The 57,671-nt window shown below is 37.7% G+C and carries 53 protein-coding genes (2 of these 53 cut by a window edge); 17 read left to right on the top strand and 36 right to left on the bottom strand.

The features are described 5' to 3' along the window. From ACP3T3_RS22105 to ACP3T3_RS22095, 3 genes are all read left to right on the top strand, one after another. A protein-coding gene (locus tag ACP3T3_RS22105) for a MarR family winged helix-turn-helix transcriptional regulator (protein WP_426477850.1) crosses the window boundary here: on the top strand, positions 1-345 show its 3' portion. The gene continues 90 nt to the left of window position 1, outside the view; only the last 345 of its 435 coding nucleotides appear in the window; its start codon lies beyond the left edge, outside the window; it ends in the stop codon at positions 343-345. After that, the gene (locus ACP3T3_RS22100) at positions 346-771 is read left to right on the top strand and encodes an organic hydroperoxide resistance protein (protein WP_426477849.1); all 426 of its coding nucleotides are present in this window, start codon (positions 346-348) and stop codon (positions 769-771) included. A 147-nt stretch (positions 772-918) separates the two neighbouring features. Beyond that, positions 919-2,541: an IS1182 family transposase gene (locus tag ACP3T3_RS22095; RefSeq protein ID WP_426477848.1), complete on the top strand. Its 1,623-nt coding sequence runs from the start codon at positions 919-921 to the stop codon at positions 2,539-2,541. Between the two features lie 167 nt (positions 2,542-2,708). Here ACP3T3_RS22095 and ACP3T3_RS22090 read toward each other — a convergent pair whose 3' ends face one another. The 9 genes from ACP3T3_RS22090 to ACP3T3_RS22050 all read right to left on the bottom strand — a co-directional run bounded on the left by ACP3T3_RS22090 (position 2,709) and on the right by ACP3T3_RS22050 (position 12,196). Further along, complete coding sequence (locus tag ACP3T3_RS22090) at positions 2,709-3,344, bottom strand: peptide deformylase (protein ID WP_426477847.1); 636 nt, start codon at positions 3,342-3,344, stop codon at positions 2,709-2,711. A 241-nt stretch (positions 3,345-3,585) separates the two neighbouring features. Beyond that, positions 3,586-4,458 (bottom strand): ChaN family lipoprotein, encoded by an 873-nt coding sequence (locus ACP3T3_RS22085; protein WP_426477846.1) that lies wholly within the window; start codon positions 4,456-4,458, stop codon positions 3,586-3,588. A 119-nt stretch (positions 4,459-4,577) separates the two neighbouring features. Beyond that, the gene (locus ACP3T3_RS22080; protein ID WP_426477845.1) at positions 4,578-5,606 is read right to left on the bottom strand and encodes a hemin-degrading factor; all 1,029 of its coding nucleotides are present in this window, start codon (positions 5,604-5,606) and stop codon (positions 4,578-4,580) included. Positions 5,607-5,610: 4 nt separating this feature from the next. After that, entirely contained in the window at positions 5,611-6,261 is a 651-nt protein-coding gene (locus ACP3T3_RS22075) for a class I SAM-dependent methyltransferase (protein ID WP_426477844.1), read from the bottom strand. Between the two features lie 2 nt (positions 6,262-6,263). Further along, positions 6,264-7,037 (bottom strand): heme ABC transporter ATP-binding protein, encoded by a 774-nt coding sequence (locus ACP3T3_RS22070; RefSeq protein WP_426477843.1) that lies wholly within the window; start codon positions 7,035-7,037, stop codon positions 6,264-6,266. Beyond that, positions 7,037-8,077 carry a FecCD family ABC transporter permease gene (locus tag ACP3T3_RS22065; RefSeq protein WP_426477842.1) on the bottom strand — a complete coding sequence of 347 codons (1,041 nt, stop codon included), beginning with the start codon at positions 8,075-8,077 and terminating at the stop codon, positions 7,037-7,039. The genes ACP3T3_RS22070 and ACP3T3_RS22065 overlap by 1 nt, the downstream gene beginning before the upstream one ends. Further along, positions 8,061-8,939 carry a heme/hemin ABC transporter substrate-binding protein gene (locus ACP3T3_RS22060; protein WP_426477841.1) on the bottom strand — a complete coding sequence of 293 codons (879 nt, stop codon included), beginning with the start codon at positions 8,937-8,939 and terminating at the stop codon, positions 8,061-8,063. Before ACP3T3_RS22060 ends, ACP3T3_RS22065 begins: the two co-directional genes overlap by 17 nt. 19 nt (positions 8,940-8,958) lie before the next feature. After that, positions 8,959-10,074 (bottom strand): HmuY family protein, encoded by a 1,116-nt coding sequence (locus ACP3T3_RS22055; protein WP_426477840.1) that lies wholly within the window; start codon positions 10,072-10,074, stop codon positions 8,959-8,961. A 16-nt stretch (positions 10,075-10,090) separates the two neighbouring features. Next, complete coding sequence (locus ACP3T3_RS22050; RefSeq protein WP_426477839.1) at positions 10,091-12,196, bottom strand: TonB-dependent receptor plug domain-containing protein; 2,106 nt, start codon at positions 12,194-12,196, stop codon at positions 10,091-10,093. A 95-nt stretch (positions 12,197-12,291) separates the two neighbouring features. On the opposite strand from ACP3T3_RS22050, the gene ACP3T3_RS22045 reads away from it, so the two are divergent. Together ACP3T3_RS22045 and ACP3T3_RS22040 are read left to right on the top strand one after the other, a co-directional pair. Further along, a complete protein-coding gene (locus ACP3T3_RS22045; RefSeq protein ID WP_426477838.1) occupies positions 12,292-13,098 on the top strand; it encodes a choice-of-anchor J domain-containing protein in 807 nt (268 codons plus the stop codon). Between the two features lie 13 nt (positions 13,099-13,111). After that, on the top strand, positions 13,112-13,420 hold the full coding sequence (locus tag ACP3T3_RS22040) for a T9SS type A sorting domain-containing protein (RefSeq protein ID WP_426480003.1): 309 nt from the start codon (positions 13,112-13,114) through the stop codon (positions 13,418-13,420). A 169-nt stretch (positions 13,421-13,589) separates the two neighbouring features. On the opposite strand, the gene ACP3T3_RS22035 is transcribed toward ACP3T3_RS22040, so the two are convergent. The 4 genes from ACP3T3_RS22035 to ACP3T3_RS22020 form a co-directional block, all read right to left on the bottom strand. After that, positions 13,590-13,880 carry a putative quinol monooxygenase gene (locus ACP3T3_RS22035; RefSeq protein WP_131438555.1) on the bottom strand — a complete coding sequence of 97 codons (291 nt, stop codon included), beginning with the start codon at positions 13,878-13,880 and terminating at the stop codon, positions 13,590-13,592. Between the two features lie 88 nt (positions 13,881-13,968). Then, positions 13,969-14,856 (bottom strand): sulfite exporter TauE/SafE family protein, encoded by an 888-nt coding sequence (locus tag ACP3T3_RS22030; RefSeq protein WP_426477837.1) that lies wholly within the window; start codon positions 14,854-14,856, stop codon positions 13,969-13,971. A 1-nt stretch (position 14,857) separates the two neighbouring features. Further along, positions 14,858-15,034, bottom strand: a complete 177-nt coding sequence (locus ACP3T3_RS22025) for a hypothetical protein (RefSeq protein WP_426477836.1) — start codon at positions 15,032-15,034, stop codon at positions 14,858-14,860. A gap of 88 nt (positions 15,035-15,122) precedes the next feature. Then, the gene (locus ACP3T3_RS22020) at positions 15,123-15,530 is read right to left on the bottom strand and encodes an RrF2 family transcriptional regulator (protein ID WP_292014465.1); all 408 of its coding nucleotides are present in this window, start codon (positions 15,528-15,530) and stop codon (positions 15,123-15,125) included. Positions 15,531-15,703: 173 nt separating this feature from the next. Between ACP3T3_RS22020 and ACP3T3_RS22015 the strand changes: the two genes are divergently transcribed. The 3 genes from ACP3T3_RS22015 to ACP3T3_RS22005 all read left to right on the top strand — a co-directional run bounded on the left by ACP3T3_RS22015 (position 15,704) and on the right by ACP3T3_RS22005 (position 17,727). Then, a complete protein-coding gene (locus tag ACP3T3_RS22015) occupies positions 15,704-16,132 on the top strand; it encodes a DUF4268 domain-containing protein (RefSeq protein ID WP_426477835.1) in 429 nt (142 codons plus the stop codon). Between the two features lie 101 nt (positions 16,133-16,233). Further along, on the top strand, positions 16,234-16,872 hold the full coding sequence (locus ACP3T3_RS22010; protein ID WP_426477834.1) for a hypothetical protein: 639 nt from the start codon (positions 16,234-16,236) through the stop codon (positions 16,870-16,872). 36 nt (positions 16,873-16,908) lie between these two features. Beyond that, positions 16,909-17,727, top strand: a complete 819-nt coding sequence (locus ACP3T3_RS22005; RefSeq protein WP_426477833.1) for a DUF2314 domain-containing protein — start codon at positions 16,909-16,911, stop codon at positions 17,725-17,727. A gap of 86 nt (positions 17,728-17,813) precedes the next feature. Here the strand turns inward: ACP3T3_RS22005 and gldG are convergent, their stop codons facing one another. From gldG to kbl, 4 genes are all read right to left on the bottom strand, one after another. Beyond that, positions 17,814-19,484, bottom strand: a complete 1,671-nt coding sequence (gene gldG / locus ACP3T3_RS22000; RefSeq protein WP_426477832.1) for a gliding motility-associated ABC transporter substrate-binding protein GldG — start codon at positions 19,482-19,484, stop codon at positions 17,814-17,816. A 4-nt stretch (positions 19,485-19,488) separates the two neighbouring features. Beyond that, positions 19,489-20,217 carry an ABC transporter permease gene (locus ACP3T3_RS21995; RefSeq protein WP_426477831.1) on the bottom strand — a complete coding sequence of 243 codons (729 nt, stop codon included), beginning with the start codon at positions 20,215-20,217 and terminating at the stop codon, positions 19,489-19,491. Positions 20,218-20,276: 59 nt separating this feature from the next. Continuing rightward, entirely contained in the window at positions 20,277-20,828 is a 552-nt protein-coding gene (locus tag ACP3T3_RS21990; protein WP_426477830.1) for a CopD family protein, read from the bottom strand. Between the two features lie 173 nt (positions 20,829-21,001). After that, a complete protein-coding gene (gene kbl / locus ACP3T3_RS21985; RefSeq protein WP_426477829.1) occupies positions 21,002-22,198 on the bottom strand; it encodes a glycine C-acetyltransferase in 1,197 nt (398 codons plus the stop codon). 159 nt (positions 22,199-22,357) lie between these two features. On the opposite strand from kbl, the gene ACP3T3_RS21980 reads away from it, so the two are divergent. After that, a complete protein-coding gene (locus ACP3T3_RS21980; RefSeq protein ID WP_426477828.1) occupies positions 22,358-23,236 on the top strand; it encodes a cupin-like domain-containing protein in 879 nt (292 codons plus the stop codon). 67 nt (positions 23,237-23,303) lie between these two features. On the opposite strand, the gene ACP3T3_RS21975 is transcribed toward ACP3T3_RS21980, so the two are convergent. The 9 genes from ACP3T3_RS21975 to ACP3T3_RS21935 form a co-directional block, all read right to left on the bottom strand. Beyond that, positions 23,304-25,235, bottom strand: a complete 1,932-nt coding sequence (locus tag ACP3T3_RS21975) for a M1 family aminopeptidase (RefSeq protein WP_426477827.1) — start codon at positions 25,233-25,235, stop codon at positions 23,304-23,306. Between the two features lie 84 nt (positions 25,236-25,319). Next, positions 25,320-26,789, bottom strand: a complete 1,470-nt coding sequence (dacB, locus tag ACP3T3_RS21970) for a D-alanyl-D-alanine carboxypeptidase/D-alanyl-D-alanine endopeptidase (protein ID WP_426477826.1) — start codon at positions 26,787-26,789, stop codon at positions 25,320-25,322. 160 nt (positions 26,790-26,949) lie between these two features. Then, positions 26,950-29,397, bottom strand: coding sequence for a replication restart helicase PriA (gene priA, locus ACP3T3_RS21965; protein WP_426477825.1), 2,448 nt, complete (start codon positions 29,395-29,397; stop codon positions 26,950-26,952). Positions 29,398-29,697: 300 nt separating this feature from the next. Next, positions 29,698-30,606: an AEC family transporter gene (locus ACP3T3_RS21960; RefSeq protein WP_426477824.1), complete on the bottom strand. Its 909-nt coding sequence runs from the start codon at positions 30,604-30,606 to the stop codon at positions 29,698-29,700. A gap of 165 nt (positions 30,607-30,771) precedes the next feature. Next, positions 30,772-33,267 carry a beta-mannosidase gene (locus ACP3T3_RS21955; RefSeq protein WP_426477823.1) on the bottom strand — a complete coding sequence of 832 codons (2,496 nt, stop codon included), beginning with the start codon at positions 33,265-33,267 and terminating at the stop codon, positions 30,772-30,774. After that, complete coding sequence (locus ACP3T3_RS21950) at positions 33,260-33,646, bottom strand: GxxExxY protein (RefSeq protein WP_426477822.1); 387 nt, start codon at positions 33,644-33,646, stop codon at positions 33,260-33,262. Before ACP3T3_RS21950 ends, ACP3T3_RS21955 begins: the two co-directional genes overlap by 8 nt. Positions 33,647-33,876: 230 nt before the next feature. Then, complete coding sequence (locus tag ACP3T3_RS21945) at positions 33,877-34,539, bottom strand: copper homeostasis protein CutC (RefSeq protein ID WP_426477821.1); 663 nt, start codon at positions 34,537-34,539, stop codon at positions 33,877-33,879. A gap of 18 nt (positions 34,540-34,557) precedes the next feature. Further along, positions 34,558-35,112, bottom strand: a complete 555-nt coding sequence (locus ACP3T3_RS21940) for a hypothetical protein (RefSeq protein ID WP_426477820.1) — start codon at positions 35,110-35,112, stop codon at positions 34,558-34,560. A 75-nt stretch (positions 35,113-35,187) separates the two neighbouring features. Beyond that, a complete protein-coding gene (locus tag ACP3T3_RS21935) occupies positions 35,188-36,186 on the bottom strand; it encodes an isoaspartyl peptidase/L-asparaginase family protein (protein WP_426477819.1) in 999 nt (332 codons plus the stop codon). A 143-nt stretch (positions 36,187-36,329) separates the two neighbouring features. Between ACP3T3_RS21935 and ACP3T3_RS21930 the strand changes: the two genes are divergently transcribed. The 4 genes from ACP3T3_RS21930 to ACP3T3_RS21915 all read left to right on the top strand — a co-directional run bounded on the left by ACP3T3_RS21930 (position 36,330) and on the right by ACP3T3_RS21915 (position 40,066). Further along, complete coding sequence (locus ACP3T3_RS21930) at positions 36,330-36,908, top strand: Crp/Fnr family transcriptional regulator (RefSeq protein ID WP_426477818.1); 579 nt, start codon at positions 36,330-36,332, stop codon at positions 36,906-36,908. A 227-nt stretch (positions 36,909-37,135) separates the two neighbouring features. After that, positions 37,136-37,501: a DUF3302 domain-containing protein gene (locus ACP3T3_RS21925; RefSeq protein ID WP_426477817.1), complete on the top strand. Its 366-nt coding sequence runs from the start codon at positions 37,136-37,138 to the stop codon at positions 37,499-37,501. Positions 37,502-37,506: 5 nt separating this feature from the next. After that, complete coding sequence (locus ACP3T3_RS21920; protein ID WP_426477816.1) at positions 37,507-38,664, top strand: HlyD family secretion protein; 1,158 nt, start codon at positions 37,507-37,509, stop codon at positions 38,662-38,664. Between the two features lies 1 nt (position 38,665). Further along, entirely contained in the window at positions 38,666-40,066 is a 1,401-nt protein-coding gene (locus tag ACP3T3_RS21915; protein ID WP_426477815.1) for a TolC family protein, read from the top strand. 52 nt (positions 40,067-40,118) lie between these two features. Here ACP3T3_RS21915 and ACP3T3_RS21910 read toward each other — a convergent pair whose 3' ends face one another. The 6 genes from ACP3T3_RS21910 to ACP3T3_RS21885 all read right to left on the bottom strand — a co-directional run bounded on the left by ACP3T3_RS21910 (position 40,119) and on the right by ACP3T3_RS21885 (position 46,674). Further along, on the bottom strand, positions 40,119-40,607 hold the full coding sequence (locus ACP3T3_RS21910) for a YeeE/YedE family protein (RefSeq protein ID WP_426477814.1): 489 nt from the start codon (positions 40,605-40,607) through the stop codon (positions 40,119-40,121). A gap of 27 nt (positions 40,608-40,634) precedes the next feature. Then, the gene (locus ACP3T3_RS21905) at positions 40,635-41,198 is read right to left on the bottom strand and encodes a YeeE/YedE family protein (protein ID WP_426477813.1); all 564 of its coding nucleotides are present in this window, start codon (positions 41,196-41,198) and stop codon (positions 40,635-40,637) included. Positions 41,199-41,208: 10 nt separating this feature from the next. After that, the gene (locus ACP3T3_RS21900) at positions 41,209-42,630 is read right to left on the bottom strand and encodes an MBL fold metallo-hydrolase (RefSeq protein WP_426477812.1); all 1,422 of its coding nucleotides are present in this window, start codon (positions 42,628-42,630) and stop codon (positions 41,209-41,211) included. 82 nt (positions 42,631-42,712) lie between these two features. Next, the gene (locus tag ACP3T3_RS21895; protein ID WP_426477811.1) at positions 42,713-43,507 is read right to left on the bottom strand and encodes a sulfite exporter TauE/SafE family protein; all 795 of its coding nucleotides are present in this window, start codon (positions 43,505-43,507) and stop codon (positions 42,713-42,715) included. Positions 43,508-43,755: 248 nt separating this feature from the next. Continuing rightward, positions 43,756-44,397, bottom strand: a complete 642-nt coding sequence (locus tag ACP3T3_RS21890) for a Crp/Fnr family transcriptional regulator (protein ID WP_426477810.1) — start codon at positions 44,395-44,397, stop codon at positions 43,756-43,758. Between the two features lie 18 nt (positions 44,398-44,415). Continuing rightward, the gene (locus ACP3T3_RS21885) at positions 44,416-46,674 is read right to left on the bottom strand and encodes a family 20 glycosylhydrolase (protein ID WP_426477809.1); all 2,259 of its coding nucleotides are present in this window, start codon (positions 46,672-46,674) and stop codon (positions 44,416-44,418) included. Positions 46,675-46,976: 302 nt separating this feature from the next. On the opposite strand from ACP3T3_RS21885, the gene ACP3T3_RS21880 reads away from it, so the two are divergent. After that, positions 46,977-47,795 (top strand): DUF4197 domain-containing protein, encoded by an 819-nt coding sequence (locus tag ACP3T3_RS21880; RefSeq protein ID WP_426477808.1) that lies wholly within the window; start codon positions 46,977-46,979, stop codon positions 47,793-47,795. A 614-nt stretch (positions 47,796-48,409) separates the two neighbouring features. Here ACP3T3_RS21880 and ACP3T3_RS21875 read toward each other — a convergent pair. Beyond that, positions 48,410-49,063: a CoA transferase subunit B gene (locus ACP3T3_RS21875; protein WP_002980639.1), complete on the bottom strand. Its 654-nt coding sequence runs from the start codon at positions 49,061-49,063 to the stop codon at positions 48,410-48,412. A 123-nt stretch (positions 49,064-49,186) separates the two neighbouring features. Between ACP3T3_RS21875 and ACP3T3_RS21870 the strand changes: the two genes are divergently transcribed. Beyond that, entirely contained in the window at positions 49,187-50,989 is a 1,803-nt protein-coding gene (locus ACP3T3_RS21870) for an ABC transporter ATP-binding protein (RefSeq protein WP_426477807.1), read from the top strand. Between the two features lie 46 nt (positions 50,990-51,035). Here ACP3T3_RS21870 and ACP3T3_RS21865 read toward each other — a convergent pair whose 3' ends face one another. Further along, the gene (locus tag ACP3T3_RS21865; protein WP_047376945.1) at positions 51,036-51,737 is read right to left on the bottom strand and encodes a CoA transferase subunit A; all 702 of its coding nucleotides are present in this window, start codon (positions 51,735-51,737) and stop codon (positions 51,036-51,038) included. Positions 51,738-52,110: 373 nt separating this feature from the next. On the opposite strand from ACP3T3_RS21865, the gene ACP3T3_RS21860 reads away from it, so the two are divergent. Further along, positions 52,111-53,652 (top strand): membrane-binding protein, encoded by a 1,542-nt coding sequence (locus tag ACP3T3_RS21860; RefSeq protein ID WP_426477806.1) that lies wholly within the window; start codon positions 52,111-52,113, stop codon positions 53,650-53,652. A 358-nt stretch (positions 53,653-54,010) separates the two neighbouring features. Here ACP3T3_RS21860 and ACP3T3_RS21855 read toward each other — a convergent pair whose 3' ends face one another. Beyond that, complete coding sequence (locus tag ACP3T3_RS21855; RefSeq protein ID WP_426477805.1) at positions 54,011-56,749, bottom strand: fibronectin type III domain-containing protein; 2,739 nt, start codon at positions 56,747-56,749, stop codon at positions 54,011-54,013. Between the two features lie 293 nt (positions 56,750-57,042). Here ACP3T3_RS21855 and rplS point away from each other — a divergent pair, with 293 nt between their 5' ends. Beyond that, entirely contained in the window at positions 57,043-57,399 is a 357-nt protein-coding gene (gene rplS / locus ACP3T3_RS21850; protein WP_050022617.1) for a 50S ribosomal protein L19, read from the top strand. A 70-nt stretch (positions 57,400-57,469) separates the two neighbouring features. Here the strand turns inward: rplS and ACP3T3_RS21845 are convergent, their stop codons facing one another. Continuing rightward, positions 57,470-57,671, bottom strand: partial view of an SRPBCC family protein gene (locus tag ACP3T3_RS21845; RefSeq protein WP_426477804.1) — the 3' end only. Its footprint extends 266 nt past the window's final position; the window shows 202 of its 468 coding nt (coding positions 267-468); its start codon lies beyond the right edge, outside the window; the stop codon is at positions 57,470-57,472.

Raw genomic sequence — 57,671 nt, 5'->3', positions numbered from 1 at the left:
TTTCTTGATGAACTGGGCATTACCTACCCGCAGTATCTTGTGATGATGATATTATGGGATGGTGACGGACTTACAGTAACCCATATCGGAGACAAGCTGTTCTTGGACAGCGGTACTTTGACCCCGCTTCTTAAAAGGCTGGAGTCTAAAGGATTTATCATCCGAAAAAGAAAAAAAGAGGACGAAAGAGTGGTTGAAGTATTTTTAGACGAAGCTGGAAAAAAGCTTCAGCAGAAAGCTTGTGAAATTCCGGGAAAAATCCAGGAAAAACTGGGAATACAGCCGGAAGAGCTGCTGCATCTTAAAGACACTGTACTAAAAATATTAAACAAAATAGAAAAATAAATGAAAACGTTATATACAACTCAGGTTACTGCTCAAGGCGGAAGAAACGGCCATGTGAAAAGTGAAAACGGAGTGTTGGATCTTGATGTAAGAATGCCTAAAGGTCTGGGAGGAGCCAATGATGATTTTGCCAATCCTGAAATGCTTTTTGCCGCCGGATATTCTGCATGTTTCGACAGTGCTTTGAACAGAGTAATCAGTCTTTCAAAAGTAAAGACAGGAGAAACTAGAGTAACCGCTCAGGTAAGTATAGGTCAGCTTGAGAATGGCGGTTTCGGACTGGCAGCAGAGCTGGATGTTAATATTCCTGGAGTTTCTATTGAAGAAGCACAGGCTCTGACAGAAAAAGCTCATCAGATCTGCCCTTATTCTAATGCTACCAGAAATAATATGGAAGTGAAACTTTCAGTAACCAACAACGATTAATCCAATTTTTTTTAAGCATAGTTATAACGAAAGAGGCTGTCTAAAAAGTCCAAAAAAATATCCCCGTTACTTAAAAAAGTTTCGGGGATTTTTTTGTTGTTTGTCCTTTAAGATTTATCTTTAAGGTGCACCCAAACAAACATTGATATGAAAGTACGGTTTAAATCTTTACCCACCAATACTCCCAGCTTATTTCCTGAAGATATTTTTGATAAGATAGGTGCTAATCATCCGGTACGTCTTATCAATGAATTAGTGGATAACTTGAATATCGATCATATTATAAGTGAATATAAAGGCGGTGGAACGACAAGTTTTCACCCCCGGATGATGATCAAAGTTTTATTCTATGCCTATTTCAACAATATTTATTCATGCCGTAAAATAGAAAAGGCACTTGGAGAAAATATTCATTTCATGTGGCTTTCCGGCAACAGTAAGCCTGATTACAGAACCATCAATTACTTTAGGAGCAAACGGCTTAAAAACCATATTCACCGTCTTTTTGCAGATGTTACCGTTGTTTTGCAGAATTTGGGTTACGTAAGTTTAAATGTTCAATATATAGATGGTACAAAAATAGAATCATCTGCCAACCGATACAGCTTTGTATGGAAAAAATCTGTAGAAAAGAATAAATTAAAACTGGAAGCTCAAATTCATTCCGTACTTGAAGATATTGAATCCCAAATCAAAGAAGAGCGTTATGAATCCCATGAAAAGCCCCTTCCAAAATCTATTGACAGCAGAGAGCTTCAGGATAAAATAGCAGAACTTAATCACTCTTTGGCACAGGACAATAAAACCGGTAAGAAGCTCATTAAAAAGCTTCAGCATCAGGACCTGCCCAGATTACAGAAGTATGAAGATCAATTAAAAATACTCTCAGGCCGCAACAGTTATAGTAAGACAGATCCCGACGCCTGCTTCATGCGGCTCAAAGACGACCATATGAAAAATGGGCAGCTTAAGCCAGCCTATAATGCACAGATCAGTACTGAAAACCAGTTTATCACCCATTACAGCATTCATCAGACTCCTGGAGATACCACTACATTGAAGGATCATCTTAACGGCTTTGAAAATCAGTACCACAAACAAAGTAAAGAGGTAGTAGCAGATGCCGGATATGGAAGTGAAGAGAATTACGAAATGATGGCAGAAAAAGCTATAGAGGGCTATGTAAAATATAATAATTTTCATAAAGAACAGAAGCGCAGTGAGAAGAACAATGCGTTTGCTGTACAGAACTTATATTATAATGAGGAAAATAACTTCTATGTATGTCCCTGCGGACAGCAAATGAACTTTATCGGTAAAGGCAAAAGGATCAGCAGTAACGGATATGAATCTCAGGTACATTATTATCAGGCTTTCAGATGTCAGGGTTGTCCTCTTAGAGAAAGCTGCCATCAAAGCCAGGATAATCGATTAATCGAAGTGAATTATAATCTGAACCATCACAGAATGAAAGCCAGGCAAAGGCTGATATCTGAAAAAGGGCATTACCACAGAAGTAAACGGCCTATAGAAGTAGAAGCTGTATTCGGGCAATTAAAAAGCAATAATAAATTTTCAAGATTTACTCTAAAAGGACTTGAAAAAGTAAATATTGAATTTGGATTAATGGCATTGGCACATAATCTTAGAAAATTAGTGAAAAACAGAAAACTTAACCGTAAAAATTGGCTAAATACACTTAAATGCAAACAACATATGCATCTTTTCCATAAGTATATGGAAATCCAAAAGTATAAAATTGCTGCATAACTATACGCAGTCTCAAAACAAAATAAAGAGGCTGACCTTTTTGGACAGCCTCTTTTAATTTTTTTATTATACGATTTAACCACAGATTTCGCAGATGGGCACAGATGATTGAGGATATTTTTTTTATATAATGCTTAAGAATTTCATTCATCATTTATAATTCATCATTACCTTCTGTCTTTATTTACGTCGCTTTTCTGATAGGCATCTACTTTTTTATAAGAATCGTTTTTCTCTTTTTCTTTTTTGTCGGAAATCAGAATTCCGAAAAGATGGTCGATTTCATGCTGGAAAATAACGGCTGTAAAACCTTCCACGATTTCAGAATATTTCTGGCCTTTCAGATCAACATATTCCAGCTGAATGACTTTGCTTCTGTAAAACTGATCTCTGAACTCGGGGATAGATAAATCGCCTTCAGGACCAAGATTCTGTAAATCGGAACGCCATACAATGACCGGATTGATAAAATATTCAAGTGGAGTTCCTTCCTTATCAAAACGCTGCACCCAGATAATCTTTCTGTTGATTCCCACCTGAGGAGCCGCAATGCCTACTCCACCATCTGTTGAAAGAAGAGATTCTTTCATTCTTTTTACCAAAACAGCCGTGTTTGGGTCAAGAGGATCTGCTTCTGAAGAAATACTCAGCAATGTTTTATGCTGATTGGTATCTGTAGTCTGATAGATTGGCAATGCGGTATTTGTATCACCTTGATTGATTACCGAAATTTCATTGGAAGTGAGTTTCTGGGCATTGATCAGTCCGATAAAAAAGATCAGCAGAATGGATAATTTCTTCATATTTTTTGGAATGTGTACAAAGGTAAAAATTGTGGAATAAAAATGATTATTTATCCATGAATTAAGTTTTGGCTAAAGCCGTTGAATCTTTTAATTAAAAATGGCCGGGCTAAAGCCCGACCCTATTGAATTCAATGTAAAAGTAATTGATTTTTGTCATTCTGAAAAGAATGCAATGGAGTGAAGAATCTTATAATTAACAGTGAGATTCTTCCTCAGTCAGAATGATACTTTTGTTAAATTAAAAAGTCTTCGTCATATCTGCAGGAATAATCAGATTAAAATCTGTCGGAATATAATCTTTAGCAGGTATTTTCAATTCAGGATCATCCGATTCAAAAACAGAGATGACTGCCATTTTCAGATTAGGATTTTTCTGTTTGATATACCAATAAATTCCGCCAAATTCTTTGCTGTGGTAGTTTCCATTGTAATGGATGAAGGTTTTTCCGGCCTGATAGTTTTTCAGGATAGATTCTGCCATTGTAGCATCTTTCGTTGCCTGGGCTGAGATAAAATTCATCACTTTTGTTCCTTCTGCATGATCTCCCATCATTGCTTTCATTTCCGGATATCCCGGAGTATCTAATGTAACTTTTATTGGTAACTGAGCAATATATGTTTTCTCTTTTTCAGTTAATTTGTTCAGGGATTCAAGACCTTCTTTTGCCGTTTGGGAGGCATATTTCCTTGGGATATTGGTTGCAATGAAATTAAGCTTTTTATCTTTGGCAAAATCTACCAAAGGTTTGTAATCTGTTGCATAATTGTTCCATAAACGGGCTGAGTCTTTTAATGTTTTAGCATCGAATTTCCCATTTAAATATTGATCCAGCTGAGTCTGGTTGTCTCTTTCAAACATTTCTGCTCCTAAAATAAGCTGTCCGTTTTTCTTTACAAACAGAGCTTCTGTAATTTTAAGCTGAAGCCAGTGGTTGATGGAGCTGTTATGATTTTCGCCAAAAAAGACCACATCATAATCTGCCAGCTCTTTTACCAGCTTTTCTGTCTTTATTTCTTTTCCTTTTTTATCATAAAACTGATACGCCTTAAAGTCCTGTGCCTTCAATGAACAGAAACCGGCAATCAGCATTGCTATGAAAATATTTTTCATTTTTATTTTATATTTTAATCACAAATTACACAAATATTCCGGCAATTGCAGATCGCTTGTCATAAAAAAGACCGCTTTGAATAGTATAAACAAAACGGTCTCACTCAAATATCTAATTATTATTTTTCTAATGCTGCTACAAGATCCTTCCACTCCTGAAGTTCAGGAATTCCAGGTTTTCTTTTTCCGAAGAACTGAACAATAAAGTCTCCTTCTTTGTTGAACACTTCAATAGCGGTAACTTCTCCGTCTTCAGTTGGCTTTTTAACGATCCAGGCTTCTGCAATTTTTGTTACATCAAGGTGCAGGTTGAAATCAGGATCCATGACATTGAACCACTGCTGGTGCCAAAGCGTTTTCTTTATGTTTCCGGTGTGGATCTGGATAATCCCCCTGTTTCCAACGAAAACCATGATCGGCGTATTCTTTTCAGAGGCGTCTTCAAGGATGTTTACTACTTTAGCATTATCAATTTTCTTAGCAAATCCTTCCGGAGCTAATCTTAATGCCTGCGTTCTGCTGACCCCGTATTTTCTGGTCATCATGAAAAAATCATGAGTATCTCTGAGCTCTGCCCAGGCTTTTCTGAAACCTTCCACATCAATTTCTGAATCTGCCTTTTCAGCCTGCTTTGGAGCTCCTGGTTCAAATATAAATGCCTGGTTCTGGTCTTCAGCCTTGAATTTTTCAACAATAGCATCGAAAGCTTCTTCATTGCTGTTCTTGGTAAGGTAGATCTTGTGTAAAGCTAGTCCATCTTTTCCGAAAAACTGAAGACTTTTCTTGTCTCCTTCCCCTACTGCAAAAGCAAATTTCCAGTGGTTAAGGAAAATTCTGAGGTCAATATCTTCACCTACAAAAAGCTGTGCATGCGGGCTGCTGAAATCTCCGTTCAGGTAAGTTCCTTTTCTTTCATGAACACATTCATCATTACGGGTAAGAGCCATTACTTTTCCTAATTGCTCAGCTTCTGTAAGGATTCCCTGGAAATCCGGGTTCAGCACTGTTACACCTTCTCCTATGCTGGTCACCAATAATTCGGCTTCACTTACTGCTAACTGTGCTGCTGCATTTCTTATTCTGATATGTGGATTTTCTGCTTTCAGAGCTTCCCATTTTTCCTTTAAATCATTAACTAATGTGCTCATTACTTTACTTTTTTATGGTTAAAATTGTATAAATTCTTTGTATTGTTTCGTTTCCTGTTTTACTTTTTATTTCTTCTTCTTTTTCAGTCATTTTCATTCTTTTAAAAAGACTTTTAGAGATCAGTTCTTCCATTTCACTGTTGCTGTACGGCGTAAAATCATATTCCGTGAACGGCAGCTTTTCCATGAATTCCCTTTGTCCGAATGTAAGAACGAATGTTCCTTCATCTTTTAAAACCCTGTAGATTTCATTTAAAAACTCCACCGGATTTTTCCAGAAGTAAACGGTGTTGACTGTAAATATTTTATCGAAAGTACTGTCCTGAAAAGGGAGTTTCTTACCTTCATACAAAACAAATTCGGCCTGGTTTTCAAATTCTTTATTGAGTTTTCTGGCTTCATTATGCATGGTTTCAGAAATATCAATCCCTGTATACCTGAGATTTTTGGCAAGACTCATTATACTTTTCAGGTGTCCGGCATTTCCGTGTCCTATTTCAAGGGTGTGCTGCCCTTCGTTTATTACAAGTGTTCTGATACTTTCTAACGTCATGCTGATGTTAGTGGCATTCATCATTTCACCAATCTCGATGCCTTTTTCACCCTGGGGATTGGCAAGATTCTGTGCAAGGATTTTGAGTTCTTCTTTTTCCATGGTTATCCAAAAATGATCATTGGGTTATTGGTAATAGGGTGTTCGCAAATAGTACACGGAAAGTTGTAGGCTTTACTGATGTTTTCTGCCGTGAAAACTTCCTGCGGGGTTCCATAAGCGGAAACCTGTCCTGATTTCATCAATAAAATTTTATCTGCAAACTGGGCAGCAAGGTTCAGGTCGTGCAACACTACAATAGCACTGTTGGCTTTTTTAGTGAAATTTTTGATGATTTCCAGTGCTTTATACTGATGTTTTACATCTAAATTATTCAGGGGTTCGTCCAGGAAAGCCAGCTTATGGGTAATTTCATTCTGTAACTGGGCCATTACCCTTGACAGATGTACGCGTTGTTTTTCACCTCCTGATAAAGAATTATAATCCCTGTCTTTCAGATGAAAAATGTCGGTTTCATACAGCATATTGTTCATTGCTTCAACGTCTTCTTTTCCGGGCCGGGCATCAAAATAAGGATACCTTCCCATCATGACAACATCTTTTACTTCAAGCGGAATATCATTGCTGTTGTGCTGTGAAAACTTCGCTTTATGTTTTGAAAGCTCTCTCACCTCCCACTCCCGAATGGGTTTATTCTTAAATATTACTTTTTGTTTCCCGGATTTCACTTCATCTGCCAAAATACTCAGAAGGCTTGACTTTCCTGCTCCATTCGGACCTACAATGGCTAAAAATTCACCATATTCCAGAGAGACATCTATCCCATCCAGAATACGGAATTCTTTATGCTTATAATTAATCTGGTGTGCCTTGATCATTACAGTGATTTTTTAAATTTAACCAAAATAGCAATAAAAATAGGCCCTCCCATCAGGGCTGTCAGAATTCCGATCGGAAGTTCAGACGGGGCTACAATACTTCTGCTGAATGTATCTGCAGTAAGCAGCAAAATGCTTCCACACATTGCTGACAGAGGCAGGATAAAGGTATTATTGGATTTGAATAAAAGTCTTAAAATATAAGGCACAATAAGGCCTACAAAACCAATTGTTCCTGAGAATGCCACGCAGGTTCCCACCATTAAAGCAACGGTGATAATGATCTGCTTTTTCAGTTTTTCCACATGGATTCCCAGGTGCTGTGCATCTTTTTCTCCCAGCATCATGGCATTCAGAGCTTTTCCTTTGGGTAATAAAATGATGAAAGCTATGGTCATCACAATGGCAAGAATGATATTCTTGGTCCATGTAGCGGCTGCCAGACTTCCTAAATTCCAAAAGGTAAGATCCCTGAGCTGCTCATCTTTTGAGATATAGATCAAAAATCCGGTAACTGAGAAACCGATTGCCGTTATGGCAACTCCGGTAAGCAGCATCATGACTACATTGGTCTTTCCTCCGCTTGTTGAAATCTTATATACCAGCATCATGGATAAAAAAGATCCTACGAAAGCTGAGATTCCCACCAGCGAAAACTGTACGGCTTCTGGAAGATATTCTTTGAAATGTCCTCCTAAAACAATGGCAATGGCTGCCAGCAAAGTGGCTCCCGATGTAAGTCCTATTAAATCTCCCGTCGCCAAAGGATTCCTGAAAAGCCCCTGAAGGCTTGTCCCTGAAACCGACAACATACTTCCTACCAAAATGGCCATGATAATCCTGGCTGCTCTTACATCCCAGATCACATATTGATCACTCAGTGATAAACCGGAATCTCCTTTTATGAATTGCCACAATACCATGAACGGAGAGTTTCCTCCGAAATCATAGACTCCGGTATTAAGTGACAGTACTGCTATAATGGCAAGCAATACCGCACTCATCATAAGATAAAAGTATAGTTTACTTGGTGCTTTCAATTAAAAGTTTGTTTAATCCTACTGCTGCTTCTCCTACTCTCGGTCCGAAACCTGACACTAAACCTCCGTCCATGGCGATAATTTTCTTATTCTTACCGGCATTGGTTTGAGATACTCCCGGCATTTTTAGCGTTCCTTCATTTCCTCCTGCTCCCTGCAGACCGGTTTCAAAGAAGAATAACACATCAGGGTTAGCTTTTACAACGGCTTCCGGTGTCAACGGTTTGAAATCTTCAAAATCTGTCACTGCATTTTCTCCGCCTGCAAGGGTAATCAATGCAGCCATTGGGGTATTTTTACCGCTCACCATCAGCATGTTTCCTCTGGCATAGATGAACAATACTTTTGGTTTTTTAGCAATGGGCTGTACCTGTTTCAGGTCGGCATCAATTTTATCGTTTAATTTCTGATAATCTGTACTTCCGATCGCTTTTGCTACTTGCTCAATCAGTTTTTTGGTTCCGTCAACCGTGTATTCCTGTTTGAAAACTTCGGTTTGAATTCCCGAAGATTTGATTTTCCCCATTAATTCCGGGTTGATATCTTTATCAGAAGCCAGAATCAAAGTAGGGTTTACAGCCATGATCGGTTCAATCGTCATGGATCTCATATGGCCCAAATCTTTAGCGGTAGCCTTTAAAGAGGCAGGATAAGTACTGGTAACATCTGTTCCTACGATTTCTTTTTCGTGGCCAAGAGCCGCTACAATTTCAGTAATTCCTCCGTTTAATGTTACTATTTTATTATTGGTTTTTGGTGCTTCAGAAGCAGCTTCCGTCGTATTTTCTTTTGCCTGTGCTTCTGCTTTTTTGCAAGAATATACTGCTACAAGAACAGAAGCGGCAAGGATGAATTTTTTCATGATATTATTATTTGATTATTTATAAAGGTTCGAATTCAAAATTGGTGTACCCTCTTTCTCCTTTTGTATTTTTCATGGTATTGAATCTCAGCTTGAAATAGAAACCTTCGGCATCTTTCAATACAAAGAAACGGTCTGAATAGACAAAAGGAACCGGATTGGCTGCTGTCCCCGTAGTCGTTCTCCATTTGTCTCCGATAGCTCTCTGGTCATTGAATACGAATTTTGCAGGTTCCACATCTTTTAATTTAAATGCATTGTATGCCTCATCAAGACTTCCCGTAACACTCACCTGGTAAGCTCCTACTCCATTAAGGGTATTCGTCGTTACAAAATCTGCATAAAAATAGCTTCCTGCGCTATTGCCAGGTCCCATGAATACTTCATTGGTAAACGTTGTGAATGCTAAATCCCAACTTTTTTTCTTAGGCTGAATTTTTACCGGAGTTCCTGTTTTCAGGTTGAAGAATGAGAAGCTGTATTCTGTATCTTTGGTAATGATATATTCTTTGATGTCTGTTCCTGTGGCATTCACATCGGCATAGCGGATTTTGTATCCGTTCTGCGCTCTCAGGATCTGGATTTTCTTCCATCCTCTCGGATCACCGGACAATGAAACAGAACCTGCCCCGATATTGGCTGCAGAAGGTATTTCCCGACCGAGATTGAGGAGATAAACAGGGTTATCAGCATCGTTTTCTTTGACGGCATCTATTCCGGAGGTCTGGTTCAGGAAATCTCCGTTTGGATTGTCAACATATTTCATGTTTGCGGCATCAAATGTTCCTACCTGGGCCAAATCTTTCAAACTTTCAATGTCAGTTTCTTTCACTTTACTGATGTCCGAAGTGTTTGGAATTTTAATCACCGTCATGGCAAGAGATCCGTTCATAATCACTCTGTATGCGTCACCGCTGTAAAATCCAAGGTCCCAGTCTGTTCTGCTGTTGACAGCCGTATTGGTGTAGTCACTTAAATCAATCCAAACCTGATTAGGTTCTGTGGGGCCACCGATTTTTACACTTACTTCTGAACCCGTCATAGGAGGAACCGGCACCGGATCTTCATCTGCAGAGAGACAGGATTGTGTGGCAGCCATAATGGAAAGAACAGATAATATTTTTAAATACTTCATAACAGTAACTTATTATTTAAAATTGAAACATTAATCGGGCAAAATAACTTCTGCCATAGTATAGATTAACAAAACCGCTTGCAGCTGTATGGGCAGAACCAGCAACGGCTGTAGAATTTAATCTCGTTACATCAAATATATTTTTCACTCCGACAGAAATTTCAAAATGCCTGTTCCAGAAAGGCTGGCTTACAATAAAATCCATCATATGGAAGCTATCCACTTTTCCAAGGCGAAAACCGCTTGCTCCGTCAGACACATACATTCTGTCCGGACCTGTGAATTTGTAATAAAGGGAAAAACTTGTATCGGTGCTTTTCAGTTTATAGGTTGCTGAAGCTCCTGCCTGTACCAAATACTGGAAGTCTGTAGTAGAAGAAGATTTCAAATCATTCATTGATACAGATGTTCCGTTTACAGATCCTCGTAAAGACAGCGCAAACTGATCTTTCCGGAAATCGATATTGGCTGAGAACAATAAATTTTTATAGGTATCCAGATTCATGTATTTATAGGTAGAAGGTTCTTTAACCATTACCATTTCAATCCTGTCACGTACATCCAGATATAATGCATCCAATCCGTAAGCGATTTTCCAGCCACTGTCTGCTGAAAAGTTCTGGTTCCAGAAAAGCCCTGCTGAGAACCCTTTTTCAGGATTTAAATCCGGATTTCCCTGTACATCATGGTTAAGATTTACAAAATAGGTATACAGCTCATCATATTTAGGGAAACGGTTTGCAGATCCCACCACTGCTCTGAGGTTTGAATTTCCAGAAGTTTTATATCGTGCTGATAAGGAGTAATTGTACTGATTGTTAAAATTCTCACTAAGGGAAAGTCTTACTCCCGGTCTTAAAGAGAATTTGTCTGAAACATTCCATTCTGCAGAAAGGAAATTGGAGTAGGTAAAGATCTTTCTTTTTACTGCTTCACCAAAGAAGTCGCCGGCGATTAAAGCCGCATAACCATTGGTATAGTCTAACTCATATCCTAACTGAAAATCAAAAACCTTACTGTCCAGAAAGTTGCTGAACATTCCTCTTGAGTAGATAACATCTGTTTTATAATATGATTTTTCGTCCTGACGGCTTTTTATTGTCCTGTTCGGAATATCATAATTGTAGTCATAATATTTTTTATCCTGATTCTGATACGAGAAATCTCCCATGTACCGGATATGTCCCAAGTTGGTTTGAATATTAAACTGGTGAATCCAGCGGTCTGTATTGTATCTCCTGTCTCTGCTTTCATAGGCAACGCCGCCCAATCCGTCATTCAGAGGGTTTCTGTTGACCTCCGGATTGTAGAAATTGAATTTCTCATTAAGATAAGACAGTTTATAGAAGAAAGTTGTTTTGTTTTTTGTATACCTCAGCAATGCAGAAGCATCGTACTGGTCTTTAGGATTCCATTCATATCCTCTTTGATTATCCTGTCCGAAATATTTGTAACCTTTGCTTTCTCCTTCATATCCCATAAACTGGTTATGGTTGAAATTGAGGCTTGCAAACCATTCATTACTGATAGTATAATCTATATTCACATTCTGAATATGTCTGCCGTTTCCTCTTTTTTTAAGATCGTAATTGTCTCTTACCGTTTCTTCCTGTAATGACCCTCTGACACTTACTTTTTTTACACTGTTTTTCTTTGTAATAATATTGATTACTCCGGCAACAGCGCCATTTCCATACTCAACCCCCATGCTTCCTTTTACAATTTCAATTCGCTCTATATTGCTTAAAGTAATTTTAGTAAGATCGATATTACTTCCCAGTCCTGTATCCCCTACTACCGGAATATTGTCTATAAGGATCTTTACATAGTCACCATTAAGTCCCATGATATTGGCTGTGGAATTTCCCGAGCGGGTATCCGGAGTGATCTGTATGTTAAGACTTTGGTTTAAAACTTCAGCAACATTGGTTGCTGCCATATTTTTAATCTGTTCTGCATCAATAACATCAACCTTATATATCGATTTGTTGATGGACTGCTGCATGTACTGTCCTGTAATAACAACTTCTTCAATTTTCTTTTGATAAAGAGAATCCTTTTCTTGTGCATTCATCCATAGGGCCATGGATAATGATAGAACGGAAAGCACTTTCTTCTTCATAAAGGTACAAATTTTCAGCAAATATAAAACTTTATTTAGACTCATTAAAAATAATTATATATTTTTGTGGAATAATTCTAAATAAAAATAACCTCATGAAATTACAATTACTTTTAGGAGCTTTGATGCTTACAGCCTTAACTGCTAATGCTCAGGTGTCTAACATCAATGAAAATTTCAATAATTTTACTGCTGGCAATACAACGTTCCCACAGTTTGGATGGTCTGCCATCGTTGCACCCATAACCGGTGAGTTTCCTCCTGTTCCTCCAAGAATGATTGTAGCAGGAGATTCCAACAGATTCATCCAGTCTTATGCAGGTAATAATACAACAGGTTCTTCCTACCTTATTACGCCACAGATTGAAACTCCGACAGGAAATAAAACGTTAACTTTTGATACTACGCTGGTATCTCCATCACCCGGTCCGGGAAGCATTCAGGTAGGTATAGCCTCCAACCCTGCAGATATGTCAACATTTGTTCCTGTAGGAAACCCTGTTAATGTATCGGTTATTGGTACAGTTCAGAATATCAGCGTAAATATTCCGGCATCCACAGGTTCGTATATTGTATTTAAATTCACCCCTACAGCAACACACGTTGCTATCCAGGTGGATAATGTAGTCTATAATACTACAGCCTCTTTAGGAGTAAATGTTCACAATAAAGTAACAGAAAATATCAGATTTGCAATAAATTCTGACCAAACAGCATTGGAATTTATGTCGAAAAAAGATCTTAAAAATATTCTTATTTACTCTGCCGCAGGCCAAAAAACGATAGAAGGAAAGCCAACCGGACAAAAATTTGATATCAGCACACTTCAGACAGGAGTTTATTATATGAATATTGAAACTTCTGAAGGAAAAGCAATTCAAACAAAATTCATTAAAAAATAAGGTTTATTAGACTATTATTTGCCTTACTGAAACATTAGGCATTACCGAAGTTGGAAAAAAAGCTTCTTTCGGTATTTATCCTAATCCTGCAGCAGCTGATAAAAAAGTAACTGTTCTTTTTGATATTAAAGAAAAAGCAAGCCACAAAGGAAATGTAGAAGTGTATGATCTTACCGGTAAAAAAGTATATGCTGCTGAACTTACCAACCAGGCAGGATTCTACAAGCAGGATCTGAATCTTTCCGCTCTTACATCAGGAAATTATCTTGTAAAAATTACTTACGGAAGCCATTCGGAGACGAAGAAGCTTATCGTGAAATAAATATTTTATTTTTAATACTTTCTATTTTTTCTAATAAAAAGGGTTTCAGAGTATTGAAGCCGCCTTTTATTTTTATTCATTAAAGAACTTAAAAATTCATACAAACAATAGTCCTATACCGCTATTCCTTACATCATTAAATTTATAAATCTTTAAATCTTCAATACCATTAATATATCTTAAACCCCTTATAAACCTCCGCTGAGCTCTCCATAATTTTGGAAGCATCTTTACGAAAATCTAACAGGTGATCCTGACCATTATGCCTGTTGTGGTGCTCTACGCTTTCCCAAAGCTCGATCAGGAAGAAGGTTCCTTTATTATCCTTATCCTCAATAAGGTCGTACTGCAGGCATCCTTCTTCTTTTCTTGTTTCTTTTACAAGTTTCTGAAACAGCTCTACAGCATCCATCAGGTAATTTTCATTAAACTTAAAAAGTGCAATGATATGTAAATTCATGTTCTAATATTTAGTGGTGTAAAAGTAAAATATTTTCAAGGCCGAAAATCTTTTTACCGCTGTTATTTTTCCACACCAAGTATAATTTTTAATTAAATACTGATTTATAAATAGTTATAGAGCTCATCACAATCACCAATGTCCCGATAATCACAAACATTTTCTTCACAGGCAGCTTAGCTGTAAGCATTGCAGAAAAAGGAGCAGTAATAATTCCTCCGATCAAAAGGCCCAGAATAATATTCCAGTGCTGGATTCCAAGGGTAAAGAAAAAGGTAACGGCAGCGGTGATGGTGAGGATAAATTTGGCTACAGTAGAACTTCCTACCGCAAATCTTGGGGTGAACGCATTCTTAATCAGCGTTCCGGTTACCAAAGGCCCCCAGCCTCCGCCTGCAAAAGAATCTATAAAACCGCCTATCACGCCCAGTCTGGTCAGATTGGTTTTTCTTTTCAATGCTTTACTTTGTTTTTCTTTAAATGCATTCGACAGAATCTGTAATCCGAGATATAAAGTATAAAAAGCAATTAATGTTTTCGTGATTTTCGCATAATATTCCCCCAGATAAGTAAGACATACAGCACCGATAATGGCGCCAATTACAGCAGGAACAGCCAGTTTTTTCACCAGGCTTTTGCTTACATTTTTCAATTTAATATGGCTGAGGCTTCCTGCAGCTGTTGTAAAACTTTCTGCGGAGTGAATGCTTGCGCTTACAATATGTGGTGGAATATTCAGAAGCATAAGTGTAGTAGTACATATGACCCCATACCCCATTCCCATTGATCCGGCCACAATTTCTGCAAAAACGCCTACCAGAAGCATCCAGTAAAAAATATAATGATCTTTTGCCAGCATATTCAGGAGTTCATCCAGATATCCCAATTCATACATTGAAAAAACAGCAATAGACACTATAGCAGCGGTTATAAAAAGGACATTAAGCCTTACCTGAATTTTTCTTGAAATTACCATATTACAAACTCGTTTTAGTCCATATTCCCTCATGAGCAGCATCTTTACTATCAAAAATATATGCTGACTGCCTGTTCATGATTTTTTTTTCAGGTAAAATAGAAACAACAGCCGAATGCGCTGTCACGATGGACGGTGTAAACTTTTGTAATGGGTTTGCCTCTTCTTTTGAAATCATAGTTTATTCATTTGAAGTAGTGCAAATATCTGATAAAATATTTATCCTACAAAACAAGTAGACTATTAATTCAAAAAAAAGGATCAGATTAATCAACCAGATCCATTAAAGTTTTTTTCTCCAGGATATTTAAGGAAGCATCACGAACCTCTATCAGTACATCGTGAAGTCCGCAGTGGTCTTCATTGCAGTCTTCACATTTTTCATAGAAATTAAGACTTACACATGGAAGCATTGCAATAGGACCGTTAACAAGACGAATAATCTTTGCTAGTTTTACATTTTCAGGATTTTCTTTGAAAAAATATCCACCGCCCTTTCCTTTTTTACTGTCAAGGATCTCCGCTTTTTTCAGCTCAAGAAGGATATTTTCCAAAAACTTTAAAGGAATCTTTTTATGTTCCGCTATTTCAGAAATAAGAATCGGACCTTCATTTCTTTTTTCTACAAGATATGAAAGCGCCTTAAACGCATATTGAGATTTTTTTGAAAGCATTACAGCAAAAATAAGAAAATTGTTTAATATTTGAAAAGACAAATCAGCGAAGGGATACATTTGCAAATACCGGATTCGTCTTTACGTATTTTCGCTTATCAGGCTATCCGTAATTTTACGGTTTTCCATACCACATTTTTGCCTTTCTCCCATTAAATCATTATGTTTGCCATATGTTTAGCAAACAGGAAGCACAGCAATTAAAAAAGGAATTTTGGACAGCTTTTGGAAGATCATTTCCCAGAAAATGGATTCTTTATGATACCAAAATCAAGGACATGGCATTTAAATTTTCTGCCGACAATAAAAAAGCAGAAGTTTCTCTGGATATCGAAATGAAAGATGAAATTTTCCGAAATGCTTACTACGAGAAAATCTGGTCCCTGGAGGACATCTTAAAGGATTTCGTTGGTGATTTTCAGAAAGAAGAATATTTTACGCTTGAAAACGGCAAGGTGATCAGCAGAATATGGATTGAAAAACATAACGTTTCCATTTTTAACAAAAACACATGGCAAGAAATTTTTGAATTTTTTGTAGACAAAATGGATGGCTTCGAAAGGTTTTTTTACGAATATGAGGATTTTATAAAGGATATTTAGAATACTTACGAAATAAATACTATTTCACTCTTCAGATTAAGATAAAAAAGAAAACTTATCTTTGCGTTACCACTTAAAAAACTAAACTAACATGATTAAAAATGAGAAAAGTGTACAAAAACATTTTTGGAGAGATCATCTCCAAAAGTAATGCTGTGAAGCTGAGCGAATATCATCTGTATTATTATGAAGAAGGTTCCGGTTTCTTAAAAGAAATTGAATTTATCAATGAAGACAGTGTTTATAACATCAATTATTTTCTAAGTGACGAAGAAGACGAAACACAGGTAGTAGATTACCTAAGGGAAAAATCCGACTTTTTTGATATTGAAAAAAAAGAAACAGCCGGCGGTTTTATTATTTCTACCAATAAATTGTATTCTTTATCCGTAGACGAACTGCCTCTAATTTCTAAAACTGTTTTCACAACAGATGATCCTGAAAACTTTATCTGCTCACAGGTCATTGATAACGAAACCCATGAGCCACAACTTGAAAGAACGATAAAATGCTGGTATACCCAAGACGAAAACGGTGAAAAATACGCAGCTATAGAATGCAGCTACCAGGAAGACGGGAAACTGGAGCTGGCTGTAGACAAAACTCCTGATCCCGATCATGAAGAAAACTGGATTCATTATGATTATGACACTTTCCAGGATCTTCAGGCACAGATATCCACCGACATCAGCTATTACAAAACAGCCGCTTTGCTTCCAAAAGAAGCCTTTCAGAAATAACTTATACTTTAACACACCACAAAATCAAAATTTTAAATGGAAGAGAATCCGATATTTTTTGCAGACGGAAATGATCCGGAAATGATTGCAGCTTACAGAAAAGCTCAGGACACCTTTAAGTATTTCTGGCGCGAACAGTCGTGGGAATACAGAAGAATTATTCCGGGACTTAATGTATCATGCGTAAAAACGGCTTTTGAAGAGCAGGATGAAGAGACCGGGGAAAATCTGGTAGAGCATATGTGGATCAATGAAATATCTTTTGACGGAGATCACGTGAGAGGATACCTTATCAATGAGCCTAATCATCTGAGAAATATTCAGGTAGGTGATTATGTTGAAATTCCTTTGAGTAACATCAGCGACTGGCTTTTTGCCATCACTCCGAGTGTGCAGAAACCCAGGGGGCTTTCCAAACTGTTTTCTTCTTCATCATCCCCACTTCCGAAAGCGTACGGAGGATTTACCATTCAGAAAATGCGTGCTGATATGTCTGATGCTGAAAGAAAAGAACATGATAATGCATGGCAGCTTGATTTTGGAGATTTTAATGATATTCTGATCGTAAACAACCAGAAAGAAAACCCGGAAAATCTTGTGGAACATCCAATGAGTAAAAATATGAAAGAGGAATTTGTAAAATTCTTACAGCAATATCCGGATGAGCTCACACAACCCGATGAAGACGGACTGACGCTTCTTCATAAAGAAACCATCGCAGGAAATTTAACCACCGTGCAGGCTGCTTTAGAAGCCGGAGCAGATAAAAATATGCTGTCTAAAAATGGGAAAACAGCTTTAGAGTATGCAAAACAGCTGAACTGGGAACATCTTATTCCTGTCCTGGAAGGATAAATTATTTTAAAAATTTTATTGCAGCTCGATTATGAGCTTGTAAAATGAAAAGTCCGGGAAGAAAAACCTCCCGGACTTTTTATTTTTTATCCAAACTTCTTTTTCCTTAACCAGAAGAACAATCCTCCGAGAAGGCCGATAATGGCCAATGGAAGCAGTAAATTCAGCCACTGCCATGTGGATTTCTCTTCAGTAATTCTGTGTCTGTCCAGAAGTCTTTCTTCAATATTTCTGTTTCTCAGCTCCATCAGATTGCTGTCATCCAGCAAATAGTCCAAAGCATTTCTAAGGAACTGCTCGTTTCCAAACTGCTCGTTGGTCAGCAGATCTACTCCCAATGGAAGCGGTTTACCTTTGATTACTTTATTTCTCCCTACATCTCCATCTGCAATAACGATCATCTTGTTTTCCGGACTTGATGTTTTGAACCCAGGGTAAGATTTTCTCTCAATTCTCGATGCATAGGCAGAACTGAACTTTCCTTCCAATGCTACGGCGAAGATCTTTGGTGTACTTGGCTTTTCCATTTGTCCAAGACTGTCAACACTTGCAATTTCTTTCAGATCCACATAGTTCGGCACCTGTTTTAATAATGTTCTTTCACTGGATTCGAAAAGAACTTTTGTTTTGATATTTTTTCTTCCTCCCAAAGTATCAATGGAAGTCGGGAATTCAAATTTTACAGGATTGATATTTTTGGTAACCGGATTATTATTTTCAGCAATTCCAAGCGGATAATATGGCCAGGGCAGGCTGGTATACTGAGGATTTCCACTCACTTCACCGGTAACCAGCCTTAATAGCGCAAACTTTTTAACATCTTTTACCAGAGCAGGATTGATTCTCACTCCATAATTGAAAAAGAAGTCTGTCATATTGATATCTACCGGGAAAGGCATTACTTTTTTGGATCTCGTTAATGTATCCATTTCTGCATTTACCGCATCAATCATCCAGAGGGTTTTCCCACCGTTCATGATGTACTGGTCAAGAATTACCTTTTCGTTATCTGTAAAAGCCTTTCTTGGTTTTGCAATCACCAAAGCGCTCATTTGCTTCAATAACGGAACATCTTCCAACGAAAGTTCAGTCTGATTTTTAGGAATAATGGGTCCGGCATCATAGTTTTCCATGGCCAGCTGTACAAATCCCTGGAATTCATCAGGATTTAATTCATCATGATTGACCAGAATCCCGATTTTCTTTCTTTTTGCTGCTGCTATATTCTTGATATTGGAAACAAGGTTGTACTCTAATCCTTCAATGGATCTCGTCAACTGCTGATCAGCATCAATTCCTGCCTGCTGAACTACCAACGGTATAGAAACCCCGTCATTTCCATGTTTGATCACAGCGTATGGGAAAAGCGTGATCTGTGAGATCTTTCCATCTTTTACATCCGGAAGAATAGACGGCTGCATTCCCATTGCCATCAGGGTATCCTGGGACATTTTCGTTTTAATAGGATCGATAAATTTAAAATCAATCTTTGGATTAATTTTTCTGAATTCTTCCAGCATAAATTTCGTTTCGCTTTGCAGCTGTTTGAAACTTGCCGGGAAATCTCCTTCCAGATACACTTCAACAGTCAGGGGCTTTTTAACGGACTCCAGTACTTTGATGGTATTATCAGAAAGAGTATATCTTTTTTCCTTTGTTAAGTCTAATCTGATCCCCGAGTACGTGAGGATAATGACCAAAGGAACAATTGCAAACAAGAAAATTCCCAGTGGAGATTTAGCATTGATCTTCTTCATAATTCTACTTCTTTTTATTGATAAAGTGATTGGACAATACTAATGAAGCACCGATGACGAGAATAAAATACGCCACATCTTTACAATCGATAAGCCCTCTTGTGAAGCCTAAGAAATGCTGATAGAAGCCGATATTCTGAAGGATAAAATCTGCTCCTCCCAATAGTTTATAACTTGCCAATTGCTCGATTCCAAAATACATAATAAAACACATGAAAACACCCAACAGATAAGCCATAATCTGGTTCTGCGACAATGAAGAAGCTAAAATTCCCAACGCCGAAAAAGCAGCAATTAACATGATTAATCCAAGGTAGCTCCCAAAGGTCATTCCAAGATCAATATTTCCGGAAGGAACCCCCAAAACATATACGGTATAAAGGTAAATCAGGGAAGGAATAAGGCATAAAATCCCGACAATCCATACGGAAAGGAATTTTCCTGTTACCAGTTCTGAAACCTTTAACGGCTGTGAAAAAAGCCAGTTTAATGTGCCTGTTTGTTGTTCTTCCGCAAAAGTTTTCATCGAAAGAGCCGGAATAATAAACATCAGCAGCCATGGAACCAATACGAAATAGCTTTGCAGTGAGGCCATTCCGATCTCAAAAATATTAGAATCGTTGTCGAAAAAGAACAGGAAAAGGGTTGCTATCAGACTGAAAGCGGCGATGATCACCCATGCACTCCAGTTTCCAAAGTAACTCCAAAGTTCTTTCTTTAAAATTGCAATCATAGTTTTTTTATAAGATGTAAAAAGGAAGAATGTATTCAGACATACGTCCTACTCCACCATTATTTGTTTTTTTTATTTTTATTAACCAGTTTCACTGTCATCATGATCAGAAATACAAGAACGAAAAATCCTGTAATTAATTGCCACCAGTATTCGATCACCATTGATTTTAAGATGACCGTAAATACGACCAGAAACAGAATGAAAGTTGCAATTTCGTTCGCCTGTCTCAGTTTTATATTGGCAATGGGTAATGTATTTCCATTCAATACTTTTAAATGAAGGACTTTTTTCCAGCACCAGTAATGGTAGATGGCAAGCCCGATAAGGAAGGTCAGTTTCAAATGAAACCATCCCATTTTCATCAGTCCCGGATTTAAAAAGATCATGACCAGTCCGCATACCGCCATAATGACTCCCGCCGGAACGGTGATAATGTTCCACAGCCTTCTGGCCATAAAGGTATACTGCTCTCTCAGAATTTTCTTCTTTTCTTCCGGAAATTCATCGGTATCCTTATAGTAAACGAAAATCCTTACGAGATAAAAAATTCCCGCAAAGTAGCTTACCATAAAAATAATGTGCAGCGCTTTGATTATTGTATAAAGCATTCAGAAAAAATTAACAGCAAAGATAAGCTTATTATATAATTGTTAAAAATAAATTTCTTTTGATCAGGAAAATATAAGTAAAATGGGTTTTATATAAAAAAATAGTTCGGCTCGGGGCAGCAAAGCTGCCCGAGCCGAACATTATATTTTCATTGTTGTAACCAATTCAACGATTAAGAGATCACCCCTAATTCTTTCCCAACTTTTTCAAAAGCGGCAATTGCTTTATCCAGATGTTCTTTGGTATGAGCAGCAGATAACTGTACTCTGATTCTCGCTTTTCCTTTCGGTACTACAGGATAGAAGAATCCGATTACATAAATTCCCTCATCCATAAGTTTTTCAGCCATTTTCTGGGAAAGCGGTGCGTCATAAAGCATAACCGGAACGATAGCGGCATCTCCTTCAGGAATATCAAAACCTTTGGCTTTCATTTCTGTTCTGAAGTATGCTGCATTTTCCATTACCTGATCACGAAGAGAGGTATTATCAGAAATCATATCCAATACTTTCAAAGCAGCACCTACAATTCCCGGTGCTAAAGAGTTGGAGAACAGATAAGGTCTTGAACGCTGTCTCAGCATATCAATGATCTCTTTTTTACCAGAAGTAAAACCTCCTAAAGCTCCTCCTAAAGCTTTTCCTAAGGTAGAAGTGATGATGTCTACTCTACCCATTACTTCATTAGCTTCGTGAGTTCCACGTCCTGTTTTCCCGATGAAACCTGTTGCGTGAGAATCATCTACCATTACCAAAGCATCATATTTATCAGCAAGGTCACATACTCCTTTCAGATCTGCAACAATACCGTCCATTGAGAATACTCCGTCTGTAACGATAATTTTGAAACGGTGATTTTTTTCAGAAGCTGCCATTAACTGAGCTTCCAAATCCTCCATATTATTATTTTTATATCTGTATCTCGCTGCTTTACAAAGACGAACACCATCAATAATTGATGCGTGGTTCAGTTCATCTGAAATAATAGCATCCTCTTCAGTAAACAAGGGTTCAAAAACACCACCGTTTGCGTCAAATGCTGCTGCATAAAGGATAGTATCTTCAAGACCTAAAAAGTCAGCGATTTTTTTCTCCAAATCCTTGTGAATATCCTGTGTTCCACAGATGAAGCGTACCGATGACATCCCGTATCCGTGAGATTGAATCATTTCCTGGGAAGCTTTCATGACTTCCGGATGGTTGGATAATCCCAGATAATTATTCGCGCAGAAGTTTAAAAGCTTTTTTCCGTTGGCTTCTATTTCTGCACTCTGCTGAGAAGTGATGATTCTTTCTCTTTTGTAAAGTCCGTCATTCTCAATATTCTGAAGTTCATTCTGTAAATGTTGAAGATATTTTTCAGAGATCATTTTTAGTAATTTTTTTAGATGTGCTAATTTACTAAAAAGGCAGTAAAATAAAACCTTTTATAAGTTTAATTCTAAAAAAACAATTCTGGTTTCAGTTTTAACATTGTTAGTCTACAAAATTAGTAGGATAATATTTATATTTGCTTAAATTTTGAATGTATGAGATTAAAGCCGGTACAAAAAATAAAGACCATCAGTTCAGCAATCTTTATTAACAAGCATATGAAGCCGGGAGTTCCGGTTATTCTTGAAGACTTTGTACATCCGGAAAGTCCAGCTTTTAAAAAGTGGAATTATGAGTATTTCAAAGCAATTGCAGGAGATCATATGGTGAATATCTACGGCAGCGAACTAGATTCCCTGGACAGAGTGGCAAGTGATCCTATTGCGCAGACTACCTTTTCAGACTACCTTGATCTTATTCAATCAACTCCTACTGAACACAGACTTTTCTTATTTAATTTATTGAAAATAAAACCGGAACTTAAAAATGATATTATCTACAACGATGTAACGAATGGCGAAATTCTAAAATGGCTGCCTTTTATGTTTTTCGGAGGCGAAGGATCTGTAACCAGAAATCATATTGATATCGACATGTCACATGTATTTATCACCCAGTTTCAGGGAATTAAAAGGATCTGGCTTTTTCCGTGGGAGCAGTCTGATTTTATGTATAAGCTACCCTACAATTTCCATAGCCTGGCTCAGATTAAAAATCCTGATTACAGAAAATATCCGGCTCTTCTTTATTTAAATGGGTATGAAGCAGTCATTCATCCCGGGGAGACCCTGTATATTCCCTCCGGATGGTGGCATTATATTCAATATGATACGGAAGGATATTCCATATCGGTGAGGGCGCTTCCTTCAAGCCCGCTTGAAAAATGGCGTGGTTTTAAAAACTTAGTCATTACCAGACATTTTGATAATCTCATGCGTAAGATATTCAAAGAAAAATGGTTTGAATATAAAGTGAAAACTGCAAGAAAAAGAGGAGTCAGAGCTGTAAGAAAACAGAGAAGCTTCCAAATCTGAAAGCTTCTTTTGTTATTATGATTGATTTTGGTAAAAGTAATCATTCATACTTTTACTATTTATCATTTTAATGTTTAATAAATTTAATATTCTTTTCATCAATCGTAATGAAATAAGCTCCCGGAACCAATTCTGAAATTCCTATTGCCTTACCTGGCTGATAGGTTCCTTTTGCTACCAGCTTTCCGTCTATAGCATGAATCGTAAAATCAACCGTTCTGCTGATTCCTTTCAGATTAATTTCATTTTTTGCAGGATTCGGATATAAACCAAAGTCTTCTTTTTCAACAGAAGAAACACTTAACGTATTATCCTGGGTAACCGTAGAGTTTTTCTCAATAATCTGGTATTCATAATTAAACTGGACACTTGCAATAGGGAAAGATACCGATTGAAGAAAATATTGGTTATTGGAAGTATTATTAAGAACCAGATAAGCGGTCTGTCCTGCAGTTCCTGTCACTTTAACAGGCAAAGGCATTTCAAAAAAGCTTACCGTAGCGCTGCTTTGTGTCTGTGAAACTTTAAATAAAGCCTGATTACCGCTCTGCATCCATTTTATCGTATAAGTAGGGTATCCTTCTCCATATACCCAGTCATTAAAAAATTCTGTAAAGTCTGTTCCTGTTGACTGCAGTAAAGAGGCATTAAAATCAGCAGTACGTGCATAACTGTAAGCCAGATTAGGCCTTGCGTGATAGTCTTTAAGGGCCTGATAAAACACGGCGTCTCCTACAATCCATTTCAGCATTCTCAGCACATATCCTCCTTTGGAATAAGACAGTCTGCTGTCAAAAATTCTATTGATGCTGGAAAGTCCGTTATCCGGTACATACACGCTTCCTGTTGTACTTGATGTAATATAGTTTGACTGACCCTGAAGGAAATTCAGAAACTCTGTATTCGTCATGAGCAGTTTTTCATTGGCAACATGTTCTCCGAAAGTAGCAAAACCTTCATTCAGCCAGATGTCATTCCATGCGCCACAGGTAACCTTATCTCCAAACCACTGATGGGTGAGTTCATGGGCAATAAGCTGTTTACTCCATCCGCCCATAGAAGACATAGTTTGGTGTTCCATTCCGCCCCCATACATGAATTCCATATGACCGTATTTTTCATTACGGAAAGGATATGTACCGAAATAGGTTTCAAAAGTACTCATAACCTGCTTCGTCCATTGAATATTATTCAGGCTGGTCTGATTGGCGTTCGTGGATGGGTAAATATAGTTCACAAAAGGAAACGGAGGGTTTCCTATGGTATCTGTAAGCTTAACAAAATTTGTAATTGACAGCGCAATCAGATAAGCCGGCGTAGGATACATTGTTCTCCAGAAAGTAAGTTTGGTATTTGGTGAAGGAAAAGTTTCAGACATCAGCTTTCCATTGGCTGCTACACTATAGCTGGATGGAGTAGTAATTTTAAAATCAAATCTTTCAATTTTATCATTTAAACTCTGCTTGGTAGGAAACCAGTCCTGTGCTCCGTAAGGTTCATTCAAAGTAGAAAGCACCGGAGTTCCGCTTTGAAGAGCAGTTTTGAAAGCATCATTACTTGTAGATGGCGCACCTGCATAATAAATAGTAAGAGAGTCTACCGTATTGGCAGGAATAGAAGCCGGAAAATCAATCTTCAGTTCTTTTGAAGGAAGCTGCTGAAAGCTTGTAATGTTGGTTCCATGATATTTTACCTGGGAAACCGTTAATGAATTGGAAAGATCAAAATAAATACTTCCCATATTCTGTGTAGGTTTAAAATGTGAAGTTACCGAACCGGAAATATTGTACACCGCAGGATCGAGGCTCACCTCCATTCTCTGATACTGTAAGTCGTAATTCAAGGTATTCGGATTGATATTCCCGATATTCATTTTTTGGGTAAAGGATTTTTTCTCTTTTTCGATCAATCCTTTCATATCAATGTTTTGTTCATGCTTCTGGCTATAGAACTGTTGAGATAATAAAAAACCCAACACCAAAAGGTACAATTTTGTCATGCTTTAGAAATATTTAATCAAATATAAAAAAAACCTTTTAATCAATGATTAAAAGGCTGTTATAATATATAAAATAAAAAAAAATTAAAGATCCAATGCTGGTTCAAGAATTTTCTCCATTCTTTTTTTCACCATATCTACCGATCCTGAATAGTTATTTACCATTAGCGAGAAAACCAATGTCTTTCCCGAGTTTGTTTTAAGATATCCGGCTAATGTTTTTACTTTATTCAATGTTCCTGTTTTAGCAAAAACCTGTCCGTTACCTTCTCCGTTGAACATTCTCTTTAATGTTCCGGATTGCCCGCCGATAGGTAAAGAAGTCAGATAAGATCCGTAATACTTTTGATCCATCAGAGAAGTAAGGAACTTCACCTGAGAAATAGGCGTAACGTTATTGCTTCTTGAAAGTCCGCTTCCATCGATATAATTAAGACCATTCATATCAAAACCGGCTTCTTTCAAGTGATTAGTCACTACAATTCTTCCTGATTCTGAAGTCTGGTCACCCATTTTCTGATATCCTACCGTTCTCAGCAAAGCTTCTGCCAGTGAGTTATCACTGTGCTGATTGGTATAATAAATAATATCACCTAAAGTTGGGGATTTATACGCTGAAAGCATTTTTCTGCTTTCCGGTGCTGCATCTGTCATTTTCGGAGTTACTTTTCCGGTAACAGAAATTCCGCTTTTTACCAGCGTTGTTCTGAAAGAGTTGGCAAGGTAAGCCGGAGCATCAGGGATTTTGGTTGTTAAAACTCCATTTCCTTCATATTTTTCTGCGTACACCATCTGATGAGCATAAGGGGAAACATAGAAAAATTTCTTTTCCGTGGAGAAACCGCCTTTTTTAACAATCAGTTTTTCGTTGGCCGGATTGATATCGCGGGTGCTTCCTGCCGGTAAATAGTAATTATTATTTTCCAACCATACAACATTTTCCGGAAGCATTGAAATATTGCCTTTGAAAAGCGCTGTCTGAATGATGATATCACCATTTACCTTTTTGATTCCCTCTCTTGAAACGCCGCCTACGAAATCTGAAATAATGTCTCTGTAAGATGCTGCTCCTGCTTTGTTTGTTCCCAAAGATGGGTCACCGCTTCCTATGACATAAAGATTTCCATTTAAAACTCCGTTTTCATCTATCGTTCCTGAATACTCCAGCTGAGTCATCCAACGGTAGTTTTCACCCAACATATTTAATGCGGTTTCCGTTGTCAGTAATTTGGTAGTAGAAGCAGGTACTAAGGGAGTATTTTCGTTGTACGAAGAGATGACCTTCTTCGTTTTCGGATCGTACACTACGAATCCCCAGGTTGCATTTTTCAGCACAGGATCCGCCATCATTGTGTTCACATTAATATCTACAAGTTCTTTTGCTGACAAAACAGTCTTTTCCACCATCGTGGTAACGGGTGAGGGCAGGTTTAAGCTGCTTTTCTGATTGTCATAATTCTGAGAATAAAGAACGGTAGAGACGGTAGATTGAGCCAGGAAAAGACCAGAAGCCAACACTGCCGCACTTGAAATATATTTTCTGAAATTTACCATCTATCTTCTTTTTGTTCTATAGTTTGACTCTATACAAAATGAAAGGTTAAATCATTCAGTTAAAGAGCCAGACACTTAATCAACGTCCAAAAGTAGAAATTATTGTTATATAACGGATCACCGGTCCCTTATAAAAGAGTGTAAAGTTTGTTAAAAATTGTTAAAAATCCACAAAAACATCTTTTTTAATACTTTGATATGCAGTGATTTCATCAAATTCTTTCAAACTTATCAAAACCATACTTTTGAATTTCTCATAGTTTTTCCCGCGGGGAAGCTTAAGCATAATCTGGAACTGATACAGGTTATTGAGTCTTGCAATCTGAGCTCTTTCAGGACCCAGGACACAATCTTCAGGAAGATATTTTCTGAGGATAGAACCCAGAAACCGGGAAGCACGGTCTGCCTTATCTTCTTTTCGGTGCTTCATTTCGATCATAATCAGCTTGGTAAAAGGCGGATAATGGAATTTCTGGCGTTCTGTAAGGATATATTTATAGATTTTCGCAGGATTATTCATCTTGATCAGCTGAAATACAGAATGATCAGGATTAAAAGTCTGAATAAGGATTTTTCCTTTCCCGGAAACCCTTCCTGCCCTTCCTGAAACCTGTGTAATCAGTTGATAGGCCCTTTCCTCAGCCCTAAAATCCTGTACATATAATAAGGAATCTGCTTTGGGAATGGTAACCAGCTCAATATGATCAAAATCCAACCCCTTGGAAATCATTTGTGTTCCTACGATGATATCTGTTTCACCATCTTCAATCTTCTCATACAGCTTTTCGTAAGCAAATTTCTTACGCATAGAATCTACATCCATTCTGTCTACCTCATTTTCAGGGAACAGCTTGGAAACCTCTTCATGAATCTGTTCTACTCCAACTCCTCTTTCATTCAGTTTTTCAGAATTACATTTCGGGCAGGTTTTCGGTTTTGATGCTCTTTGTCCGCAGTAGTGACACTTCATTTCATTGGCTGCCTTGTGATAGGTCATCACCACATCACAATTGGAGCAGTAATTCACATAACCACAACTCTCACATTCTATTACGTTTGAATAGCCACGGCGATTGTGCAGGACGATCGCCTGATTTTTTTCATCTACCGTTTTCTTGATCTCTTCAACAAGCTTCAGGGAAAAATTTCCGGAAACCTTTTTAGATTCCTGGGCCTCTTTAAAATTGATCAGCTCATATTCCGGCAGATTGACATTCCCGAATCTTTCATTCAGAAAAACGTATTTCATTTTATCTTTTCTGGCGCTGTAATAGCTTTCCACAGAAGGAGTTGCAGATCCTAAGATCACGCCCGCTTTATACAATCTGCCCAAAACCAGAGAGGCATCTTTAGCATTGAAATAAGGGGAAACTTCCCTTGGCCTGTACGCAGAATCATGTTCTTCATCTACTACGATAAGCCCGAGGTTCTGATAAGGCAGAAACAGAGCATTACGGGTTCCGATCAGAATACGGATATCATTCTGCTTAATTCTTCTCCACACTTCTACTCTTTCGAAATCTGTCAGTTTCTGATGATAAAAACCGAGCTGCCTGCCGTATTTTTTTTCTAGTCTTTGGGTAATCTGTTTGGTAAGAGAAATTTCAGGAAGTAAAAAGAGAACATTTTTTCCGTCCCTGATACATTCTTCAATTTTTTCTAAATAAATATGGGTTTTTCCTGATGAAGTAACCCCGTGAAGCAGGACATTCTTCCCTTCTTCAAAAGCTTCATCAATCGCAGATTTGGCTATTTTCTGCTGTTCTGAAAGTTCTTCAAGCTCTTCAATTTCTCCTTCATAGCTCTCAATTCTGTCTTTCTGCATGTAGTATTCCTCCACAAGGCCTTTGTCTGCCAAAGGTTTGAAGTGAGAGCTTCCGAAATAGCCGTCTTCAAACAGTTCAGATTTTTTAATATGGGCATCCGGATTTTCTGACTGTTTTTCTAAAATAAGGAGGAAAAGATCTTTCTGTTTCTGTGCCCTGTTAAGTTTTACAAGGATTTCTGTAAGATTCTGATTAGCCAGAACCTCATCATTAATTCTTACGTAAGCAACTTCCTTGGCTTTATATTTCTCAGCAATTTTCTCATCAATTTCAATATACTGAAGATCAATAAGCGAATTGATGGTTCTGATGATGTCTTTTTTAGGAACAAAGGCTTCAATATCCGTCAGATTAACCAGCTGTCGTACTTCAAGTGCCTGAATAAGGTACATTTCATTGACATCCAGATTTTCAAAATCAACAACTGCACCTGGTTTTAATTTTAAATACGTTTCGCTTTCCAGCTTTAAAGAGGAAGGAAATGAAAACCTGTAAATTTCTCCGAGGCTGCACAAATAGTATTCTGAAAGCCAGTTCCAGAAATCAATCTGTTCCTGAGGGAGAATCGGTTGATCATCCAGCATGCTGATGACTTCCTTGGCCACAAAGTTCTCCGGTGCATTATCGTGAAGCTCAAATACAATTCCCGTATAGATTTTTTTTCCGCCAAATGGTACCAGAACACGCATTCCAGGCTGGATTTCAGACATCAGTTCTTCCGGAACTCTATAGGTAAAAGTTCCTTTCAGGTTCAGTGGTAAAACAATTTGAGCGTACTGCAAGGGAAATATTTAAAATGTAAAATTAAATTTTTATTCAGAGAACTGCAACTTTGTGGAGATTCTTTCGTATTCCTTTAACAGACCATGAAACCCTGCTCAGAAAAAATTCAATAGAAACGGACTTTAGTCTGTTTAATAATAATCAAATCTCAATCGGCTTTAGCCAAAACATGGATTAAACGCAATGTTCGCAAAAGATTAGATGAATCTTTTTAATTTGTTCGCAAGGGCGTTCCACTCAGCAAAGAAATCCCTCCAAAACAACAAAGAATGTCCATATTAATAAACGATGATTTATTATTAAAAAAGAAGTTCTGTAATCTGATACCAAAATGCGGAAGTAAAAAATCCGACAATAATACTGACTCCAATGATCAGGTTGGTCAGTTTTGTGTTCAGTCTGAACTGTTCTGCAATGATACTTGAGGTGACAAGTGTAGGCATGGCAGCCTCGAACACCGTAATTTTTGCCACATTTCCTTTTATTCCCAACAATAAAGCCATTCCCAAAACCATTGCAGGCGCCAGAATCAATTTATAAAGCATAGACATTGACATCTGGGGAATCAGCTTTTTCCATCCGTTGAATTTCAATTGTAACCCAACTGAAAATAAGGCTAACGGGCTTACTGTTGCCGCCAGCTTATCAAAAAACGGTTCTGCAACGGTAAAATCAATGAACTGTGAAAGCACCAGTGCAGAGATACACCCTATTAACGGAGGAAATGTGATGAGCCTTTTTAAAATAAATAGGGCACTTATCTTTCCGGATTTGCTTCCCCCTTTTACTGCTGCTATAATTCCCAGCGTGGAAAGGGCAAAAAACATGGTCTGGTCGCAGATAATGGCAATACTCAGAAGCCCTTCGCCATAAAAAGCACTGATCAGCGGAAATCCGATGAATGAAGTATTGCTGTATCCACTCGCTAATTCTAACGTACTTCTGGAGCGCCTTGAGTAGCCTTTGCTTTTGCTGTAAAACATCATAAAGAAAAAGCAGAACACAGCAATTAGAAATGTAGCAGCAATTGGAAACAGCATTTCCGTTGTCCATTTTACTTTAGGCAGATATTTAAACGAAACTGCCGGAAGAGCAAGATAAAGAATCCATGTATTGATACCTTTGTGGGCATCGGGGTGGATAGATTTTGTTGCTTTGAATATCATTCCTGCAATAATGCACACTGCAATCAGAACAAAATTTACCATAACTGTAAGAAATATGATGCAAATTTACGGCTGATTTTTGAGTTGGAAGGGTAAAAATTCTATTTTTTTGAGTCGAATTCTTTATGAACCTTTTTTCATTTTTTAAACCTTATAGGTTTGAAAACCTATAAGGTTTGGAGAACTTTTTACTGTTTTAACCTTTCATTATCTCTTGTCATTATCTCTTGAGACTTGTAAACCTTTCATCACATCCCAAAGACTCATTACCTCGACATTCTCCAAAGGTTTTGAAAGGATAATTCTTTTTGAAGTTTTCGGTAACAGATCAAAGAAATTATCACTGAAGTGGGTATTTCCGATCAGATAAACATCTTTCGCAAGCACATCTGTTGATAATTCAATTTCAGTGGATGAAATTATCCTGATTTTAATGTCAGGTTTTAAGAGTTTCAGATCTTTGGGTTTACTAAAGAAGAACAGCTTTTCAAATGATACATCTTTTTCTGAACTGATCTTTAAAACAGCATTAGATAAATCAAACTGATCCAACTCTGACTTACTGATACTTCGGATTTTCTTACTTTCATCAGCCTTGAGAAGATCTGACTGATTGGCTTTCCAGATAGTTTTTCCTCTGAAATCAATCAATTCAAACTTTATATCAGTTTTCAGTTCTTTAATGAGATCACTTATCAGATAAATGTCATAGCTTTTGTCACTCTCTGCAACTGACACCAGTATAGGCTCAAAGCTTCTTTTTGCCTGATAATGGAAGGCTTTCCAGTTTCCCAGATAATCAATGGACGACCATGAAACCACAGGCCAGCAATCATTGAGCTGCCAATACAGCGTTCCCATATTATAAGGTTTCGCACGGCGGTGGGCTTCAATGGCGATCTGCATTCCTCTTGCCTGTAACAGCTGTGAAACGTAATTGTATGGTACGAAATCCGTCGGAATTTTATAATCACGTTTCAGATATTCATTAATGATTTCCCAGCCACGGGCATGCTTTTCGTGAGCTTTAATGGTTGGATTCTGAAGGTTTAAATCTGGTGTTTCGGAAAACATTGATTTTGTAGTTTCAAGAGTGGGTGTTCCCTGAAAGCCATATTCAGACATAAAGCGTCCTACTTTTTCGTTGTAAATTTCGAATGGCTGTTCGCCCCACCAAACACCCCAGTAATGGGAATCTCCCTCTGTAAGGCTTTCTTTATGCCCCCAGCCGATGGATGGAGAACTTGGCCAGTATATATTTTTAGACTTCAGGTTTTCTTTTAATGCATTGGGAATTACCTCATGGAAGAGCTTTTTATAGTCTTTCCACACCTGTAATGAGTCATTTTTTGAATATTTGAACTGTTTCTGATATCCCCAGTTGACAATAGCTTCATCAATTTCATTATTCCCGCACCACAAAGCGATGGAAGGGTGATTCTGAAGCCTGTTGACCTGATCTTTTACTTCTTCTTTTACATTGTTTAAAAATGCTTCATCCGCAGGATAAAAGCTTCCTGCAAACATAAAATCCTGCCATACCAAGATTCCGTTTTCATCACAGGCTTTGTAAAACTCATCGTCCTCATAAATACCTCCGCCCCAGACACGGATCATATTCATATGGGCATCTTTGGTATCTTTAATGAGTTTCTGATATTTTTCTTTGGTCATTCTGGGTGAAAAACTATCTCCGGGAATCCAGTTGGTTCCCTTGATATATAATGGATGTCCATTCACTTTAAAGTAAAATGATTTTCCTCTTTCGTCTTTTTCCTGTACTAATTCTACCGTTCTTAAGCCTATCCTGATTTTTTTATTATCGATATTTTCCTGACCTTTTGAAAGCTTTACTTCAAAATCATAGAGATTGGCTTCACCGCGTCCATTAGGCTGCCAGAGCTTCATACCGTTTGCATCATAAGGAACAGATATGTTATTTATTCCCTTTTTCAACGCTATTTTTTTATGAATGGAATTAAGATCCAAAGTATAATCCCCGGCATTCTGAGCATAAATTTCTACATCAAAATGTACATCATTAGAAGTTTCAGAAGCTCTTTTCTGGATATCCTTAACGGTGATTATCTTAGCATTATTCCAGAATTCCAACTGAACGTCTTTCCATATTCCCGCCGTAACCAGTCTTGGTCCCCAATCCCAGCCAAACTGGTATTGTGCTTTTCTCACAAAGCTTCTTGGTGATTCCGGCATGGTAAACGGAACGTTTTTCGCTAATTCTTTTCCGGTATTTACAGCAGATTTAAATTTAAGTCTGATTGTGTTTTTACCTGCTTGCAGATATTGCTTTACCGGAATTACCCACTTCCGAAACATATTGTCGGTTTTCTTTAAGAGTTTTCCGTTAAGATAAATTTCTGAAAATGTATCCAGACCGTTAAAAACAAGATCAATATTCTCATTCTTTAATTCCTGAGAGGAAACAGCAAACGCAGTCTGATAATCCCAGTCTTCATTTTCTATCCATTGTACTTTCTTTTCATTTTCATCTTTAAAAGGATCCGGAATCACCCTGTTAGCCATTAAATCCAGATGAACGGTTCCCGGAACTCTCGCAGGAAGCCAGTTTTGGTCTTTTGAATTTTTAAACTGCCAGTTCTCAGAGGATAAGCTTCTTTGGGAAAACTGTGCAGAAAGGATATTCTGCATGAAAATGAAAATAAAAAGTAACGTTTTATTCATCAATAAATTTGTTTACAATTCTGTGGATTCCGTATTTAATAAGTTCATTATTAAAATTAATTAGCAATCCCAATTTTAAATCAGTCTGTTTCAGATATGTCAGCACTTGTGAGTAAAAAACAGGATGTAATTCCAACATAGATTTCACTTCTACAATAACTTTATCTTCTACAATCAAGTCAACTCTGTATGCATTTTCAATAAACATTTCTTTATACTTTAAAGGCAGGGATAACTGTTGTTTAACATTAAGTCCCTGCATCTTTAATTCATAAACTAAAGCAGTTTCATATGCATTTTCTAATAAGCCAACTCCTAGGTTCTTATGTACTTCTATAGCGGCTCCTATTATTTTGTAGGATAATTCGTTTTCTGTCATTTTGTGTGTTTTTATTTTTATTGTGTAGTTTTTAAACGCAAAGTTTCAACTATAGCAATATATTATTTAAGGAAGCTAAGACAGAATCGATTTCAATCGATTGGATGAAGCTAACTGTTTTTATTATTAAGCTTTGTCGGCGGCTTTGCCGCAATACTTTGCTCACTCAAAATATAATACATTTTATCTTTTAAACTTTGCGTTTAAATTAACAATCATAATCTAACTAATTATTTACTTTTCAATGCAACCACTTCATCCGGGTTGGCGAAAGCACCACCATCAGTAATGGCTGAAGAGTGGAAGTAACCTGCATTCGTAACCTCTCTTATTTCTTCAATATTGGATGAACGAAGCCCGCCTCCAACAAGAATTTCTATTTTTCCGTTAGAGAGCTCAACCAGTTTCTTAAGATTCTCTTTGCCTTCAGATACATTGGGCTTCTGGCCGGAAGTAAGAATGGTTGTAAAACCACATTCAATTACTTTTTCCAAAGATTCTTCCAGGCTTGCAGCACGGTCGAAAGCACGATGAAAAGTGCACGGAAGCGGTTTTGCCAATTCAACTAAAGCTTTATTCTGTTCTATATTAACTTCATCATTTTCATCGAGAATACCGAATACAAAACCATCTGCATGTAAGGATTTAAGATGGATCAGATCACTTTTCATCTGCTCAAATTCAGAATCCGAATAGGTAAAATCTCCCCCTCTGGGACGGATCATCACAAAAATCGGGATATGGATCTTTTCACGAAGCTTTTTCATGGTTTCAAAATCCGGAGTGGTTCCGCCTTCACTGAGACCATCACATAATTCTATTCTGTCTGCTTCGTTTTCAAAAGCAATTAATGCTGATTCAGGGTTAAAACAAGCTATTTCTATTTTTGACATTGTATATATCTGTTTATTTTACTTGGGTTCGTCCTGCAATACATCTGCAATGAGAAATGAACCGTTTTCTTTTACTACTTTTATTACTGACGGATATTCTGCTTTAAAATTTTTGTCTGTCAGCACTACATTGAAGAGATATTCATCTGTTGAGGAGAGTTCTAAATCACAGCTTCCAACTTCAATATTATTCCAATCCTGTGCAGAAATAAGAAATCCTACACCAACTCCTGCTTTACCGGTATCAAACTTAGATTTCCATTTATCCTGAAATTCTTTTGCGGTAAGGCTTCCGTCAACATCAAGATCAACATTCATAGCATCTGTTTTATAATCAAAATAGACTTTTGTTGTGATCTTCTGCATATTTTTTTCACCATTTCCGATATCAGCTTTGAAGTAATCTACAATACTTTGCTTCAACCATTTTTGGGCTTCTTCAGATTCCCTGAATTCATTAGTCAAAACTGTTTTCTCATTTACCAGCTGTGGTTCAACGGCTTTTTTACTCTCCTTCTTTTCTTCCTTACATGCAATAATGAGAAATAAAGAAGTGATAATCATTCTTTTCATAATTATTTTAAGTTTTGGCTAAAGCCAATAGATATTTTTGATTGTTTTAAATGGGCTAAAGCCCATTTCTATTGATTATTTCAAAGCAAAATCAGGTTTTTCAAGGCGGTTTCCCTTCTGATCGTACACTGCAAAGTTGAATCCGTCCTGAATACAGTAAGATCCATATTCTCCCTGTTTATTGATCGCAATAAAGCCTACCTGAATATCTTTCAGATTTTTGTTTCTTCGCTGAGCGATTTTTACAATTCTTTCTACTGCTTCTTTACAGGCTTCCTGTGGGTTTCTGCCTTGTCTCATGAGTTCAACCACAAGATGGGTTCCTACCGTTCTTATCACTTCTTCCCCATGACCGGTTGCGGTAGCAGCTCCCACTTCATTATCTACAAAAAGACCTGCTCCGATAATCGGGGAATCTCCTACTCTGCCATGCATTTTGAAAGCCATTCCGCTGGTAGTACACGCTCCGGAAAGGTTTCCCTGTGCATCCAAAGCGATCATTCCTATGGTATCGTGATTTTCAATATTGGCAATCGGTTTATACTGACTGGTCTTTAACCATTCTTTCCATTCTTTTTCGGATTCGGAAGTGAGAAGATTCTCTTTTTTAAACCCTTGCGAAAGGGCAAACTGTAACGCGCCGTCTCCTACCAGCATAACGTGGGGCGTTTTTTCCATCACAGCCCTTGCAACCGAAATTGGGTTTTTAACATGCTCCAGACACGCAACGGAACCGATATTATAATTTTCGTCCATGATGCAGGCATCCAGTGTGACTCTTCCATCCCTGTCCGGACGTCCGCCATATCCTACACTTCTTTCTTTCGGATCCAATTCTACGAGACGTACCCCTTTTTCTACGGCATCCAGAGCCTTTCCTCCTTTTCCAAGAATTGTCCATGCTTCTTCATTGGCTTTTAATCCGAAATTCCACGTGGAAAGGACAATCGGTTTGTTTACAGCAGTAACAGCAGGTTCAGATAATTCGGCAGCCATTACATCCAGTGGGTTTATGGCAAGTGCGGCTGTTGCAATTCCCAGTTTTTTAATAAAACTTCTTCGGTTATTGTTCATGGTATCTCAAATTGTATAATCTCACAAATCTAAAAAAAACTTCTATGAAAGCCTCATGACTTTTTATTAATTTTTCTTTGTTATTTTTCATTACTTTTATACTGGTTATTTAATTAATATGCATGTTTAAAACATTTAGAAGAATGGATTGTTTTAAGGAATTATCGGATGAAGAAACCCGGATCCTTGCAAACATCAGTACTCCCAGACTTCTTCGAAAAAAAGAAAAACTTGTAGAGCCCGGCCAGCCATTTAATCATTTATTTATATTGACTGGCGGTCTGCTGAGGTTTTTCTTTGACGATGAAAACGGAGTTGAAATCAATACTTTCTTACCTTCAGAAAAAGAGGTAGCTTTTCTGGAAAGCCCGGCATCTTATTCCCCTGAAGGTACAAGAAAGTATACCATACAAGCTGTTATTGATTCCCAGATTATTCTCTTTAATAAAAGTGAATTTGAGCAGGTTGCATTTCAGCATAAAGGAATTTACAGTTTGTATCTGAAATCTTTAAAACAGATTATCAGCATTTTATCTGCACGCACAGAGCAATTCTGCAGGAGCTCGCCGCTTTCGCGGTATGAAGATTTTCTGAACAGCCACCCGTTTGTCTGTCAAAATGCAAACAGAAAGTATATTGCTAATTTTCTGGGCATCACCCCAAATTCCCTTTCCCGTATCACAGCCCGCGACAATAAAAAAAAGAATCAGGGAAAAAAATAACTTAAGAATATTTTTAATTGTTCTGTTCAATATAATTTTGTCCGGTCAAAAACTTGTTCTACACAAATAAAAAAACCAAATGAAAAAAAATATAATCCTCAAAGCGATACATCCCATAGAATAGTCTTTACATCTTAACAGGATTACTATGTGATTGTCCGGATATTCGTCCGGATCATAATCCGTATTTCCTTAAATCAACATTTTATTATCATTTATACCATTTTATGCAAAGAATAACCACCATTCTCTGCCTGTTATCAGCATGCAATTTTGTTCAGGCATCTACAGGCAGTCTTGAAGACACAATAGCCGACGGAGCATCCTGGCTAATCTTACTGATACTACCCATAGCCGGAATTTATCTCTTCTGGAAAGCTCACATTTACCCGGAAAAAGTAGCAGAAAAGAAAAATCATCCCCAGCTTAACGCAATCAAAAGTATGTGCCTTCTTTCTCTGATCTTTGGAGGTCTTTTATGGCCGGTTGCTTTAATCTGGGCCAACTATAATTATGGAAACCAGACAACTCCTGAAAAAGAAACGGACCACGCAGATTTACCTGAAGAAGAATTTAAACCTATTGAAAATTAAAAGACATGCTGGAATTACTAGTCGCAATATATGCCGGAATATGCTGGCTTCTTATTAAAAAATTAAAACTGATCCCGTGGACTTTTACCACCCAGGTAGTGGTATATTCATTACCGATCTTCGGATCCATCGCTTTGATATTAAGTTTAAATTATTTCTGCCCCATTACCTCTGATGTAAAAGTGGGAAACAGAAGTGTAGATATCACTACCCAGGTTTTGGGAAAGGTGAAAAAAGTATATGTGAAGACCAACCAGGAAGTAAAGAAAGGAGATACCTTATTTATGCTGGACAGAGAACCTTATGTACAGGAAATAAAATCCCTGGAAGCTAAACTGAGTACTATGAAAGCTACTGTAAGCTCATATGATGCAGATATATCAGCTTCCAGAAAAAATATTGCAGGGTTACAGTCACAGCTTGATCTTGCCAACAAAAGAGCTGCCCAGTACAAGGAATTGGTGGAAGCAGGTGCTGCCAATAAGTTTGATCTTGAACAGTCTGTAACGAATGTACGTGATCTCCAATCCAGAATCAGTGCAGCACAGTCACAGCAGCAGTCTTTGGAAACGCGTTCTAATGCTTCGTATGGTGGAGAAAATTCCTCGGTATCAGAAATTCAGGCCAAACTGGACCAGGCAAAATGGAATCTTTCACAAACCGTTGTGCTGGCACCTACAGACGGAATAATTCCCAATGTACAGCTGAATGAAGGAGCAATTATGGCTCCTTTCAAATCTGCATTTGTCCTGATTCAGAAACAGCAGTCTGTCATTGGCTTTTTTGCTCAGAACGAACTGGAAGCGGTAAAAAATGGAGATGAAGTAGAGCTCGCTCTTAAAACAGAACCCGGAAAAGTAGTAAAAGCCAGACTTGAATATGTGATTGATGCTACAAGCCAGGGAATTATGAATAACGCCGGGGGAATGCTGGGAGGAAATGGCTCTACAGCCGGGCTTCCTGATACTGCCAGACAATTACCCGAAACTGACGGAAAACTTATTGCCAAATTTACATTGACAGATAGTCAGAAGCAGCTTACAGTAGGAGCAAGAGGAACGGCAATTATCTATTCTGATCATATTAAGCCGCTCCATCTTATCAGAAAAGTAATGGTGCGTATCAACAGTAAACTTAATTATCTGATCCCAAAACTTCATTAACATGTATAAAAAGTTAATTGTATTGAGCGTACTTTCCGTAAGCTTAAGCTCGTGCATCGGTTATAAAGAAGCTACAAAGGAAAATATAAATGAGCTTAAGGAAAAGAGTGAAATTGCTTCCCATATAGCAATTCCGGATGAGTGGATCTTTGACAGAAAAGCTGATTCAAAATCCATTTCCTATGACTGGATCAATGATCTTAAGACCCCTCACCTGGAAGCCCTGGTTAATGAAGGAATGTTATATAATGCTGACCTGATTATTGCCAGAGAAAAGCTTAATCAGATTGAACTGGCGATGGAAATTGCAGGAAGCGACCTTTATCCGAGTGTGAGTGCCGTTGCCAATACTTCCAATAATTTAGTCAGCAACAGCCAGGTTCAACGTCTTGCGCTAAAAGCCAACTGGGAAATTGATCTTTGGGGCAAGAATAAATCTTCACAGATGGCCGGTACCAGCAGTTATTTTTCTGCAAAACATCAGAATACCCTGCTGCATCAATCTGTTGCCGGGATGATTGCCAAAGCTTATTTTCTGAATATTGCAGGAAACATCCAGGAAGATAAGATTAAAAGCTATATTCAGAAGACCACAGATCTGGAAAAGCTGTATATCATTCAGAAGAAGGTAGGAACGGCAAATGCACTGGATATTTCCAATATAACCGCAGAGATTATTTCCCTGCAGGGCTATCTGGAAAAGGTGAAAAATGCAAATGCTCAATCGAGAAGATCATTGGAACTTCTTACCGGGAAATATCCGGAGGGAAAACTGGCCACCCAACACTCTTTTAGCCTTGTAAAAAATAGTATTCCTGAATCTTTTCCTCTTGAGCTCCTGGAGAAAAGATCAGACATACAGGCCAGTCATTTTCAGATCGAACAGGTTTTTTACGAAGTACAGGAGGCTAAAGCGGCCAGGCTTCCTTCATTAAGTATAAGTTCATCTCTTGGAAGTGCCGGAAGTAATGTAGAATCTATTAATTCTTTATTTTCCAACCCGTTATTAAAAGTGGGTGGTGGGTTGGTTTCTCCGCTGTTCAATGGTGGAAAGCTTAAAAAGAATGTGGAAATAAAAAATTTCCGGCAGAAACAGGTCGTTGAAGAATATTCAAAAACTGTTCTGAATGCTTTGAACGAAGTGGAATCTTCTCTGGCCAATCTCCATTCTATTGAAAAACAGATGAGCTATACTACTAACGCCGTCAATGAAATGAAAAATAACATTAAGCTCACTGAAAAGCAAATAAAGGTAGGTACCAGCAACAGTTTTGTGCTGATCCGCAAGCAAAGAGACCTTTTGAAAAATGAAATGAACCTCATCAATCTGGAACTTCAGGACAGGATAGAGCGCATTAATCTTTATATGGCTTTAGGTGCGGATAACTTCATTTATTCATAATTTTATACTTAAAAAAGACTGCCGAAAATATCTGCAGTCTTTTTACAAGCTATTAATGCGGTAAATGATCTCTAAAAAAACCATACACCCATGTTCCGGCAATGGCACTCAACAATGTGACGGATACTGCTAAAGCTCCTGTTCCGATCTGGGCAAACAGCGGTCCGGGACAGGCTCCGGTAATCGCCCAGCCAAATCCGAATATCAATCCGCCGTAAATCTGGCCTTTATTAAATTTTTTGGAGGTAAGCGTAATGGGTTCACCGTATATTGTTTTTATATTGAACTTTTTGATCATCCATACTGAAATCATTCCCACCAATACGGCACTTCCGATGATCCTGTACATATGGAAGGACTGCAGGCGGAACATTTCCTGTATTCTGAACCAACTGATCACTTCTGCTTTCACGAAAATAATCCCGAATATGATTCCTGCTGCAAGGTACTTCAGGTTATGATACCATTGTTGGGTAAGGTTACTTTCGTTCACACAAACAGTATCCTGGTGACGTATATCCTGTTCTTTTTCTTTTATCATGATATAAACTTCTCTTTTAAATTATAGTTATAGGGAAAGGATGACAGGCAGAATGATATTAGCCATTAAAAAACCACCGATCATAAAACACACTGTTGCGACCAAAGAAGGCCACTGCAGGTTGGAAAGTCCCATAATGGCATGTCCGCTGGTACAGCCTCCCGCATATCTTGTTCCGAAACCTACCAAAAACCCTCCTATCACCATCATGATAAATCCTCTCGGGGTCAGCAGGCTTTCGAAGTTCATCAGCTGTACCGGAACCATATTGCTGTAATCTGTAATTCTATAACCGGCCAATTCTGCTTTCAGATTAGGATTCACTGCTATTTCTGAAGGATTCACCAAAAAATGAGCTGCAATCATTCCTCCGAAGAAAATTCCCAGTACAAAAAATAAATTCCAGGCTTCTTTTTTCCAGTCGTATCTGAAAAAATCTACATTGGCAGGGATACAGGCTGCGCAGATATGCCTCAGCGAGGAACTGATTCCAAAGGATTTATTTCCCATAATCAATAAAGCAGGAACAGTAAGGCCGATCAACGGACCGGCGATATACCATGGCCAGGGTTCTTTTATAATTTCTACCATTTTTTACTTTTTAATCTAATGTATTTAAAATTTTAGTCTGACACACAAAATCACTTTTAGGAACACCTGTTGAAGCAATGGCTTTAAAACCGCCTTCAATTTCTGAAAAGTTTCTATACCCTCTTGCCTGAAGGATACTTGCGGCCATTGTACTTCTGTAGCCGCTTCCGCAATGCATGTAGAAGTGTTCCGCTGGTTCTATACTATGGATCCAGTCGTTGATATATGCCAGCGGTTTGCTGTAGGCTTCATGAATATGCTCTGCATTGTATTCACTTTCTCTCCTTATGTCGATAATTTTTGTTTCTTTTTCTTTTATTTCTTTTTCAAATTGCTCTGCAGAAATACGGTTTACAGCGTCTGTTTCTTTTCCACTTTTTTCCCAGGCTTCAAAACCTCCTTCCAAAAATCCTAAAATATGATCAAATCCTACTCTGCTCAAGCGGGTTACCGCTTCTTCTTCAGCTCCTTTTTCAGTAACGAGCAGTACAGGCTGGTTTACATCAGCAATTAAAGCGCCTGCCCAGGGGGCAAAATCACCATCCAATCCTATATTGATGGACTGTGGGATAAAACCTTTCGCAAATTCATGATTGGTTCTTACATCTAAAACCAAAGCTCCCGAAGCTTCAGCAATTTCCTCAAACTGTTCCGGAGCCAGAGCGTGCAGGCCTTGTGAAAGGACTTCATCAAAGCTATTGTATCCTTTTTTATTCATCCTCACATTCATTCCGAAGTAAGCCGGCGGAGGTAAAAGCCCGTCGGTCACTTCTTTTATAAAACTCTGTTTGTCCTTTTGATTCAGTGCATAATTGGTTCTTTTTTGATTTCCTAATGTATCTGCTGTTTCTTTCTGCATGTTTTTACCGCAGGCTGAGCCGGCTCCATGGGCAGGATAAACAATAATTTCATCATGTAAAGGCAAAATTTTATTGTACAAACTATCATATAAAAGCCCTGCCAGCTCTTCCTGAGTCATATCAGCTCCTTTTTGTGCCAGATCCGGGCGGCCTACATCACCAAGGAATAAAGTATCACCGCTGAAAAGTACTTTTTCAACTCCATTTTCATCAATCAACAGGTAGCATGAACTTTCAAGGGTGTGTCCCGGTGTATGAAGAACTTTAATTTTAATATTCCCTATCTCAAATATCTGCTGATCTTCTGCAATGATGGCTTCAAATTCAGGATCTGCAGTCGGTCCGTATACAATTGGAGCCTCTGTTTTATGGCTTAGATCAAGATGTCCGCTGACAAAATCGGCGTGAAAGTGGGTTTCAAAAATGTATTTCAACTGTACTCCATCTTCGTTCAGTCTGTCGATATAAGGCTGCGTTTCTCTTAAAGGGTCAATGATGGCGGATTCTCCGGCTGAAGTGATATAGTAAGCTCCCTGTGCCAGGCACCCGGTATAAATCTGTTCTATTTTCATTATTTTATTTCTGATTTTGTTATCTGATACAAATTTCCTGCTTTTCTTTTACCTCAACAGCTACTTTTGTTACATAAGGACATTAAAGGAAAATTTCTTTAGTGATAATATAAACACCCATTACCAGAATAAACCATCCGAATACCGATTTCAGTTTTTTACCGTTTATCTTTTTTGATAATTGTGAACCTATTATAATTCCTGCCACGGCAATGGCTGTAATCGAAATCAGGAGTTTCCATTCTATTTTCGTATGATTTACAGAGGAAAAGAAGCCGATCAGAGAATTGAGAGAAATGATGACTAACGAAGTGCCTATAGCCACCTTCATGGGAATTTTTAAAAGATTAACCAACGCCGGAATAATCATAAAGCCTCCTCCAGCGCCCACCAATCCGGTTAAAATACCGACTATTGAACCCTGTCCTGCTGCCCGCAAATTATTATTCTTAGTCATCATGCTTTCTAAAGGTTGTTCTGAAGAATTGCTTTTTATCATTTTATAAGATGCCAGAATCATTAAACCTGCAAAAATCAACAGTAAAAAAATATTTCTGGTAATAGTAAAATGCTGCATTCGAACTACTTCTTCAGGAATTAACGGAAGAAGATATATTCTGGTCAGAAAAATGGAAATTACGGAAGGAATTCCGAATATGAGTGCCATTTTAAAATTGACCAAACCTTTTTTAAAATATGATACTGACCCAACCAAACTGCTGATTCCTACTACAAAAAGTGAATATTCCGTTGCCAGAAAAGCATCGATTCCAAAGAGGTAAACAAGAACGGGAACGGTGAGAATACTTCCTCCTCCTCCGATTAAGCCTAGAGAAACCCCTATTAAAATTGCGGCTGCATATCCTATAATTTCCATTTTACTATTTAAATATTTCTGATACAAAAATGGGAATGTGAAAGGAGGTCTACAGCTACTTTTGTTACATAAGGAAGGTTTTAACACGAATGAACACTAATATGTTCACAAAGGACACAAGGAAATTATCCGAGGTTGGTTCTCCTTTGGTTTGCAATGATAGTTGACCACCCCGTCAAAAATTCTTTGAATTTTCGCCCCCCCAAGGGAGAGGAATGTGTGTGCCTTTCATTAAAATGAGGTATCGTTTATGAATTGAGGGGTTTCAGGAGGACGATTTTATTTCTGCCCAGCTTAAGTTTTCCTTCTTCTTCCAACTGCTTCAGAAGTCTTGATACCACTACTCTTGCAGTTCCCAGCTCATTGGCCAGCTGTTCATGGGTGGTATGAATAGTCTCGGAACCTGTAAGTTCAGATTTTTTCAGCAGCAGGCTGAGAAGTCTCTCGTCTACTTTTTTGAAGGCAATAGCATTGATGATATCCAACAGCTCTTCAAATCTTTTATGATAGAGTCTGAAAATATAGTCCAGCCATTCCGGGTGTTCTTTGATGAACAAAGAGACCTTGTCTAAAGGGAGAAAAAGAATTTCTGCATCTTCTTCGATCTCCGCTTTTACAATACTTTTTTCGTTGTGCATACCACCGAGGAAAGACATGATACAGCTTTCTCCTGCTTTGATGTAGTATAATAAAATTTCACGTCCGTCTTCTTCAGTCCTGATGACTTTCAGCATTCCTTTCATCACAATAGGAATAGAACGGATGGAAGCATTCTCATCCAGAATAATGTCTCCTTCATGGTAATTTTTCGTTGTACCATACTGATACAGCTTTTCTACCAGATCCGGCGATGATGAAAACTCGGAAGAAAGTACGGTGTCGTTCTGCATTTTTTAATTCTGATTACGCTAATTTACGCCAATTTCATCAACAAACAGCCATGCTTTTGAATCTGCTCCCGGATTTCCTGCCGGAATAATACCTGCATTTTCAATAGTTACTTTCAGGTATTTTGTATTCTGTGCTCCTACTTTCACTTTGATTTTTCCATTGGCATTTTGAATTTCTGCGGTCCCGATTTCCTTGATAAGTTTAAAATTACTGTTATCATCAGAAACAAAAATCTTAGCCGATTTCGCAAGATGAATCCAGCTTCCTTTATTCTCAAGGGTATTAAAATAAACTTCCGAGAAGTCTGTTTTCTGACCGAAATTTATGGTTGCCACAACATCTTTCCCCTGAAAGCCCAGCCATGTTTTACCAAGCTGCTTTACATTCCCGATAATACCATCTACTAAGGTAAAAGCACCTCCAAAAGAGTAATTTTCATTGGGCTGCTGCTCAAGGGTTACCTTTTTTCCGGTTGTCTTTGAAACCGTAAATTCCTGTGTAGAGACTGCACTTTTCAACTGGCCTTCTTCGAAATAAGCTGACTTAATCGTTAAAGAATTGGGAATCTGAACTGCATTTTCATAGTTTTTAGAATTGATGGAAGGATTTGTTCCGTCCAGAGTATATCTGACCCCATTTGAATTCTGTGAAGTTGATAATTCGTAGGCAATTCCGTTATGGGAAGGGATCACTTTTCCGGTGATGTTATAAATGCTTTTTGCATAGTTCACCTTCATTTCATCCAGAACTTTAAAGTGGCTGATCACCCTGTTTTCAAATTCTTTATATTTTTTAGGATCTGATGTCCCCCATCCTACTTCAGAAAGGGCCATTAATCTTGGAAAAATCATGTACTGTACCTGCTTAAAATCCAAAATATATTCTGTCCAGAGGTTGGCCTGAACGCCCATGATGTATTTGGCCTGCTCAGCATTCAGTTCAGCAGGAACAGGATTATAAGAATATACTTTTTCTAAAGGTGTAAACCCTCCGAAAGCATTAGGTTCCGATTGCGGATCTCCCTGGTAATGATCGAAATAACAATAAGCTCCGGGAGTCATTACAGCAAAGTGCTTTGATTTTGCGGCTTCAATACCTCCATTTACTCCCGTCCAGCTCATGACAGCAGCATTCGGAGCTAAGCCGCCTTCTAAAATCTCGTCCCAGCCGATAATTTTGCGGCCTTTGCTGTTGACATATTTTTCAATCCGATGAATAAAATAACTTTGTAAGCCATGTTCATCTTTTAAATTATTTTTCTTAATCAATTCCTGGCAGTGTGCACATTCTTTCCATCGTGTTTTCGGGCACTCGTCACCGCCAATATGAATGTATCTGGATGGGAATAATTTGATTACCTCATCCAGAACATTTTCCAGAAAGGTAAACGTTTCATCTTTCGGGCAGAAAACATCATCAAAAACACCCCATTTTGTAGCGGCTTCAAAAGGTCCTTTTGTACATGCCAGTTCAGGGTATGCTGATAAAGCTGCCAATGCATGTCCCGGCATTTCAATTTCCGGAACAACAGTAATGTGTCTGTCCTGAGCGTATTGTACTACTTCTTTTATTTGTTCCTGAGTATAAAAATAAGGTCCGTAAGGCTTTCCGTCAAATGTATTGTCGACATAAGCTCCAACCATGGATTCTTTACGTTTTGAACCAATCTGCGTCAGCTTAGGATATTTTTTAATTTCAATCCTCCATCCCTGATCATCCGTTAAATGCCAGTGGAACGTATTCAGCTTGTACATTGCCAGATAATCAATGTATTGCTTCACCTCATCTACTGTAAAAAAATGACGGCACACATCAAGATGCATTCCTCTCCATGCAAATTTCGGCTGATCTTCAATTTTCATTGCCGGAATTTTCTTACTCTCTTTATATTGTTCGAAAATCTGAATCAGTGTTTGAAGCGCCAGAAAATAGCCTTGTTTCGTATAAGATTTTATATGAATCTGTTTTGGAGAAATTTCTAATACATAATATTCTTTTTTCTGTTCAGCATCCACCCCGGAATGAATAATAGAATTCGTTAAATGAATGCCTCCACCCTTCTGAACATATTGAAATTCTAACTGAGAGCCTGCTCGTTTTTTGAAATATTCGGTCTCTTCTCCCGGCAGATCACCACTCAATACGAAGGTATCAGGAATTACAAATTCTCCCTGTGAAAATTCAACTTTCTGAGGGTAAGGAATCAGATTTAATTTATTTTGGGCAAAAATCACGTTTGAAATCAATATAAAAAATACTAAAAAAGTCCGTATCATTGGATGTGGTTAAGGTTTGAGCTAAGATAATTATTTTTCAAAACTTATGACTCATTTTCCCCAAACTGATTGACAGATATTTAATAACAGTTTAATTTAATCATTAACTATTCATAAAAGTGTAATAATATTAAATCAGCTCTATCGAAAAAAATCTATGATCTTCTCTTAACTGGTTTTATTCCTTCACAACTTGTTAATGGTTTAATTGAATCTGCAATAAGCTATTAGTTTGTGGTTTGCTTTTTGATAAGTTTAGACGACTTTAAAAATTAAAAGGTTTAAATTTGTAAAAAAATACGATGAAAAAAAATATCTTTCTGGCAGCCGGTTTATTATTCTCAATGTCAGCACAGGCACAAATTTTCGATATCATAAAATCTACAGTTAAAAACAAAACAGGTGTAGACCTTAATGTTCCCGTGAAAAACAATGGGGCTACAACTCCTACGACTAATACAACCACAGCTTCCGGTGAGTCTCGTCATTCATCGGCCAACCTTGGAAGTCTTACTTCTACTCAGATTTCCTCAGGATTAAAGGAAGCTTTAAGCATGGGGGTAACAGATGGGGTAAAAAAACTGGCAGTAACAGATGGTTTTTTCAGAAATGAAGCAGTAAAAATTTTAATGCCTGAAAAGCTAAGAAAAATTGATACAACCCTGCGCTCTATCGGTATGGGAAGCCTTGCTGATGAAGGCGTGAAACTTTTGAACAGAGCTGCTGAAGATGCCGTAACAGAAGCTGCGCCTATCTTTACCAATGCCATCACTTCCATGACGATTACAGATGCCAAAAACATTTTATTAGGCAGTAATAATGCTGCAACAAGCTATCTTCAGGGAAAAACACAGACTCAACTCTTCAATGCTTTTCAGCCTAAAGTAAAAGCTTCTTTGGGAAAAGTAGGTGCTGATACGCTCTGGAAAAGTCTGATCTCAAAATATAATACGTTTACAGGACAGGCTGTAACTACAGATCTTAATGAATATGTAACCACAGAAACCATTAATGGTGTATTCAAAATGGTGGCAGATAAAGAGAGCGGAATCAGAAATACGCCTGCCATGAGGACTACAAGTATTCTTCAGAAGGTGTTTGGGGCTCAGGATGGGAAATAAATAATGTTAACACACTAGCCGTTTAGATATAAAAGTTGTTTCATGATGAGCCAGCTTTTTGAGGTTTAATTTCTTTTGTCTTAAAACAAAAGAAACAAAAATTCAAGACCTGGATCTCTCCGCTAAAAATAATTCCTGTTCTCTAAAAATTCAAACTTGCGCCAAGTCTATATTTCTTAATCCGTTCTGAATTTGTCTCGCGCTTCGGACAGGAGAATTTTCTTAACGTTCACAGGACTTATTTTTTTGACGCTCCGATTTCCTATGTCGTTTTAAAGTCATTTATAAAAATATTTGTCAGAGTTTTTATTTATATAAAATTGTTTCATGATGAGCCAGCTTTTTGAGGTTTAATTTCTTTTGTCTTGAAACAAAAGAAACAAAAATTCAAGACCTGGATCTCTCCGCTAAAAATAATTCCTGTTCTCTAAAAATTCTAAACTTGCACGAAATCTTTATTTCTTAATCCGTTCTGAATTTGTCTCGCGCTTCGGACAGGAGAATTTTCTTAACGTTCACAGGACTTATTTTTTTGACGCTCCGATTTCCTATGTCGCTTATAAAAAGTTTCGGCCTCACTTTGTGAGGCCGAAACTTTTGTATTTGTCATCAGATTAGAACTGCATTTCAGGAATTTCTCCCTCAATAATCAGATCTGCTTCTGTAGCTTTGATAATATCTTCTACGGACACTCCCGGGGCTCTTTCCACCAGTTTAAATCCTGCCGGAGTTACATCCAGAACGGCTAATTCAGTAACTACTTTTTTCACACAGTTTACTCCTGTTAAAGGAAGGGTACATTTTTTAAGGATTTTACTTTCTCCAGCTTTGTTTACGTGCATCATTGCAACGATTATATTTTCAGCAGAAGCCACAAGGTCCATAGCACCTCCCATTCCTTTTACCATTTTTCCGGGAATTTTCCAGTTGGCAATATCTCCGTTTTCTGAAACTTCCATTGCTCCCAGGATGGTAAGATCTACTTTCTGACCACGAATCATTCCGAAACTGAATGCAGAATCAAAGAATGAACCTCCTTCTAAAATAGTAATGGTTTGTTTTCCGGCATTGATGATATCAGCATCTTCTTCTCCCTCGAAGGGAAAAGGTCCCATTCCCAAAACTCCATTTTCACTCTGGAATTCTACGGAAATACCTTCCGGAACATAGTTGGCAACCAAAGTAGGAATTCCAATTCCCAGGTTTACATAATAACGATCTTTCAGTTCTTTTGAAATTCTTTTGGCAATTTGTTCTTTTGTAAGCATAATAAAAACTTAGACTGCAATTTAATTATTTTCACTTGAATACAAAAGGGCTTTGTTGTATTCAACAATTAACACTGTTAGTTAAAATAATATTGTAATTTTGTTCTATTATTTTTTAACAGAATGAAAATACTTTTTAGATATCTTAAACCTTACCAGTGGCTGATCATCATCTCTTTATTTTTGGCTACTGTCAACCAGGTTTTTTCTTTATTTGCTCCGGCTATCACAGGAAATATCCTTGATCAGCTGGTTACGCATCCTAACTTTTTTGATAAAGAAAAGCTACTGCCCAGAAACCTGAATGAATATTTATATGGCAGTTCTGCATACCATGGTGCCTTCTATTTCCTGGGACTGCTCATCGGAACGGCAATGATAAGTAGAATTGCCAAGGCTTTTCAGGATTATGTGGTAAGTGTTATTACGCAAAAATTTGGAGCGAAAATTTTCACAGACGGATTAAAACATTCCATGGCATTACCTTTTCAGGAATTTGAAGATCAAAGGAGTGGTGAAACACTTTCTATTTTAACAAAAGTAAGAGAAGATACCGTAAAATTCATCACCAATTTTATCAATATATTTTTCGGAATCCTGGTGAGTATTATCTTCGTTTCGGTGTATGCTATCCGTTTACACTGGTCTATTATGCCGGTTTATATCTGTGGAATTTTCTTTATTGCCATTGTCACCAATTTATTGAGCAAAAGAATAAAAGTCATCCAGAAAAACATTGTTTCTGAAACCACTGCTCTGGCCGGGAGTACGACAGAAAGTTTAAGAAATATTGAAATTGTAAAAAGTTTAGGATTAACCAATCAGGAGGTGATCCGTTTAAATAACAATACCTATAAGATTCTTGGGCTTGAACTGAGAAAGGTGAAAAGCATACGTTCTTTAAGCTTTATTCAGGGAACGATGGTTAATTTTCTTCAGCAGATGATTACGCTGACGTTATTGTATTTAATTTTTAAAAATATTGTGACACCGGGTCAGTATTTATCTTTAATGTTTTATGGCTTCTTTATTTTCGGACCTATGCAGGAAATCGGGAACATCATCATTTCTTACCGTGAAGCAGAAGCTTCTCTTCAGAATTTTGACCGTTTAATGAATAAAGAGGTGGAAGAAAAACCTCTTCATCCAAAACAAATTGGAGCAATTGAAGAACTGGAGTTCAGACATGTTTCATTCAAGCATCAGTCTGCTCAGTATAAAGCTTTAAATAATATTTCGTTTGATCTGAAAAACGGGGAGACCATTGCTTTCGTAGGACCTAGTGGCTCCGGGAAAAGTACTTTGGTAAAACTGCTTGTTGGATTGTACAGGCCTCAGGAAGGGAATATCTTCTACAATGGCATCAATGGAAAGGAGTTTGATTTTGATGAGCTGAGAAATCAGATTGGCTTTGTAACGCAGGATACCCAGTTATTTGCGGGAACCATTAAAGAAAACCTTCTTTTCGTAAACCCTTCAGCTACGGAACAGGAACTGGCTGCTGCTTTGCAGAAATCGAGCTGTACTGCCTTGCTGGAAAGAGCTGAAAAAGGAATTGAAACCGTTATCGGTGAAGGCGGTTTGAAGCTGAGTGGTGGTGAGAAACAAAGAATTGCTATTGCCAGAGCTCTTTTAAGAAAACCTCATCTGTTGATTTTTGATGAAGCGACTTCCGCGCTGGACAGTATTACTGAAGAGGAAATTACCACGACCATCAAGGACATTTCAAAAGAAAGAGAGCAGATCACCGTCCTCATTGCGCACCGTTTAAGTACGATTATGCATGCGGATAAAATTTATGTTTTAGAACGCGGACAGGTTGTAGAAACAGGTTCCCACGCTAATCTTATTGACGAAAAAGGACTCTACTACGCCATGTGGAGACAACAGATCGGAGAAAGAAAAACACTTACTCCCCAAGCATAAAAAAGCGCTGAATGTATGTTCAGCGCTTTTATTTTATCATTTGAGCTTATTCTTTAGTTCTCACTGTTCTCTGCTCGATTCTTTTTTCAAATTTCTCTCCCTGGAAAATTCTTTGAATCATAATTCCCGGAATATGAATTTCATTGGGATCTAATTGTCCCGGTTCTACCAGCTCTTCTACTTCGGCAATGGTAATTTTCGCTGCACCGGCCATGGGATGGTTGAAATTTCTTGCAGAACCTTTGAAGATAAGGTTTCCTGCGTGATCTCCTTTCCATGCTTTTACGATAGAAAAGTCCGCATCATAAGCATGCTCCAGAATATGAGGTTTTCCTTTGAACTCTTTCACCTCTTTTCCTTCTGCTACTTCAGTTCCATAACCTGCAGGGGTATAAAAAGCAGGAATTCCTGCCTGAGCAGCTCTGCATTTTTCAGCTAAAGTTCCTTGCGGGGTAAGTTCTACATCCAGTTCGCCTGAAAGCATCTGTCTTTCAAATTCGGCATTTTCGCCCACATAAGAAGAGATCATTTTCTTAATCTGTCTTTTGTGAAGCAGTAATCCCAATCCGAAATCATCTACTCCTGCATTGTTTGAAATACAGGTCAGATCTTTCACATCACTTTCTACCAAAGCATTGATTGAGTTTTCCGGGATTCCGCAAAGTCCAAAACCACCAAGCATGAGTGTCATTCCATCATTAATTCCTTCGATGGCCTCCTTTGCATTTTTTACTCTTTTATCTATCATGAAATATTAGATTTTTCTGTTGGCTAAATTTAATAAATTTTCTTGTATATCCGATGAACGGAAACAGTGGTGAAATTCATGGTTTTTTTTGATGATATTTTTTATTATTTAAAATCATAATAATCAAATTCTTATCTATAAAAATGAACAGATCTGTTCATTTTTGATGGTGTATCTCATCAATTTGATTTATATTTGGGCCATTAAAACCCGAAACATAGTATAATTTACTGTTATCGGATGTAATTTAAACACAATTTTAATGTAAAAATTATTCTATCGTACATCGTTATTGTCTTTTTCACGCTATCTGATCTTCTACAGATATATCATCACATTAATCAAATATACATATCAAAGCTTACATAAAAACATGAAAAAATTATTTACTTCAGCATTACTTGCACTGGTACTCAGTATCAACGTATGCGCGCAGGAAAAAACTTATTTTGATGAAAACTGGGAGAAAACCACTCAGGATAAAATGGAATATTACCGCGAAACGACTCCCAAAGGAAAACTTACCCTTATTAAAGATTTCTACAAGGACGGAAAGCTTCAAATGGAAGGACTTGCTTCTGACACAACCCCTAACAATGAAGTTTTTGACGGCAAAGTAACCTGGTATACACCTGAAGGAAAGGTATTGAATTTTGCTACCTATTCTAATGGCCAGCAAATTGGCCCTGCACAGTCTTATGATACAACAGGAAGGCTGACAGAAGATGTGGTATATAAAGCCGATGGAACTTTTTCAGGAAAGATGTTCACCTATAAAGATGCTGAGGACGGAATGGATTATAATATTCTGGTCGATTACGAAAACTCAACACCTGTAAAAACAACCGTTTATGATGATGACATTAAAGGGATCAGAAATGAAACCATCATTGATAAGGACAGCAACACTGAGACGAAATATTACGGTGAAAAAGGAAAATATCTTGGCAGCAGTACTACCTCCGGTTCAGGTGAGAATATGGTAGTGGATTACTATTCCAGCCCAATGAGGATTTCTAAGATAGAAAAATACAGAAAAGATGGCAGTGTAAAAGAAGGCGTTATCTATAGCAAAAACGGAAAGGTCTTACAGGAACAAAAAATGAGTAAAAAAGACGGCTATAAAACCACTTATGATGAGTCAGGTAAAAAAATAGGCCATCTTGTATATAAGTATGACAAAGAAAATGATATTTACAATCCAATGGATGGTGAAGATTATCAACTGGCTTATGAATATTCACAGGTTTCTTCTATTGATATGTATGAAAAAGGCTCAAAGGTAACGAGTAAATTCTTTGATGAAGACAGAAAGTTATCCTCCGAGCAATTTTTAAAAGACGACCTCATCCAGGAAATTAAATATTATTCCCCGGATGGAAAGCTGAAATCTACATTGACATATAAAGATGGTATCCCTTACAATGGTACTACTTATGAAGGTTTTAATGAAACAGTTTATAAGGAAGGTTTTATCATAAATATCAAAAACTTTTTTGAAGGTGATAATACGAAACTGAGTTTTGAAAAAAAGCTGAATTCCAAGCAAACGGGCTATGAAGCTACTGTTTATGATCGTAAGGGCTTTGTTTTGTATACTTTCACACAACCTATCAGTGAAGATGGGGAAGATTATTACTTCACAGCACAAATCACACAGCATGTAAAAGGTAAACCTGCCAATAAATCTTCTGTAAAGTCAGGTGTTATTCAAAGCGGAAAAATCAGAATAAAAACGTGGGATGGAGCTAAAGAACTTGAACGCAGCGGAAAATGGATCTTATTAAAACTTTATAATATGGATGGAAAGCTCATTCAGGAAACTAAAACGCTGGCCGATGCTCAGGATGAAAATTCTTCTGCTGAAAACCAAACGCTGATCAGCGAGGATGATCTGCACGATCTATTTGACTAATTACCACAACCATATATCAAAGGCGGTTTCATTTTTTTGGAATCGCTTTTTTATTTAACCACAGAGTTTCACAGATTTTATACCTGGCACTATCACATTTTCATTTTAACACGTAAGAAAAAATCACAGATTTTAAAACTTATGTGAGCTTATTCAATCCAAGAATATCCTCTTAATTAACTTAAGTGTATAAAAACTTTTGTGACTTTTGTGGTTCAATTTTTTGAAATTACCTTTTATTTAACCACAGATCGCACAGATTTTCACAGATGATTACGGAAATTATTACTTTTTTACATCAATAAAAAGAGACTATCATTGCTGACAGTCTCCTCGTTATAATTATGTTAAGTTTACCTTACTGAATGATCAGCTTTAAAGTAAATAGTTTTCTTCCGTGTACTTTAACAAAGTAAACCCCTGCCGGAAGGTTTTCATTCACCAGAGAGAAACGCTGGTTATTGATATTTTTTGATACATAAAGCAGTTCTCCTGAAGCTGAAACCAATTCAATTTTTTCAATCGGGTAATCACTTTTGATAAAGGTAGGCTGTCCCGGTTTGGTTGGATTTGGATACAGCATTACATTTTTTTCTGTGCTTCTTGTTTCTTCAGTTCCCAACGTTGGTGAAGTAACCTGGAACTGTACTCTGTTTGAAACTTCCGTATAGGAGTCATTGGTAAACATTACCATATAATAATTTCCTGGTGTGGCAGGTACTGCTGTTCCCTGGATTGTTTTTGTTCCCTGAGTCACTCCATCAAAATAGGTATAAGAAACGAAGTTATCATCCGGCGTCTGAACACTTTGAGGATAAATTCCTAACCAGTCTTTGATGATTCCCGGAGAATCTGTCCATGAAGCGGTAATATTTTCTCCTAAAGTATAAACAGGTTTATTGATCCAAAGATCGGTAACGATATCCCCTACTTTAAAGAATACCTTCTCCCCGATGCCGTTATACCCGTCTTCCAACAAGTACTGAGCATAATAATATCCTTTTGGGAGACCTGTGAAATTGAGGGTTCCGGAAGCAGCATTCACATAGCTCCATTTAATAGAAGCGGTTGTTCCCGGAGTCTGTCCCATTTTATAAATTCCGATCCAGTCTTTCTGTAAATTGGGTCCGTCTGTAAAATTGATAACAACCGTTCCTCCCACAGGATATGTATCAGCGGTAGTTTGAAGCTGTACTTTCGGTCCCACATAGAAATTTTTTCTCGGTGTGATTTCTGTATATCCGCCATTAGCAAAAAATCCGGCAAAATACTGACCTTTATTAGCCAGACCATTAGTGAAAGTTGCTGTTCCTGCCGTATGTCCGTTTGTATAAATATATCCTTGTGAAGTTGCAGAAGCCGGAGTTTGTCCTTTTTTATAGATTCCTACCCAATCCTGCTGATTTCCGGGACCTCCTGTGAAGGTAGCTGTGATGGCTTCATTCTGAGCATATTCTGTTTTATTTAAAATAAATGTAGGATTTGAAACCACGCTTCCTGTAATTTCGAACTGTTTCACCTCACTCCAGTCGCTCCATTCCAGGTTTCTGTCTCTGTAGCGTGTTTTCACATAATAAATTCCGTTGGGAATAGAGTTCGCGGCTAAGGTGGCTTTTGTAATATCTACGCCATCATTCAGGTTTTTGGTTTTATCCGGAGTTCCGTTTCCGTCTTTTCCGAACCAGTTTTCAAAATCGCGGTAGAATTCCTTTTCAATCACAGAAAAATTCGAGGCTTTACTGATCTGGAATTGTGTTGTATTTAAAAGCTCTCCGTTGGAAGAAGAAAAAGCACTTCCATTCAATGTCAGAGGTAAAGTAATTGGCCCTGAAAAAGTATTGGTAATAGATGGTTTTGCCGGTTTAGGCTGATTTTTATATCTGTGGAAAGAGTCTACCAGTATATTATTCTTCTTATTGTAAACTCCACCGATTGAATAACATTCGACATCTACTTTTCCGGTTGGAATATCCACTTCTACAATCTGGTACGTCCAATCTGTCAATGTTTTCTGAACATCGTCAAAATCCTGCTCATTAGACATTCCCCAATATTGATCCCAGGCTGTTCCTCCTGAAATGATCTGATAATTGGGAGTATTTTTAAGCTGGCCTCTGTGGTATAAATGATGGTGGGCTCCAACGTGCATTAAATATTTGTCAGAAGTTACCAGAAGCGGCACCGCATTTTCTCTTACCCATGTAGAAATATCGCCTACATACTGTTCAGCCTGATAAGGTCTGTGGCTTAAAGAAATAATCCAGTCTACGGTCGGGTCATTATTAGCCGCTGTTAAGATCTGCTGAAGCCATGTCTGCTGCGCTGATCCGGTATGTTCAGAGCTCAAACTGACAAACAAAACGTTACCCGCCTGCTGAGCATAATAATTTTCATTACCGGAACTTATATTTTTATATTTAATTTCATCAATATAAAAGTGGGCATAATATGAATTCATCCCTAAAGATCCATACGTTTCATGATTTCCTACGGTAGTCTGGATAGGCAGGTAGGGAGATAATTTGATATTCTTTTTAAAATGAACATTCTCATAGTGATCCAAAGTTCCCACGTCTACCTGATCACCCACCATAAAGGTAAGGGCAATATTATCTGACGGATCTGAATTTGCGCCGAATTTTTCCTTTAATTTTTTATAGGCATTCAACGTGAGGGTGTCATATCTGGGTTCTGCTTTGATCTGGTTGTCACCCATAATAAGGAAACGGATCTTTCCATTGGCTGTTGCAGCATGTCCGGGCAGAGGAAGTGTTCTGAAATTGTAAACGGCAGACTCACTGGTTCCCGTTTTTATTTTATAATAGTATTTAGTATTCGGCTGAAGATTGGCGATCTTTGCCGTGTGGTAATAGTAATTGTTGTTGTATCCCGTATCCGAGAAGATATTGGTGGTTCCTGTTACCGTCACATTTAAATTGGCCGGTGAATTTCCATAGATCACCGTTGTTTCATTATTGGAGGCTGTTTTCCAATTGACGATCATGGAATTCGGAGTGGGGTTTTGTAAATAAGGAAACAAAACCTGTCCGAAAGCCATCTGGACCGCGAAACAAAAAAAGAAGAAATAATGTTTCATAATAGCTTTAGTTTTAAAATAACATATAGTTTGAAATTGTAAATCAGGAATTTAAAAATCGTTGCTCAGATTTTTCACTTCGGGCAAAAGTAGAATTCCCATATAAACTCTGGCTGATGGTATTTTAAAGAAACCGTTAATTTTTCAGCAAAACCGGAATAAAAAAATTATAGTTTTTAGCACATTAAATATTTGGCATATTCAAAAACTATTTTGTACATTTGCAACCTGTTATTCAACCTCTGACGAAGAACGTGTAAGTTGCTTAGCTTTAACATTTTATTTTATTAATAATGGATTTATTAAAGTACGTACAAGACAAGTACATTGCGAAAAAAGAATTCCCTGAATTCAAAGCAGGTGATACAATTACTGTGTATTACGAAATTAAAGAAGGACAAAAGACAAGAACTCAGTTCTTCAAAGGAACAGTTATCCAATTGAGAGGTACCGGTTCTACAAAAACATTTACCATCAGAAAAATGAGTGGTGATGTAGGTGTAGAAAGAGTGTTCCCTATTAACATGCCAGCACTTCAAAAAATTGAAGTTGACAGAAAAGGTAGAGTTAGAAGAGCTAGAATTTACTACTTCAGAGACCTTAGAGGTAAAAAAGCAAGAATCAAAGACGCTGCTTACAAGAAGAAATAATTCAGACAACAATACATACAAAAAGAGGCTGTTTACACGTAAACAGTCTCTTTTTTTGTTAAAACATTTCTTACTTTCTGTAGGGAGCTCCGCTTCCGGTTTCGAGAAACTTTTTCAGACTTCCAAGGAATTGCAGCCAGCCGCCGGAACAGATTTCATAGCATTCAATACCCGGATTCAGGCCGATATGGGTAAGTTTTATCTGGGTAATCTCATTTTTTTGCCTTATTTCCCAGACGATTGTTGTTCCAATCCATTCCGTTTGGTTCTTT

It is taken from the genome of Chryseobacterium sp. CBSDS_008, assembly GCF_049959325.1.
Lineage (GTDB): Bacteria > Bacteroidota > Bacteroidia > Flavobacteriales > Weeksellaceae > Chryseobacterium.
The sequence above is the reverse complement of the archived record's forward strand: the minus strand, read 5'-3'. Positions and strand labels throughout refer to the sequence as shown.

Excerpts from the sequence above, each read along its gene's own strand:
- ACP3T3_RS22080 (WP_426477845.1), bottom strand. The coding sequence starts at position 5,606 with ATGAGCACATTAGTTAATGATTTAAAGGAAAAATGGGAAGCTCTGAAA.
- ACP3T3_RS21995 (WP_426477831.1), bottom strand. The coding sequence starts at position 20,217 with ATGATTGCAATTTTAAAGAAAGAACTTTGGAGTTACTTTGGAAACTGG.
- ACP3T3_RS22100 (WP_426477849.1), top strand. The coding sequence starts at position 346 with ATGAAAACGTTATATACAACTCAGGTTACTGCTCAAGGCGGAAGAAAC.
- ACP3T3_RS21930 (WP_426477818.1), top strand. The coding sequence starts at position 36,330 with ATGGATTGTTTTAAGGAATTATCGGATGAAGAAACCCGGATCCTTGCA.
- ACP3T3_RS22085 (WP_426477846.1), bottom strand. The coding sequence starts at position 4,458 with ATGAAAAATATTTTCATAGCAATGCTGATTGCCGGTTTCTGTTCATTG.
- ACP3T3_RS21955 (WP_426477823.1), bottom strand. The coding sequence starts at position 33,267 with ATGAATAAAACGTTACTTTTTATTTTCATTTTCATGCAGAATATCCTT.
- kbl (WP_426477829.1), bottom strand. The coding sequence starts at position 22,198 with ATGATCTCTGAAAAATATCTTCAACATTTACAGAATGAACTTCAGAAT.
- ACP3T3_RS22025 (WP_426477836.1), bottom strand. The coding sequence starts at position 15,034 with ATGATTTCAAAAGAAGAGGCAAACCCATTACAAAAGTTTACACCGTCC.
- ACP3T3_RS21910 (WP_426477814.1), bottom strand. The coding sequence starts at position 40,607 with ATGATAAAAGAAAAAGAACAGGATATACGTCACCAGGATACTGTTTGT.
- ACP3T3_RS21885 (WP_426477809.1), bottom strand. The coding sequence starts at position 46,674 with ATGATACGGACTTTTTTAGTATTTTTTATATTGATTTCAAACGTGATT.
- ACP3T3_RS22060 (WP_426477841.1), bottom strand. The coding sequence starts at position 8,939 with ATGAAAAAATTCATCCTTGCCGCTTCTGTTCTTGTAGCAGTATATTCT.
- ACP3T3_RS22030 (WP_426477837.1), bottom strand. The coding sequence starts at position 14,856 with ATGGTAATTTCAAGAAAAATTCAGGTAAGGCTTAATGTCCTTTTTATA.
- ACP3T3_RS22070 (WP_426477843.1), bottom strand. The coding sequence starts at position 7,037 with ATGATCAAGGCACACCAGATTAATTATAAGCATAAAGAATTCCGTATT.
- ACP3T3_RS22090 (WP_426477847.1), bottom strand. The coding sequence starts at position 3,344 with ATGAAGAAATTATCCATTCTGCTGATCTTTTTTATCGGACTGATCAAT.
- ACP3T3_RS21990 (WP_426477830.1), bottom strand. The coding sequence starts at position 20,828 with ATGCTTTATACAATAATCAAAGCGCTGCACATTATTTTTATGGTAAGC.
- ACP3T3_RS21860 (WP_426477806.1), top strand. The coding sequence starts at position 52,111 with ATGAAAAAATTATTTACTTCAGCATTACTTGCACTGGTACTCAGTATC.
- ACP3T3_RS22015 (WP_426477835.1), top strand. The coding sequence starts at position 15,704 with ATGTTTAGCAAACAGGAAGCACAGCAATTAAAAAAGGAATTTTGGACA.
- ACP3T3_RS22020 (WP_292014465.1), bottom strand. The coding sequence starts at position 15,530 with ATGCTTTCAAAAAAATCTCAATATGCGTTTAAGGCGCTTTCATATCTT.
- ACP3T3_RS21920 (WP_426477816.1), top strand. The coding sequence starts at position 37,507 with ATGCTGGAATTACTAGTCGCAATATATGCCGGAATATGCTGGCTTCTT.
- ACP3T3_RS21980 (WP_426477828.1), top strand. The coding sequence starts at position 22,358 with ATGAGATTAAAGCCGGTACAAAAAATAAAGACCATCAGTTCAGCAATC.
- dacB (WP_426477826.1), bottom strand. The coding sequence starts at position 26,789 with ATGGTAAATTTCAGAAAATATATTTCAAGTGCGGCAGTGTTGGCTTCT.
- ACP3T3_RS22055 (WP_426477840.1), bottom strand. The coding sequence starts at position 10,074 with ATGAAGTATTTAAAAATATTATCTGTTCTTTCCATTATGGCTGCCACA.
- ACP3T3_RS21905 (WP_426477813.1), bottom strand. The coding sequence starts at position 41,198 with ATGGTAGAAATTATAAAAGAACCCTGGCCATGGTATATCGCCGGTCCG.
- ACP3T3_RS22035 (WP_131438555.1), bottom strand. The coding sequence starts at position 13,880 with ATGAATTTACATATCATTGCACTTTTTAAGTTTAATGAAAATTACCTG.
- ACP3T3_RS22010 (WP_426477834.1), top strand. The coding sequence starts at position 16,234 with ATGAGAAAAGTGTACAAAAACATTTTTGGAGAGATCATCTCCAAAAGT.
- ACP3T3_RS21900 (WP_426477812.1), bottom strand. The coding sequence starts at position 42,630 with ATGAAAATAGAACAGATTTATACCGGGTGCCTGGCACAGGGAGCTTAC.
- ACP3T3_RS21940 (WP_426477820.1), bottom strand. The coding sequence starts at position 35,112 with ATGAAAAGAATGATTATCACTTCTTTATTTCTCATTATTGCATGTAAG.
- ACP3T3_RS22075 (WP_426477844.1), bottom strand. The coding sequence starts at position 6,261 with ATGGAAAAAGAAGAACTCAAAATCCTTGCACAGAATCTTGCCAATCCC.
- ACP3T3_RS21950 (WP_426477822.1), bottom strand. The coding sequence starts at position 33,646 with ATGACAGAAAACGAATTATCCTACAAAATAATAGGAGCCGCTATAGAA.
- ACP3T3_RS21975 (WP_426477827.1), bottom strand. The coding sequence starts at position 25,235 with ATGACAAAATTGTACCTTTTGGTGTTGGGTTTTTTATTATCTCAACAG.
- ACP3T3_RS21890 (WP_426477810.1), bottom strand. The coding sequence starts at position 44,397 with ATGCAGAACGACACCGTACTTTCTTCCGAGTTTTCATCATCGCCGGAT.
- ACP3T3_RS21880 (WP_426477808.1), top strand. The coding sequence starts at position 46,977 with ATGAAAAAAAATATCTTTCTGGCAGCCGGTTTATTATTCTCAATGTCA.
- ACP3T3_RS21875 (WP_002980639.1), bottom strand. The coding sequence starts at position 49,063 with ATGCTTACAAAAGAACAAATTGCCAAAAGAATTTCAAAAGAACTGAAA.
- ACP3T3_RS21895 (WP_426477811.1), bottom strand. The coding sequence starts at position 43,507 with ATGGAAATTATAGGATATGCAGCCGCAATTTTAATAGGGGTTTCTCTA.
- ACP3T3_RS21865 (WP_047376945.1), bottom strand. The coding sequence starts at position 51,737 with ATGATAGATAAAAGAGTAAAAAATGCAAAGGAGGCCATCGAAGGAATT.
- ACP3T3_RS22050 (WP_426477839.1), bottom strand. The coding sequence starts at position 12,196 with ATGAAGAAGAAAGTGCTTTCCGTTCTATCATTATCCATGGCCCTATGG.
- ACP3T3_RS21915 (WP_426477815.1), top strand. The coding sequence starts at position 38,666 with ATGTATAAAAAGTTAATTGTATTGAGCGTACTTTCCGTAAGCTTAAGC.
- ACP3T3_RS22045 (WP_426477838.1), top strand. The coding sequence starts at position 12,292 with ATGAAATTACAATTACTTTTAGGAGCTTTGATGCTTACAGCCTTAACT.
- rplS (WP_050022617.1), top strand. The coding sequence starts at position 57,043 with ATGGATTTATTAAAGTACGTACAAGACAAGTACATTGCGAAAAAAGAA.
- ACP3T3_RS22005 (WP_426477833.1), top strand. The coding sequence starts at position 16,909 with ATGGAAGAGAATCCGATATTTTTTGCAGACGGAAATGATCCGGAAATG.
- ACP3T3_RS22095 (WP_426477848.1), top strand. The coding sequence starts at position 919 with ATGAAAGTACGGTTTAAATCTTTACCCACCAATACTCCCAGCTTATTT.
- ACP3T3_RS21960 (WP_426477824.1), bottom strand. The coding sequence starts at position 30,606 with ATGGTAAATTTTGTTCTGATTGCAGTGTGCATTATTGCAGGAATGATA.
- ACP3T3_RS21925 (WP_426477817.1), top strand. The coding sequence starts at position 37,136 with ATGCAAAGAATAACCACCATTCTCTGCCTGTTATCAGCATGCAATTTT.
- ACP3T3_RS21945 (WP_426477821.1), bottom strand. The coding sequence starts at position 34,539 with ATGTCAAAAATAGAAATAGCTTGTTTTAACCCTGAATCAGCATTAATT.
- ACP3T3_RS21935 (WP_426477819.1), bottom strand. The coding sequence starts at position 36,186 with ATGAACAATAACCGAAGAAGTTTTATTAAAAAACTGGGAATTGCAACA.
- ACP3T3_RS21870 (WP_426477807.1), top strand. The coding sequence starts at position 49,187 with ATGAAAATACTTTTTAGATATCTTAAACCTTACCAGTGGCTGATCATC.
- gldG (WP_426477832.1), bottom strand. The coding sequence starts at position 19,484 with ATGAAGAAGATCAATGCTAAATCTCCACTGGGAATTTTCTTGTTTGCA.
- ACP3T3_RS21855 (WP_426477805.1), bottom strand. The coding sequence starts at position 56,749 with ATGAAACATTATTTCTTCTTTTTTTGTTTCGCGGTCCAGATGGCTTTC.